Below are 54,813 nucleotides of genomic sequence, written 5' to 3'. Positions count from 1 at the left end.
TTAAGTGGGAAACCCGACCCATCACCAGCGATGGCTTCCCGAAAACAGGACGAGCAGAAGAGGTATCGGCTGGAGTTTACAGTAAGGTCTTTTGACTATGCTTGTTGAGTTTTGTCAGTCAACCAGGCGGAAAGGGTCTGGTTCATAGTCTTTTCCACACAAAGTGCAACGGAGGATATATTTGAGTTTAGACTTCATTGTGATTAGTCCTTGGCTACCGGAATATTCTAACAGCTAGTGGAAAATAGTCCCAGTGATGATGGCAGGCAAATTTACATGTAATCCTTATATATTATGGGGTTTGACAATTTTTTATCAGAACTAATCAAGCCAAGTTTTCGATCAATTGGAGCGAATTATCAAGAAGTGTTGAACATTCTAAACATTCAACACTTCTTGAAACTTAATAATAGGTTCCCGACTTACGATGATGCAGGGCAGTTACTCCATCAGATAGCACCTTCCCATTTTTAACTACCCCATAAACTAGCCAGTGGTCACCACATTCCATCCGATTTTCTACAGTACATTCCAAATAAGCTAGGGCATCACTTATAATTGGACAACCATTTTCTGCTTCTTCGATCTTTATCCCACCAAATCGTTCTTCACCAGGGCCAAAGGGTTTGATAAACTGCTTCATCAAGGGTAAATGTTTCCCATCTTCTAACACATTCAATACAAAGTTATCCCCACTGTGCATCAAAGACTCAATGGCTCGTTCTTTAGCTACCGCTACGGTTAATCCTGGAGGGGTAAAGGTAGCTTGAGATACCCAGGAAGCTAGCATCGCTCCGGTCAGGTCTTGTTGTTTAGTAGTCACAACACACAACGAACCAATCAACCGTCCCACCGCTTGCTCAGTGCGGGCAGCAGAAGACTCACCAGCAGGTTGCTTAGGTTTCCGGGCTTTTTTGGCTTTTTTCAGGGCTTGAGCAAAATCTGTACCAGCTTCTTCACAGTATTTGAGGTCTTTGTCTGTAGGCTTAAATTTCACCCGAATCGTCTCAAAGCCAAACTTGTAACCCGCATCCCGGAACTTATTTTCTAATAGGTCAATGGCTTCCCCACTCCAGCCATAGGAACCAAAAACACCCGCTAGCTTAGTTTTCGTAGCGCTAGATAAAACCATACCCAAAGCGGTTTGAACCTGGGTTGGTGCGTGACCTCCTAGGGTAGGAGAACCCATGATAAATCCGTCTGCTTTCTCGACAGCAGCTCCAATCTCTTCCGGTTCAGCTGCTTCACAGTTCAGGGATTCTACCGATACACCAGCTTTAGTGATACCTCGTGCGATCGCTTGGGCAATCGCTCCAGTATTGCCGTAAGCTGAGGCATAAATTAGAGCAACATTGGCCTCTTGAGCTTGTTGTTGCTTACTCCATTTCCCATAGGACTCAGTTAGTTCTTGAAAGCCATAGCGCACCAAGGGTCCGTGACCGGTAGCATAAAGCTTAGCATCAAAGTCTGCTAATTTAGCTAAAGCTGTTTCCACCTGTCGGGCGTGGGGTGCCATCAGGCAATCAAAATAATAGCGTCGGTCTTCGTTATAAACCTTCCAACCTTCATCCATTACCTGGTCTCCACAGACATGAGCACCAAATAATTTATCTGTAAATAGGATTTGAGTTTTAGGATCGTAGGTACAAAGCTGATCAGGGAAACGGGGATTAGGGGTAGGGATAAAATCTAGGATGTGACCTTCACCTAAATCGAGAGTATCATCCCCTTTCATCACCAGGATTTTGAGCTCCTGTTCTGGAATAGCTTTATCCTCTAGTTTCTCAAACAGAGTACGCAAAGATTTAGCACCAGGATTGGAGCAAACAAAGGTAATCTCAGGAGCAAGTTTGAGCAGAGCATTCAGAGTAACCAGGCGATTGGGATTGAGGTGACCGAGGATGACGTAATCGATCAGCTTCGGGTCAAGGCGTTCTTGTAATGCTTTTAGAAACACCTCTGTAAAGGATTCTCCTGGTGGATCAAATAGGGCGATTTGATCAGCTCGAATTAGAAAAGAATTAGCAGTGGTGCCTCGTTGCAAGGCATATTCGATTTCAAATTTGAGCCGGTCCCAAGTACGCGATCGCAATATGATCGTATCGGTCGCAATATGTAAGACTTGGACGTCACGGGGTTTTGTATTGTTCATGGGTTCAGGTTATCAGGCAGGTTATCAGGTTGAAAGTTATCAGGTTGAAAGTTATCAGGTTGAAAGTTATCAGGTTGAAAGTTATCAGGTTGAAGGTTGTTCGCGTAGCGTGGCCGAAAGGCCAAGGTTGCTAGGTTATTTGGTTGAAGGTTATTTGGTTATTTGGTTGAAGGTTGAAGGTTGTTCGCGTAGCGTGGCCGAAAGGCCAAGGTTATTTGGTTGAAGGTTACAGGTTATTTGGTTTAAGGTTAATTTTTGAAGGTTACAGGTTTCAAGTTAATCGGTTTCAAGTTAATCGGTTTCAAGTTAATCGGTTATATTCTGATCAAAACAACCTTCAACCTTCAACCAATCAACCTTCAAAAATTCAACCTTCAACCTTCAAAAATTCAACCTTCAACCTTCAAAAATTCAACCTTTAACCTTCAACAAACCAACCTTCAACCTTCAACCAATCAACCTTCAACAAACCAACCTTCAACCTTCAACAAACCAACCTTCAACCTTCAACAAACCAACCTTCAACCTTCAACCAATCAACCTTCAACCTTCAACAAACCAACCTTCAACCTTCAACCAATCAACCTTCAACCTTCAACAAACCAACCTTCAACCTTCAACAAACCAACCTTCAACCTTCAACAAACCAACCTTCAACAATTCAACAATTCAACCTAATGTTTAGTAATGATTTCCAACTTTGCGATGGTGGATAGCAGTCAGAGACTCTGGCTTAGAAACCCTTCCGGTCTCAACGGTAGAGTAAACAATCCAATGATCACTACACTCCATACGGGTGGTAACTTTACACTCTAGATAAGCTAGGGCATCGCTCAGAATCGGGGAACCGTTTTGTGCTGTTTGTGTATTCACCCCTGCAAAGCGGTCAGCACCAGGTTTGAAGCGCTTGAGGAAGTGTTTCATTAAGCTTTGGTAGTTGCCTTCTTCGAGTACATTGAGTACAAAGCGGTCTCCCACTTGCATCAAGGATTCAATCGCCCGGTCTTTGGCTACAGCAATGGTTAAACCCAGAGGCTCGAAGCTAGCTTGGGTCACCCAAGAGGCTAACATCGCACTCTTGACATCCCCTTTCTTAGCGGTGATGATGTACAATCCACCACTGAGACGACCTAGGGCTTTGTCTAGGTCTGTATCTAGGGATTTCATGTTCTTGATCAAGCGATCGCGACTCAGCCATTGCCCGATGTCAGTACCAGCTTCTTCACAAAGCTTGTAAATGGTTTCACTAGGAGTGTCTTTGATCCGAATCGCAGGAAAGGCTTCTTTGAGTCCTAGGCTTCTAAATTGACTGCGTAGGGGGTCAATCGGTTCGTCATCTTCGCCATAGGATTCAAACAGACCAACGGATTGCTTGGATTTGACCGCAGCAAGTACCGTGCTAACTGCTGCTGTAGTGGTGCTGTTTGTGGTTGGAGGCATGCCAATCACTATGCCAGCAGCACGGTTAACTGCTTCCTGAACCTCTTGGGGGTCAGCGGATTTGAGGTCCATCATCTCCACAGCAATCTCAGTTTTGGTAATGCCTAGGGCTATGGCTTGAGAAATGCGATCGCTATAGCCATAATCTGAGACATAAAACACAACAACCGATTTTTCTGCCTTGGCCTTAGCTTGACTCCAGTCGCGGTAATTTCCTACCAGTTGTTCTACATTGTGGCGCAGTAGAGGACCATGACCATTAGCAACAGTAGTCACCTCTCCCAACTTGTCCATCCGCTTGAGAGCAGATAGCACTGAACGGGCGTTGGGAGCCATCAGGCATTCGTAGTAAAATCGATAATCTGCTTCGATAGCGCTGAGGTTGTCATCATAGGTGCTAGCAGAGCAATAGTGCATGCCAAATACATCACAAGTATACAGCACCTTAGTCCCGGCATCGTAAGTGAGCATGGTGTCGGGCCAATGGAGATTAGGGGCATTAACAAAATCCAGGATATGCCCATTGCCCAAATCTAGCTGATTACCACTTTTGACAATTTGCCGCTGAAACGGTTGGTGTACAAAGTCTTCCAGAAACTGAATCGCCACTTTTGAACCAACCACAGTAATATCTGGAGCCAGTGCAAGGATATCTTTAACTAACCCACTGTGGTCTGGTTCGGTATGGCTGATAATTAGGTAATCAATATCGGTAGGGTTAATTAGTCCGGTTAGAGTATCTAAATATAGCTGGCGGAATTTTTCATGGGACGTATCGACCAAGGCAATTTTCTCGCCCCGAATCAGATACGAGTTGTACGTGGTGCCGTTTTGTAGTCCAAATTCGATGTCGAAGCGATCGCGATCCCAATCCAAAGAACGAATAGTTGTGGTATCTGGAGCAATCTCGCTAGTCTCTATGGTTAGCCGCTTTTGAACCCGGTCAGTGAGTACTACCATCCCTTTACTCCTTTATCCGCTATTTTTAAGTTATGTAACTTTTCTTTATTTTTACACAAATATTTGCTAAAGCTGGATTAGGATATGCTATCGCTCTGATTTAGGATTTATTATGGTTCAGTCACCACCAATAGCTGATAGCTAACGCCCTAGGCTCATGCTACCCTTGCCAGCTATCAGCTATTCATGGTCAATGCTTTAGGGATGCTCAGCAGTAGTGAAGACTTGGATGAATTTCTGGAACAGTCGATTAAAACGATTTTGTGCTGCACCAGCTGATAGTTCTGGCACAGGAGACTGTTTGCCAATGATTCGTTCTAGTTCAGGGATAACGTCAATGATGACTTGACCGTTTTCTCTTCCGGAACAGGGATTTTTTCCCACTGTGACTAGTCTTCCCAAAAAAAGAAATCTAGAATCGATTAGGCAAAGAAAAAGGCAAAAGGCAAATTTATTTCCCCGACTCCCGACTCCCGACTCCCATTAACCCAGTAATTTGTACTTCACCGAATTGATAACTGCTATATGACAACTAAGGCAAACAGCTTTTTAGGATTAGTGATTGGCAATTCCCGGCTACATTGGGCTTGGTTTGTGGATAACACCCTGAAAAAAGCCTGGGATACCAACCATCTAACCCCAGCAGCTGTAGAGCAGTTAATCAAGGACTGGAGGTCTAATGTAATCTCAGCGGAAATTTTCCCACCCCAGTTAGCAGCTCAGGGGACAGACCCATCCAAGCCATTACCCCTTTACATCGCTTCAGTAGTACCTGCCCAAACAGCACTCTGGCAAAACTATTCCGATACTACAATATTGACCCTTGAGGATTTACCCCTTTCCGGACTATATCCCACCCTAGGCATTGACCGCGCCTTGGCCGTATTTGGTGCTGGTAATAGGTATAGTTATCCAGTTTTAGTTATTGATGCTGGTACTGCTCTAACCTTTACTGGGGCTAACCAAAACCTACAGCTAATCGGAGGAGCTATCTTACCAGGATTGGGATTACAGTTACAGTCTCTAGCACAAAAAACTGGAGCATTACCTGCGATTGAACTACCAGCTCAGTTACCAAAGCGTTGGTCACTGGAGACATCAGAGGCAATAGCAAGTGGTGTTGTCTATACAGTATTGGCTAGTATCCGGGATTTTATTGAGGATTGGCAAAGGCAGTTTCCCAACAGTCAGATTGCTCTGACTGGCGGCGACTCTGAGCAGTTAGTTACTTATCTCCAATCCCAATTTCCTGGAATAGCGGCTCAGATTATTGTTGATCCTTACTTAATCTTTTGGGGAATGTTGTCAGTGGTTGGTAGTTAGTTGCTGCGGTAACTGTTGTGGGGAATGGGGAATTAAGCAACAGTGATATTACCCTCAAAATAGTCCTGTAACTGACGGTCATGGTCATGGCTGAGGTTTCCCTTAGGGATAGCTTCCGGTTCAAACGCCTTGACTTCACTAATTTCCAAGACGTCCTGTACCTCCATAGTTCCGGTGACATCAGCTTCTACCAGAATACAGATAGAATGGACTCTGGGGTCTCTTCCTGGTGCTGAGTAAACCCCAACTAACTGGCGAATCTTGAGCAACTCAAGTCCAGTTTCCTCGAATAATTCCCGTTCGATAGTCGTTGGAATATCTTGACCCCAGTTAACCATCCCTCCTGGTAGAGCCCACTTACCATTGTCACGACGTCGAACTAGCACAATTCGCCCATCCGGCAAGAGTGGAATGATGCTCGTACCGGTAATAGGATGTCGAAATATAATCCCGATAACGGTTTGGACAAATTGCCATAATCTTCTCATGTGATGATAGGGCTGTTGAGTGTGTGTGTTGCTTTTACTGACTGCTATGATAGACATTATGGATGCAAGTTCGGTAACGTCAGTGATTGAAAAGTCCATTGTGATGCAATTCAACGTTGAACGTCTGAGTAGTTAACAGCTAGGAGCCTAAGGAATACCTGACCGGTTCACAGGCAAAGCACTTGTGTTTAAATATCTGTCTTGATGCAAAGCGCGAGGGTCGGAAACCCCCTGATGAAGGTGCTGCATCGCTGTAATAACCAGGGTAGATATGCACCAGTGCTTCGCCCTCTCACCGACCTTCATCTGAACATGTTCGATCAGATGGACAACTCTAAATGACTATATACATTGGCAACCTAGATTATCAGGTTACCTCTCAAAACCTACAGGAAGTATTTGAGGATTATGGTACAGTATCAAAAGTAGCAGTTCCTAAAGATAGGGAAACCGGTCAAGGGCGTGGATTCGCTTTTGTTGATATGGGGACACCGGATGAGGAAGATTCGGCTATTGCTGAGCTAGATGGTGCACAATGGATGGGACGTTATATGCGCGTCCGTAAAGCTAGACCAAAGACTAACGACAACGACAACAATCGAGGAAATCGTAGTCGCAGTCAGTTCTAGAAACAGTAGGCTTCGAGGACAATCAAGAAGTCTGGTGTGGTCAAATAACTATTTGACTTTCCCTTGGGTCACATGGGTAACTTAAATAAACCAAGCTGAATTTATTGTAAGACTTGGGTTTGATAGTGTTTTTGTTTTTTTATCAATGAGGTAGACATGGCAAAGCGCCGCAATCTAAAAAAGGAAAAGGCGCAGCGGAATCAAGCTTACGCCCGTAAGTTTCGGAAATCCAAGCGTAATACGGGCCGTTTTTCCAAAAATAGACGGTACGGTAGCAAACCTCCTAAGTCGGAGGAAACAACAACAGAAACTAACGAGGATAATTACCAAGGTGGTACTGGTGCGATGTAAGGAGTCAGTTATCAGCTGACTCCTTACATCCGATGAGGTAGCTACCCGAGTTGATTAACGACTGTCGATGTAGAAAGTCGATTTAGAAAATTTAGGAGTATCGAGTCAGGAGCTTCGAATCAGAATAAGTCAAGGTTAGTAAACAGCACAAGAAAATGTCGCAGAGTCTACCAAAAACTCTTATTATTTGTTAGACTTAAATTAGGGTAACACCGACAGGGATTATTATGTAACTTAAATTAAAGCCGAAAACCAAGGGTTTAATAGTTGCGCTGTAATCCCGGTGGAACCAAATTTGTTGACATTTTTATGGCGCTCGCGGGATATTCCTGAGAGCGGAAATACCCCCTGGATGTGAAAGCATCTTGGATTGGTGGGCTAAAGTTTATCTTGGTAGACTTTGGTATCTAAAAAGTATCGGTTATGTTATTGGAATAAACAAAAGTCAAAGTATGTTTTAAGCCAAAAACTAACTAAAAAATCTTACTTCTGATCCGAAGTTTCCCGCTCCTAACTTCCCTATTATTAAGTAGTTTTGTACTGGTGCAAGATTGACCTACGGTCACGCTACGCGATTAGCCCGAAGGGCGTTGGCTAGCGAACGACAAGATCTAAGATTAGAGATAAATTAGCGATCAATCATTATTAGAAATTAGGCGATCGCATGCATCCTGAATCCCTCGCCTAACCTGGTCAAAACCAGTGCCACCATAACTATTCCGACGAGCGACGACTTGAGTCGGGGCAATGGCTTGATAAATATCCTCTGCAAAGGCTGGATGCAACGCTTGCCACTGTTCAAGGCTCAAATCCTTCAGTAACTTCCCGGATCCCAAACAACCTCTGACCACCTTACCCACCAGATTGTAGGCTTCCCGAAACGGAACCCCTTTTGAGGCTAAATAGTCAGCGACATCGGTAGCGTTAGAGAAATCTTCAGTAACTGCTGATGCTAGACGTTCGCTACGAAATTCTAACCCTTCCTGCCAGAGAATGGTCATGGCTTCGAGACAGGCTTTGATAGTGTTAACGCTATCAAACAGTGCTTCTTTGTCTTCTTGCAAGTCTTTGTTGTAAGCCAAAGGTAGCCCTTTCATCAAAACTAACAACCCTTGTAGATGACCAAAGACACGACCAGTCTTACCTCGTACCAGTTCGGGAACATCAGGATTTTTCTTTTGGGGCATGATGCTAGAACCAGTAGCACAACTATCCAGGAGAGTAACAAAGCCAAATTCCTGAGATGCCCAGAGAATGATTTCCTCTGAAAATCGGCTCAGATGTACCATGATCAAACTGGCAGCACAGAGGAATTCAATGGCAAAGTCGCGATCGCTTACTCCATCGAGGCTATTACCATAAATTCCTTCAAAATGCAAGGTTTTGGCGGTATGATGTCGGTCAATGGGGAAGGTAGTCCCTGCTAATGCCCCACAACCGAGGGGTGAGATATTCACCCGCCGTCGGATTTCCCCTAAACGCTGCCAGTCCCGCTCTAGCATTTCTACGTAAGCTAACAGGTGATGGGCTAAACTGACTGGCTGAGCCCGTTGCAGGTGAGTATAGCCAGGAATCAGGGTTTCAACATGAGCTTTGGCAAGATTGAGCAAGACCTCTTGGAAGTGACGTAACTGGCTACGAATCTGATCAATCTGCTCCCGGAGGTAGAGTCGGGTATCCGTACCAACTTGGTCATTACGCGATCGCGCTGTATGTAGCTTCTTGCCAACATCACCCACAATATCAGTAAGGCGGCGTTCTACAGCTAAGTGTACATCCTCCGCATCAACACCAGGGTTAAATTTTCCTTGGTGGTATTCTGAGCGGATTTGTTCTAAGCCAGCTACCAGCTGCTGAGCTTCCGACTCAGAAATAATGCCAGTATGGGCAAGCATCTTGGCATGAGCTACAGAACCAGTAATGTCATACTCAATCAGTTCTATGTCAAAGCCGATACTGGCATTGAAGCAAGCAATTGCTGGATGTAACGCTGATTCAAATCGCTGACTCCAGGTTTTTTGCTCAGTCACAGTTTTGGAAACAAGATAAAGGACAAAAGACGAGTTAAACGAAGTTAGATTTAGCTTGTAGGGTGGGCAAGAACATTTTGGTTCAAATGAGTCTTCTAGATAAGATAACTTTGCCCACCCTACTTTAATTGGTATTTTTTTTACACGCAACTCCCTTAGCTTGTAGGGTGGGCAAAAACATTTTGGTTCAAATGAGTCTTCTAGATAAGATAACTTTGCCCACCCTACTTTAATTGGTATTTTTTTTACACGCAACTCCCTTAGCTTGTAGGGTGGGCAAGAACATTTTGGTTCAAATGAGTCTTCTAGATAAGATAACTTTGCCCACCCTACTTTAATTGGTATTTTTTTTACACGCAACTCCCTTAGCTTGTAGGGTGGGCAAAAACATTTTGGTTCAAATGAGTCTTCTAGATAAGATAACTTTGCCCACCCTACTTTAATTGGTATTTTTTTTACACGCAACTCCCTTAGTTAAACGAAGTTAGATTTCTGAATAAGTAACCAACAACTAAGCCAATCACCAGCGCTGCAGCCTGACCAGAATCAATAAAGTTTTGCCAGGCCGTCTTGATTTGACCAAGTACATCTGGATCTTCAATAGTTTGAGCCAAAACTAGCCCATCGATGGGTAACTGAGAGTTCAGCCATCCCAAGACATCAGTCCAATCGCTAATGCATAAGAACGGAACTATTACTGTTTGTATGCCTACAATCACCATTGCTATGATTTCCTATACCTTAAATCTTTTAGTGAAACCTTGATTTTACCTGCATTACGACCAGTGTCATATCATCTCCGTTAGTTGTTGTACCAGTAAACTGCTGAACTTGCTCAAATAGGTAATCTAAAATTTCCTGAGCACTATGACTATGTTCACAGGCCCACTGGAAGCTTTGGGTGAGATTTTCCTCATCAAAGCGATTGCCATTGAGATTGGCTGCCTCGGTCACCCCATCAGTGTAGTAAATAATGGTGTCCCCTGAATCGAGCTGCACTTGAGAGTCTTCGTATTGAGAATCAACTTCTAAACCAATCAGCATCCCTGCGGTATCCAAGGGTTTGATAGAACGGGTTGATGCCTGCCACAACAACGGGGGATTGTGAGCGGCATTACTATAGGACAAAATCTTGGTTTTGGGGTCGTACTCAGAATAAAACAGGGTAACGAACCGATGGGAATTTTCCAAGTCAACATACATAACCCGATTCAAGTGTTCGAGAATGCGTGCAGGGGAGTGACCGTTTAGTACTTCTGCCCGCAGCATTCCCCTGGTCATGGTCATAATCAACCCAGCCGGAACCCCTTTGCCCATCACATCACCAATCACAATGCTCCAAGGTAAATAAGCGCTGTGCTCATCAGTGACGTTACCATCCCCGGAGTTTTTGGGTCCGAGCTGGTCGTAGTTGGTGGGAATGAAATCGTAGTAGTCACCTCCGACACGGTTAGCGGTTTTACAGAAAGCCGCTAATTCCACACCTTCAATTTCAGGGCATTGGCGCGGTAGTAGGCGGATTTGGATATCGGCACCAATTTCTAACTCTCGATCTAAGCGTTCTTTATGGCGTAGCTCAACTTTAAGTTCATCATTAGCGATCGCTACTGCAGTTTGGTCAGCCACTAACCTTACCAACTTCTGTCGTGTCGGTGTCCAGTTATATTGTGGGTCATGGCTAAAGATATACAAATGTCCTTGTTCAGCATTTTTAACCAGAATGGGAAGACTAAAAAGTTTGATATTGGGTTCAAGATAATCCCTCAAGAGTTTATCAAAGGATGCCTGAACCAGTTTCAAAGAGGTTGGTGTGTGCTGAGAATTCTCCCCTTGGCCATTAGGACTCGTAACTTGGCGGGTGGTCTTTTCTATCGCTTTACGAATAGTCTGACCCACCTGAGGGTTCTGGTAGTGTAGGTCAGAGCGTTGTACCTGACCATCTCGATTAAACAAGATTAAGGCTCCCCCATCGGCATCACTGACCCGTGCTGCCATTAGAGGAATTAACTCTAAAAACTGATTGAGATTGTTGAAGCTGCGTAAGGCAAACCCCAATGAGCTTAACAAATCTTGAACCTTGTGCTGTTCTCGATAAAGACGTGCCACCAGTTCTTTGAGGGTGGACACAGGGTTTTTCTTAGCAGCAGCATAGGAGCTGGTGCTATTGGTTGAACTTGAGGGTTGGTGGGGAATAGGCAGTGCTGTCATTGCATCAGGTGTTAGGAGCGTTACCAGTTATGCTGCACAAACCATCAGGTTAATCAGGAGTTAGAACAGATGTCTACTCAGGTTTTGTCAAGCAGCTGTTGCTGAAACTGTTGACCTGTGAAGCCTACGATGGCTGACCCTGAATCTTCACGGTAGTTTTTCTTAGGTATTGATTCAACCATGTAGGATAACTAGCGCAACAGTATGGCATCCTACAGTAGCACTGATTGCCATTTTTAGCTATTAGGGAAGTCCCAACCAATTATTCCAACTGACCTGATTTGTCTAATGATAGCCCTAATTACACTCAATGTTATTCAGGGAATCTTCTGAGTGCTGAGGGCTGATGCATTAATTAATATAACCCCATGATTTGGCATTCCACAAATTTTTCTGTTATATGTAGTCGGACATAAATAAACGGTACTGTCTCAAAAACTGTAAAATTCTTGTAACCATTACCCCAAAAGGTTTGGCCGATATTTACAAAACTTTATACAGCACCCAAAACTTTTGTCCGACTACTTACTAGTTTTATTGGAAAATTTTTTTTAACGAATAGGGGAGTTTGAGGGGTCGAAATTCCCCATCCCTATTTAGGGTGGGGGTGGATAGACCCCTGGCCGTAGGCCACGCTACGCGAACAAGGAATTAACGGAACTTGATAATTTACCACAAAGTATATATTATGATATATAAGGTCGATGGATGAGTGCAAAGACAGTGAACCATCAAGCCGTAAAAGTCAGAATTTACCCCACGCAGGAGCAAGTTCAGATACTTGCTCAACATTTTGGTTGTGCTCGTTGGTGGTGGAACTATGCATTAAATCAGTGTATAGAGACTTACAAGGAAACCGGCAAAGGGTTGTCTCGGTCTGCGCTCAATTCTATGTTGCCAAAACTCAAAAAAGATGAAAAAACTGTTTGGCTAAAAGACTGTTATTCTCAGGTTTTACAATCTGTAAGTCTCAACCTTAGTCGTGCCTATCAAAACTTTTTTGAGGGCAGGGCTAAATATCCTAGGTTCAAATCATTTCATCATCGCCAATCAATCCAGTATCCACAATACGTCAAACAAGTAGGTTACTGCTTAAAATTTCCCGGGAAACTGGGTGTTATCAAGGCTAAAATTCACAGAGAAATAGACGGGGAAATTAAAACTGTCACAGTTAGTAAAACTCCATCTGGTAAGTATTACGCTTCTGTGTTGATGGAGTATGAGTCGGACGATATAAAGCCATCCACCGACGGGAAGGTGATTGGTATTGATTTGGGTATCAAGGATTTTGCGATCACTTACGATGGCAAAAAGACCTCTAAGTTTGGTAATCCCAGACACCTAGCTAAATACGAACGAAAATTAGCCAAAAAACAGCGTATTGCCGCCCGAAAGAAAAAGGGAAGCAATGGACGGAAAAAAGCCAGAAAGATTGTAGCTAAGGTATACGAACGGATTGGAAATGTCCGCCAAGACTACCTACACAAACTATCCAGAAAAATAGTTGACAACAACCAAGTAGTAGTAGTTGAAAACCTAAATGTCAAGGGCATGGTTCGTAACCATAAATTAGCTAAAGCAATATCTGATATAAGCTGGGGAACCTTTGTGAACTTCCTGTCTTATAAGTGTGAAAAAGAAGGGAAGGTATTGGTTGAGATAGACCGGTGGTTCCCCAGTTCTAAAACCTGCTCTAATTGTCATTACCGAATCAAAGAGTTGCCACTAGATGTCAGAACTTGGACTTGCCCAAGTTGTGGAACTCATCATGACAGAGATGGTAATGCCGCTAAGAATATTAGAGCAGAAGGTATCAGAATGCTATCCTCCTCTGGGACGGGGGAGGTCAACGCTAGTGGAGAAGAAGTAAGACCAAGACGTGGACGCCCGTCCAAGTTAAGGCATTCTTCCGTGAAACTGGAAGCCCCAACCTCTACGTAGTAGGTTGGGGTAGTTCACCCATCTGCCTCAAATTACCAGAGGCAGACGTGGTCCAAAGGGTAAATGGCTTAAAAATCGTCCTCCTGCTCTAGCTAAGATCAATGTCAACCGTAATCACATTGGCTCGAATATGCACAAAAGTCCCAAAGACCGGAAGCCAGTGATTTCAGTAAAACGAAGTGGCGACAATCTATACGGAAACGAGGTAGAAATCCTCGGTCCATGTCGGATTGTCTATCAGCCAGATCACCCACTCGATTGTGGCGCTCGTCTGTGGATTGACCTACGGTCACGCTACGCGATCGAAACCTTCAGTGATATCCACTTCATCGGTGGTAGTTTTCCTGCTACTAGCTAATTACCAATTACCGATTTTTCTCTAATAGACATTCTGCAGCTTCTAGCATATCTGCAGCAATATCTCTGAGGTCTTGCCGATTCTCTAGATATGTCGATAAGGCATCCATCGGATCAATACTGTTACCTATACCCAGTTCCGGCAAGCGGGGACGGGCTAGCTGGCTGACTAATTCTGGACGAATGGTATAGTGGTGGGCTGGCCTCAAGGATTCATGTATGGCAGTATTGTCAATTAGGTCGAGCTGCTCAGAACGTAGCTTGTAAATCAGCCGGACTATAGCGTCTTTAATAGTTTCGTTACCAATAGCGTTTAGTAAAGTACTTTGGGGATCATCTGCTTCAGCAAGGTTGACCTCAATGGTACGGAAGGGTCGTACTGACAAGGGACAAAATTCCCACTGAACGCGACCTTTGGACAGCTCAATCATGACATAACCTTTGTCTTCCTTCTCTTCACTGAAATCGACCCGCTCAATACTGCCAGGGTAAATGACTGGAGGGTCATTGGAGTGGTTGAGATTCTGGTGATGGTGGATGTGTCCTAAAGCTACATAATCAAAGCAGGGTCGAGTCAGTAGCGAGAGCGGAATAGTAAAACCTTTACCAACTGCTAGGAAGCGCTCTGCACCAAATCTAGCTTGGTCTGCCATTAAATGACCTAATAAGACCGTTGGCAGGTTTGGGTCAAGTTTACGAATTTCTGCTTCTAAGATTGGCTCAAGCCGTGAGATCAGGAGTTGGTTAACCTCGGCTAGGGTTAGACCTTCGGTGTCTGGGCGACTGAGAAGGGTGGAGTTGGTTAGCCAAGGTAGAGTAATCACCTGTACTGGACCATTGTCGGTTTGAATCTTATGAGTGGTGATGGTATCTCCTACTACAAATCCAGGCACACCTAAGGTGCGGTAAATGCATAAGCTAGCACCTCCTTGTCCTTGGGAGTGTTGGTCGTGGTTTCCTACTAGTAAAACTGTAGGAATGTTTGCATCTACTAAGCGGCGAAATTGATTGGCAAAGGCTTGTTGAACATAGGGTGGTGGTGTGGCATCGGGAAAGGCATCACCGCCAAAAAGCACTAAATCCACAGGCTCGGTAATAGCTCGGTCAATACATTTAGCTAGGGTATTGACAAAATCTTCTAAACGTGTATTGATTCCAGTAGCAGGGTTGATTCGTCCATGGGAGAAGCCACTACCCATGTGGATGTCAGATAGGTGAAGAATTTTTATCATTGGCGATGATACTATTACAAAGTAGACATGATGAGATTAGGAAATAGCAATTAACAATTTTTAAATTGCTATTTTCCTATTAATATCTATAGTCACTTTTTGATTTTTGAAAACATCCCTTTGGTTATTCGTCAAGAATTTCAGATAGAGCTTGATGGATGACCTGTTTTTGCTCAGAATCGTATCTCCAGCGCTGCAGAAATTCTTGGTAGTTGCCAACTCCAGTAAGGGCGCTTTGCCTTAACTGTTGGGCAATGTCAAACAGGCTTGGCATATTTAGTTGTTTAATGAGATTAGCACTACGCGTTCGCGGAGCGGCTCCTACGGAGCATCGCACTCGGTCTGATCCTTGAGCCATGTCTTCTTTACCATTGCGGCGATGGTTCAATCCCATTGCCGCTGACATAGCTAAATTTTTGACTAACAGTTCCGCTACGATTTCGGGGGATGACTCTAGAGCTGTGATCACCTCTGGTGAGGGATTGTCGGCTAAGGTGCTGTCACTGGTAAGGTAGGTGACAAAGAAACCTCTAGCACCATTTTTGGTTTTGACTAAGGATGCGTTCGCGAAGCGGCTCCAAAGGAGCATCGCTTCGGTAATTTCTGGCGATGTCAGTTCCCCTGTTACCATTTTGGTCATTATCGATTCCGTGAATGCGATGGCATTATCAAAGGTTACGGTTTCTAGAATCTCCATGGCATTTATCAGGCTAGCTCAATCGTAGGTCAGTTTCAATTTGAGCACAATTTTCAGAAAACCGCAGATAGAGCTTTTACTATCAATCCCCCAAAGTTATCAGCGGTCAGCGGTCAGCGCTCAGTGGTCAGCCCTCAGCGCTCAGCCGTCAGCCGTCAGCCGTCAGCCTTGGCCTTTGGCCACGCTACGCGAACAGCCTTGGCCTTTGGCCACTACTGATTGCTGATTGCTGATTGCTGATTGCTGATTACTGATTGCTGATTGCTGATTGCTGATTACTGATTGCTGATTACTGATTGCTGATTACTGATTGCTGATTACTGTTCGCGTAGCGTGCGCGTAGCGCATATGCTTACAAACCAACCCCTAACTCTTGACAATTGCTCCAAAATCTGCTAAGACACGAGCATGATTCCGCAACAATCCTAACAAATTCAAGCGATTACTGCGAATATTGGGGTCAGGATCCATCACCAATACACTCTGGTCACCATCAAAGAAAGTGCTAACTGTAGGAGTAATCTGCTCTAGTGCTTCCACTAATTTCTGATAATCTCGCTCTTCCTGAGAAGCTTTAATTTTTGGCACTAATTCCACGAGAGCATCATAAAATGCTTGCTCACAAGACTTCTGGAAGTGTTCCGGATTCACTACTGTTGTTGGTTGTAACTCTTTGGTATCTAAATCCCCTTGTTTAGCTAAACGAGCTGAACGGTTGACAGTTTCATAGATTTTATCCAGGGTACCATTATCTCGGATAGACTGGAGAAACAAAGCGCGATCGCGTACATCTAACACATCAATTAATGCCCTGTTTTGATACTCGGGATCATCTTCTCCTAACACAGCATTCACTAAATCATAATCAATTTTCTTTTCTTCTTGGAGCAGAGTCCGAATCCGTTGTAAGAAAAATTCCTGTAATGACTCTATTGGTGAATTCTTGTCTGGATAAGCAGCTACAAAATCCGCAGCAATATCTTTTAGCAACTGCTGGAGATTAATCGGTAAATTGGCATCCCAGGTAATGTTGATAATCCCATTAGCAGCACGACGTAGAGCAAAGGGATCAGAAGAGCCTGTGGGTAACATACCTAAGCCAAAGATACTGACTAAGGTATCTAGCCTGTCTGATAACCCTACCACTTGCCCAGTAATGGTTTGAGGTAGAGAATCACCTGCACCCCTCGGTAAATAATGCTCAAAAATTGCTGTTGCGACTTGCTCAGATTCCCCACTAGCAACGGCATACTTTTGTCCCATTACCCCTTGTAATTCAGGAAATTCATACACCATCTGGGTAACCAAGTCTGCTTTACACAATAAGGCCGCCCTTTGAATCTGAGTAATCGCCTCTGGTGAGATTAGATTAGGAGAGTGTTGACGTAACTGGTCAGTAATTTGACTCGCTATCTTTTCTATTCTACCGACCTTTTGGCGTACTGAACCCAAATCTTTCTGAAAAGTGACTTTCTCCAGTTGGGGTAAATAGCTTTCTAAGGGTGAGTCGATATCGGTTTTGTAGAAAAACTGGCCATCGGCTAGCCTCGCTCGGATTACTCGCTCGTTGCCAGTAGCAATAATTTCGGATTTGGCGGGGTCACCGTTACCAATAGTAATAAAATAGGGGATAAGTTCAGTAGCTGCTTCGGTTTTGAATACTGGGAAGTAGCGCTGGTGAGACACCATCTCTGTGGTGACCACTTCTTGAGGTAAATTCAAGAATTCTGAGGAAAATTTACCCACTACTGCTGTCGGCCATTCCACTAAATTAGTGACTTCTTCCCATAACTCAGGGTACAGAGGGGTATAACCACCTAACTGTTTAGCCGCTGATTCTACTTGTGATTTGATTGTCTCGCGACGTGTTTCAGGCTTAACCTCTACATAAGCATTGCGCAAACAGGACTGATAATCTGTAGCTTGGGGAATCTCTACCGGTTTGGGAGACAAGATCCGATGACCACTGGAAATGCGATCGCTTTTTATAATCTCGGCATTATTATCTAACTCTACCGGTAGCACTACATCATCTAAAAGTGTGACTAGCCAGCGAATGGGACGGGGAAACTTTAAATCTCCATTCGCCCAGCGCATGAACCGTCTCCCTTCCAATCCAAATATCCATTGGGGAATCAGTTCCGTTAGAATTTCCGTAGCGGGGCGACCGGATATCTGTTTCTGAACAAAGACAAATTCTCCTTTATCCGTATCTCTGAGGAATAGATTATCTACCTCTACCCCCTGTTTACGGGCAAACCCAAGTGCTGCTTTAGTAGGTTGGCCATCTTTAAACGCTGCCTTAGCTGGTGGTCCTTTAACCTCTTCTTCTCGGTCGGGTTGCTTTCCAGGTAATCCTTTGATGATAACTGCTAAGCGGCGAGGGGTGCCGTAAATCTCAATTCCTTCTGGAGTAAGAAAGTACTCATCTAGGGTTTGGGGAATTCTCGATTGCCACTGTGCGATCGCACTATCGACAAAATCTGCGGGTAATTCTTCTGTACCAACTTCTAATAAAAATGTAGACATAGGGAACTGATTACTAATCAAAACCATAATCTTTAACTACCAATTCCCCCAGTGTACCTCTTGAGATTCTAGACCTGGTTATGATAGTTTTCACAAAAAAACCAGAGTTACAACGACTGTCGCCAAACTTTACCTCAAACACCCTTCTGGATTTATCTTCAGTAGTAGGGGCGTACGACGTGCGCCCCTAACGGTATAGTTATTGCTAAAGTCCTGAGTTACAAACCCTAGAGAAAAAACAGGTTTACTCAGAGCTACAACCGATTAGCTAAATCGTCACAAAGTTGCTAGCGCTGGCAATAGTGCCAACTTGTGCATTATTGACAACTGCTAAGACTTCACCGTTAGCAGAGATAGCCACAGTATCACTACTTTGGTTAAACGTCAAGTTACTGAAAGTCAAGGCACCAGACAGACCTAGCGACGTCTTACCAGCCTTAAAGTTAAGGATAGTATCAGTTCCTTTGCGTGCTTCTAGGACAACAATATCCTGACCACCCCCAAGCCTGATCCTATCGTTGCCAAAGCCACCAACAACTAAATCATTACCAGTGCCAGTGTCTATGAGGTCATTACCGATACCCCCATAGACTGTGTTATTGCCTCCGGAGGAGAAGATCTGGTCATTACCAGTGCCGCCATAAATGGTGTCAGAATTGGAACCGCCGAAAATCAAGTCATCCCCAGCACCACCATAGAGAATGTTTACTCCCTCACTGCCAAAGATTCTGTCATTACCACCCTGACCGTAGATTGTGTCATTATCAGTAGTACCGAAAAGAGTTTCACCGTTGCTTTTGCCTAGAATTACTTCATCTTTCGGGACAACTCTTAAGTTATCCACTAGTAGCGCTGATTCCAATAACTCATCTTCTACATCCACCACTGCCATACCTACTATATAAGTGCCACCAGTTGGGAATTTGTAGGTAAAGGTATTGTAGTCTGTTTCCTCACGAAATCCTGTAGGAGACAGGAGAAATGAACTATTTGTATCTGCGAGGTTAGATAAAACGTTTGGGGTGATGGAGACAAAGGCAAAATCCTTGAAGGTGGAGTCAGGAGTAAGCTCATCAGTGAGGAAGTTAAAGTCGAAGCTCAAAACATCCCCAGCCTTGACTGTAATAGGTTTTAGCGTGAGAGCGGATCCTTCTTTGGCATCTCCATTGCCAAAACCATCGATAGTGCCTGGGTTCAACCCCAAGAAGTTTTCAATTTCGCTATCACTTACAGAACCGACATCATTAGTAATCAAAGCCTGAAATTTTCCCTGAGAAGGGATACTGCCAAATGCCGCTGTCTCAATGCTGGCATCGCCGATAGTGTTCCAATTTATGAAGTTGCCAGTCTCAAATCCCAAAATATTAGTCATCAGATTTTGTTTTTGGTAGAATAAATGATTGACACAAAAAGGTCATTGCAGACAAACAAATTTCGACTAAGCTCACCTCAAGGCATCATAAGTTGATACACCAGTTGATACACCAGTTGATACACCAGTTGATACACCCTAAATCAGACTCGTAAAATCGATAATTTTTTCGTAGCTTCCCCTATAAATCAACATTTAAATTTTGGAGTATTCCTGAAAACTTCAAATACCTTAAGGTGTCTTATTTTTTTACCCTGAATGTTTTTTATATTTTGCTTGACTTGACTATTTATCAATTTATCAATTCTTTTTTTAAAGAAAAATACTTTTATTTAAAGTATTCGTAAAGTTAAGACTAAACTTGTTCAAGTTTTAGTTAAAATTAAGGAATCACAGTTACCTAGGTAACGCCCATAAACTAGATACCATCAGTTATCTGCGGCATCTTCACAGATTTCAGGGATTGTAACACTGCCAAAGCCAGCAGCATCGAGTCATTCACAATAGGTTTGATTACTTGTATAGCGGTTTTAAATTTGGTGAGGTATACAATTTTGGGATTTTAGGGAACAGGAATCCCCCCTAATCCCAGGGCTGTTTCTTGCGTCCGACTAAAATGTGATAGGTATTTTTAACCTTAAAAAAACCCTCTCCCCAGCACCCCACCTCCCTTTCACCCGATTGACCTGACAATTTATTCCAAAGAAAGAATGAAAAAGCCCTGCTTACTAAGGGGGGTTAGGGGGGATTCCTCTTGCCTTTCCTTAAGGAAGTATGTTAACAAATCAAATAGAAATGCTATACTGCTAAACTAAAGAAAGATTTCCCCAAAAATTCAGGAGCCATGACTGTCACAATCACCCCAGCACATAGCCTGGAAGAATTTCTGAAGCTCCCAGAAACAAAGCCAGCTAGGGAATACATCAACGGCGAGATTGTCCAGAAGCCAATGCCGAAAGGAAAGCATAGTCGATTGCAGCTGAGGCTATGCAATAGTATCAACGAAAACACAGAAAGCCAGAAAATTGCTTATGCCTTCCCAGAGTTGCGCTGTAGTTTTGGCATACGCTCTATTGTAGCTGATATAGCGGTTTTCAAATGGTCACGAATTCCGTTTGATGCCGATGGGGAAGTTCCCAATGATTTTTTATTGCACCCCGATTGGACAATTGAAATCCTCTCTCCAGAACAGAGTTCAAATCGGGTAATTGGCAATATTCTCTATTGCTTACAACATGGTTGTAAGCTAGGTTGGTTAATTGATCCTGCCGATAGGTCGATTTTAGTGTTTAGACCGGGTCAACAACCAGAATTGTTACTAGGTAGCAATCACCCTTCTGTATTAGAGGATATTAACCTAGAATTAACAGTAGATCGGATTTTTGGTTGGCTGAAAATGTCAGGTAATTAGCTAAAGGTAAGCATTCAGCTAATGCGCTACGCCCACGCTACGCAAACAGCTTATGTGCTACGCACACGCTACGCGAACAGCTTATACGCTACGTCCCAACGTCGTTCGCACAGCGTGGCCAAAGGCCAAAGCCTGTGCCACGCTACGGGAATGGCTGACGGCTGACAGCTGATGGCTGAATGCTTATGAATGCTTATGATTTACTGAAGACACAAACCCCAAAATACCATTTACAAATTACCAAATTGTTGAAAGATCTAACACAAATCCTGGCAAAACATCTTCCCCAGACATAGTATCAGGATTGTTGAGAATTTCTACAGCTTGATGGGGACGATAAATTTCAGTCTTTCGCTGTTTTCGGTTAATCAACCAGCCAAGTCTTGCCCCGTTTTCCATGTATTCTCGCATTTTGGCACGGGTTTTTTCGAGGGAATCGCTAGGAGACATTAACTCAACTACGAAATCGGGACATATCGGGGCAAATCTTTCTTGTTCAACGGGGGTTAAAGCATCCCAGCGCTCTTGCTGAACCCAAGACGCATCAGGAGAGCGGTCTGCACCATTGGGAAGTGTAAACCCAGTGTTAGAGTCAAACACTTTACCCAGATTGTTCTGGCGACTCCAGGCTTTAAGTTGATAAATTAGATCAGCATTTCGTTCCCCTGTGGTGCTACCTGTAGGTGACATAATAATTAATTCTCCAGTCGCAGTGCGCTCAAATTTTAAGTCGCTGTTGTCGTGACACAGTTGCCAGAATTGTTCGTCCGTTAAGTCCAGTTTTAATTCTAGAGTAGGGGGTAAGGAGATAGTGGTAGTTTTCATGAAAACTGTCTATAGCACTACGCGCTACTGTTAGGACAATACTATGATAGAATAATGAATATCAGAATAATTGTAAATAGTCTGACAGGGGGACATAAAGCTTATAACGTACACAGTGCAAACTCTATAGCCCGCTCACCCTTCTTGTAATAATTGAGCCAACGACGGTTAATTTCCATGCATTTCGTCCACTATTTTTTGGCATAATCCCCTTAAGAAAAGCCACGAATGCTGATGTAGGCCAACATAAAAAGCGGACGGTGCGCTTTCCAATGGGCGAGTAAATCGCCCTTGGGTCGCACCGCTATGTTGCCGTTGTCCACTTGATTGGGTTTCTGGTCTGACCACATATTTTTGAATTCCCATTCGCTTAATGTGTCGCCCTTGGAGAATCGCACTGGTATAGGCAATCGCCACAATAATCATCAGTTTTGATAGATACTCACCACTCAGCCAACGACCCTTCAAGACTATAGCCTCCCGACTTGAAATCTCGAAACATTGTCTTGATGCAATAGCGAGTGGTTTGAATTTACCGTAAGATAGTGGAGCCTTATTAAAAAATATTTAACCCTTTTCTGCATAACCTGCTAACTATAAAGGCTCCACTATCTAAGGTTTTGTCTCCGGGGGAAACCCCCAAGACCGCGCTGCATCGCTTCCTCTATTGAGAATCGTCTTTGGTAAGCTACAATAGCCGGTTCAACATCATCAAAGTTAGTCAAAATATACCAGGGTTCTTTCGTCTTAAATCCCTGGTAAGTCCGCTTCCACTTACAGGCTATATTAAACGTCCCAAATCCTTTTTGTTTCGTCACATGGCAGTCATTAATAAATAGTTTTACTCCTGGTTTAACTCCATAGTCTTTCAACTCCCGAGCCACCTCAGTATCCTGCCAAACAAGGGTATTATTTTTCTGTCTCAAACAAAAGTATGCACCCTCGAAGCTCAGCCAGTTGCCCAGTTTGGGTGAACAAAATTCCCGGTCTCCTAACACCACTACGCGCTTTGTTGGAGAGTAACCCAAGACTTAAGCGCCAAAACAGCCGTTTGCTCATCAAAGTTACTGCTGCCTTTTTTATCCAACAACTCCGGTGTAAATCGGCCAGGCACGATGATCATAGATCACGCGTTCCCATCAAGATATTAATCACCCCCCAACTGGTACGGTCATACGCTAAATATATCCTATCGTTCGGGTTAAACATCTCTTCTACCAGAGCACTTACGCAGGGAAACCAGATTGAAACAATATTGAACTGTTTGATGCGCAAAAACCGACGTAATTTCTGAAGGGCGACTTTCAAATAAAATAGGTAACGGCAGCGCTTCAGCTAACACTTCTAGTTTGACCTGTCTGAGCAATTGTAGGCTGGCAACGACTAAGATTAGTAACAAATACCTGGTGTGATGCAGCTTATTTTGTAGGATTTTCTGGTATGGCGCACGCTATCATTTTTGCTAGATAGGTCAGCATGACTATATTTGACCTATCTTTTTTTTCCTTCATCTGCTGTATCCCTTGCTACACAATGGCTATACCCGCTCTGTCCCCCCGTTAGGTAAATAGTATGCCTGCACCCTATAGTTACGATTTGCGTTCAAAAGCGATCGAAGCCGTTAAACGAGGAAAAAAAAAATAGAGGTAAGCCGTTTTTTTAAAATTAGTAGAAATACCTTTGACCTCTGGCTAAAAAAAGAAAGAGAAACAGGAGACTATCAAGCTAGTCAACCTGTAGGAGTAGGAACTGTCCCCAAAATTACCGACCTAGAAAAATTTCGAAAATTTGTCGAAGAACATAGTGACAAAACCCAAAAACAGATGGCTGAAATTTGGGGAAATAACGTGACACAACAAAATGTTAGTTATGCCATCAAAAAACTGGGGTTTACGCGCAAAAAAAAACTTAGGGTTACCGAGAACGAGATGAGCATAAAAGAGAAGAATTTATCAAAAAGCTGGAGGAAATAGAAAACACCAGAAAAGTTTATGTAGATGAAGCTGGATTCGATAATAGAGAGGATTACCCCTATGGCTATAGTCTTAAAGGACAAAGATGTTATGCTCTGAAGTCGGGAAAAAGAACAGAAAGAGTGAGTTGGCTATCTGCCTTAAAAGAGAACCAATTATTGGCTCCTTTAACTTTTGAGGGTTCATGTAATAGAAATTTATTTGAAAATTGGTTAATACACTGTTTAATACCTAACTTAGATTCAGGAGATATTCTTATTATTGACAATGCCAGTTTTCAGAAAGGAGAATATATCAGAGAAATTGTTGAAGAAGCCGGATGCGAAATTTGGGATTTACCAGCTTATTCACCAGATTTGAATAAAATAGAGAATTGGTGGGCTGTTTTAAAAACATGGATGAAACAAAGAATTATTGAATTTGATACTGTACGAGAATGTGTAGATGCAGCGTTCAAAAAATGTCCTAATGTATGCGCGTAGTGCTATAACTCTTGAAAGTTGGTTTATTTTAATTCTAAGGGATGCCTTAAAAGTGAAATTAACGATTACGGCTTCTTCAGTAACTAGTAAGCTAAGTTAAATCTTAAAATAGGGAGTAGGGAGTAGTTTTTGAAGAGACTTAAAGGTTAAAGGGAGCCCATTTAAATGAAGACAGGCTTATACAGCATTTTTCATAACTATGAGCTAAACAGGATTTTTTCCCTCTTCCCACTTCCGACTTCTCTGTTCCCTGTTCCGGTGATCCGCTGTTCCCTGTTCCCTAATACTTAATAAAATTAAACCTGAAATCCCATAGCGTAAAGTCCCTGACGAAGACGCTGAGCTTCAGCCGGGTTATGGGTTTCGTGAAGTGCGATCGCTTTTTTAAATGCCGATAAACTCTGATCAACCTTGCCCAATTTCAGCCAAACCACTCCCAAGTTTTGATAAGCCTCTCCATACTCTGGGTTGAGTTGAATCGCTTGCTGATAGGATGCGATCGCATTTTCCATCTGACCCAAAGCCTTCCAAGTCATGCCCAGATTATTATGTCCAAGGGCAAAACTTGGGTCTATCTTCACAGCCATTTCATAAGCAGTTTTGGCGTGATTCAACTCCCCTGCTTGTAACAACAAACTGCCCAAGTTATTGTAAGCTCCTAATTTCAACTGGGGCAAAATCGGTTGTTGAATCGCCTGTTGATAATGTATTGCTCCTGAATTAAGCTCTCCTTGGCGAGTATAAGCATTCCCCAGATGGTAGTGCAGTTCAAATAATACCGCTGGCTCTAGCTTAGTGCTAGTTAAACCACGCTTGAGTAACTCCACACCCTGGTCTACTTGATTATTTTGAATATAAAGCGCCCCGAGTTTACTACACACATAAGCATCAAACGGATGACTAGCCAGATAGCCTTCCATCGCCGTAAGGGCTCTAGTCAACTTATTGCGTGATGCGATCGCATCACGGCTATAACCGTAGTGTAAGATTCCCACCTGGGATAGAGACACCACCTGCCATTGGGGTTCTCGTTGTAACACTTGCGCTACAGTATCATCAACCATAGCATGATAGGGGCGAGAAAAGCGAATATCTGGGTGATAGCGAAATAAACGGGACACCAGAGAATAGGGAGATTGAGTAGCACCCACTTCTTGCCGGACTAGATTAATAACTAGATAGGAACTATTTTGGATAGCCTGCTTGATTTCCGGTACAACTTCCGGTTTCAACACTTCATCAGCATCCAACACCAGCACCCATTCCCCTTGCACATACTTCAACGCCTGATTGCGAGCAGCTGCAAAATCATTGCACCATTCAAACTGTTCAACTTTAGCGCCATAGCTTTGCGCCACCTCAATCGTCCGATCCGTTGAACCTGTGTCTAGGACGACCATCTCATCCACTACATCCTTGACACTATTCAAACATTGTGGTAAAGATTCTTCTTCATCTTTAACAATCATGCATAGGCTAAGCATAGCATCAGTCATTAGGTTAGAAGGTTAGGAGGTTGATGGTTAGGAGGTTGATGGTTAGGAGGTTAGGAGGTTGAAGGTTAGGAGGTTGAAGGTTAGAGGGTTAGACGGTTAGAGGGTTAGACGGTTAGAGGGTTAGACGGTTAGGAGGTTGAAGGTTAGAGGGTTAGACGGTTAGAGGGTTAGACGGTTAGAGGGTTAGACGGTTGTTCCCGTAGCGTGGCCGTTCGCGTAGCGTGGCCTAAAGGCCAAAAGGCCAAGGTTGAAGATTAGAGCGTTAACAATTGAAACCTGGATTGATAACATTCAACATTCAACCTTCAACCTTGGCCTATTGGCCACGCTACGCGAACAACCTATAAAACACCAATATCAAACCGTCACCGAAGCTTGAGGTCGAGCAAAAATCATCCTACCTGCTGAGGTCTGCAAGGCTGAGGTAACAATGACTGGCAGTTCAACACCCATGTGTTTATACCCTTCTTCTACCACTACCATTGTCCCATCATCTAGATAACCAACTCCCTGGGTAGGTTCTTTACCGCCCTTAAGGATTTTCAGCTCTAGGATGTCACCCGGTAGATACAGAGGACGCACGGCTTGGGCTAAATCATTGACATTCAACACTGGCACCTTTTGGAGCTTAGCCACTTTACTCAAGTTGTAATCATTAGTTAAAAGAGTGCCATTAATTTCCTGGGCAAAACGTACCAATTTGGTATCTACAGTTTGTAGGTCATCGTAATCAGCGGAATGGATCACCAAGCGTTCTGGGTAAACAGCTTGCATCCGATTTAGGATATCTAGCCCCCGCCGTCCCCGAGTGCGCTTCTGATCATTGGCAGCATCGGCAAGTTGCTGCAATTCTAGTAAGACAAACTGGGAAACCAGAATTTGGCCTTCGATAAAACCCGTCTCAAGCAGTGCTTCGATCCGACCATCAATGATACAGCTAGTATCTAAAACTTTACTCGAGGCTGGTTTGAGGGTGCCTTCTGCCACTAAAACTGATTCCAAGCTATTAGGATTGATTAGCTGCAAGAAGGTGCGACCATGGGTATCGGCTAGACTAACCCCCAAGAACGAAAACATCACACTTCCTAAAATGGCAGTCAGGGGTTTGATGAAGGAAAATTCCGAAGGGATGGGGAGTAAGAAAATTGGCGCTAGCATCAAATTAGCTAACAGCAGTCCCAGGATAAGACCAATAGCCCTGGTCAAAATTACCTCAATCGGCATTTTTCGCACTTGGGCTTCTACCCGACGGTAAGTTACTTGGGCCATTAACCCTAGTGCTAGTCCGATAATGGCACCAAAACATGCAGTAGTCGAGCGTAAAGCGGTCAAATTGCTGACTTGATCTTGCACATGACCGGGTAGCAATTCCACACTGTCGAAGCCTATGCTTGCTGCTGCTATGATAAATAAAAGTATAATGACGAAGTCAAGCATCCTTCCTTTCCAATTGGTTTTGTAGTTGTTTTTTTAGGAAAACTTTTTAAACGATGGCATAAACTGTCGTAAACCTGATAGTCAACAACTATATTTAGTATATCGTTTACATCGCTGTATTCTCTGATCCGACTTAGCTTCATTAAACCGTTGAATTGCCTAGGCTAACCGAGGGATAGCTTGGGCAATTCTATTCGCTGGAGTTATCTGCTCAAGGGAGTTACAGGTTTCCTACTGTTGACTCTTCTTAAGGGGCGAATCTCGCTCCGGAGAAGATTGAGGTTAGCCAAAAGATGATCACAAAACTAATAAAAAATTTATTTAATTAATAACTGTTCATCCCAACGGTCGGATTGGCTTACCTGATTGAAGTATTACCGTAAAAAGCCAGTGGTCAATTTATTACATAATTCTGAGAAAGATTGCGATTCTTTAAGAGTCAGTGCCGCCTATGTTCATATTCCCTTTTGCCGACGTCGATGCTATTACTGTGATTTTCCAGTCTCTGTGGTAGGGGATAACGCCACACAGGGTACCTCTAGCATGATTGACCAGTATGTCGAGGTGTTATGTCAGGAAATTAATATCACTCCACCGACCACAAGCAGTTTAGACACAGTTTTCTTTGGAGGTGGAACACCCTCCCTGCTGGCAGTTGAACAACTAGCAAAAATCCTAGACACCTTAGACAGGCGCTTTGGAATTGCAGCTGATGCGGAGATTTCCATGGAGATGGATCCAGGAACCTTCACCAAGGATCAGTTAAGGGGATACCGAGATTTGGGGGTCAATCGAGTCAGCTTAGGCGTTCAGGCATTTCAAGATAAATTATTGAGCAATTGTGGCCGTACCCATGACTCTAAAGATATAGTCACTGCTATCGAACTGATCCATCAAGTAGAGGTTCCCGAATTTAGTCTTGATTTAATCTCTGGTCTACCGGATCAAACCTTAGAACAATGGCAAAAGTCTCTGGAAATAACGGTCAAGATTGCCCCTACCCACATTTCCAGCTATGACCTAGTCCTTGAGCCTGTCACTGCCTTTGGCCGCCAGTACACCTCTGGAACTAAGCCTTTACCGACTGATGAAACCACTGCCGTGATGTACCGCTTAGCACAGCAGTTGTTTACTAGTGTGGGGTACGAACATTATGAAATTTCTAACTATGCCTTGCCTGGTCATCAATGCCGTCACAATCGGGTGTATTGGGAAAACCGCCCTTATTACGGTTTTGGCATGGGTGCGGCTAGCTATACTCAAGGATATCGGTTCACTAGACCACGCACGAGGCGGGAGTATTATGCTTGGGTGGAACAGTTGGTACAAGCAGGTGGGGTTTCGGATGGCTCACCCACAACTTCAGAGGATGTGTTGTTAGAAACCCTAATGCTAGGTCTACGCTTGGCAGAGGGGTTGAGTCTGTCTATGCTAGCTCAGAGGTTTGGGGAAAAAATTCTGGAACAGATTTGGACGGCTTTGCTGCAATACTACGGTTGTAACTGGGTAGAGGTTGTGGGAGATAATGGCGAAAGGGTTAATTTAACCTATGGTCAGAGGTTACCAATGGCGGGACGGTTGAGATTAACTGACCCGGAAGGGTTTTTGTTCTCCAATACCATTCTGGCTGACTTGTTTCATCTGTTGGGGTAGGAGCCCGTGATTTGTTGATTAACCGCAAAGACGTAAGGGATGGCGAAGAAGACAAGTGGGAATGCTTTATGTGGTGGGAACACCAATTGGTAATTTGCAGGATATGACGTTTCGGGCAGTGGAAATTCTGCAATCGGTGGATTTGATTGCTGCGGAAGATACGCGCCATACCGGGAAGCTATTGCAGCATTTTCAAATTAAAACGCCGCAAGTGAGTTACCACAAACACAATCACGACCAGCGTTTACCCGAGTTGTTGAATCGGCTCGGTCAAGGAAATACGATTGCGTTGGTGACGGATGCTGGGATGCCAGGCATTTCTGACCCTGGCTATAAATTAGTGAAGGCTGTTATTGAGGAAGGGATATCGGTAGTGCCAATACCAGGTGCTACTGCTGGAATTACGGCATTAAGTGCTGCGGGACTACCGACAGACCGATTTGTGTTTGAAGGCTTTTTACCCACCAAGGGTCAAAGTCGAAAAAAACGTTTAGACTCTCTCAAGGGGGAACCAAGAACGTTGATTTTATATGAAGGGCCTCACCGCGTGCTTAATACCTTGCGAGATTTGGCAAGCTGTTTGGGAGAAAACCGTAGGATTGTATTGGCTAGGGAATTAACTAAACTCCATGAGGAGTTTTGGCGGGGAACTATTGGGGATGCGATCGCTCATTTTACTAAGCTAGAACCCAAGGGAGAGTTTACCCTAGTAATTGGTGGAGCTTCCCAGGAAAAGCCTATGTTATCAAAAGCTGAATTAGAAGCTCAATTGATAGAGATTATGGCTCAGGGAGTATCGCGATCGCAAGCGAGTCGTCAATTAGCTCAGCTAACTCAACTCCCCCGACGTCAACTCTATCAACTAGCGTTGACAATTCCTTCATCAGTTTTTCCGGTCAAGGAGCAAGACTAAGCTTGATTGCTAAATCTTTCTCAATTTTTTGGTTTTTGTTGATTAACAAGTAACAAGTAACAAGTAGCAATTAACAATCAACAAGTAACAAGTAGCAAGTAAAAAGTAGCAAGTAACAAGTAGCAAGTAAAAAGTAGCAAGTAACAATCAACAATTAACAAGTAATGACTAATCCCTGAACAAAGCTGCGAACTTGCGCTTTGAGTTAAACAACGCCATCTATCTATTCGACATCTATTCGAGTTATGATTTTCAGGATTCACTCCCACTCATCAGCCCCTAACTATAAAGCTAAATTAATACCATGGGTGACACTCGTTTTAGCACTTACTCTGATGTTTGGTTACAAAAGGATTGAAAGCTATTTAGTGCAACCAAAAGTTGCCTTAGTTTTAGGGGGATCTGAAGCGCGGGAGAGATATGCTGCCAAATTTGCCATAAAGCACCCAGACCTCCAAATTTGGGTATCTTCCGGCAGCCCGAAGGGATATGCTCAACGGTTATTTACCCGGGAAGGAATTGAGGTCAGTCGCCTCCACCTAGACTACAAAGCGGTAGATACGGTGACTAACTTTACCACGTTAGTGGATCAGTTAGAAGCTCAGGACATCGATAGTGTCTATTTGATTACTTCTGACTATCATATGCGCCGTGCTCGCTTGATTGGTGATATCGTTCTTGGCAGTAGAGGAATTGTTCTCAAGCCGTTACCTGTTCCTTCCGAAAAGTCTCCTGAACCCCTTGATAAAGCTTTGCGAGATGGGGCTAGGGCTTTGTTTTGGTTGATGACAGGTCAGACAGGGGCTGAATTAGGGCAAGCCTCGAAAAGGTTAATCAAGTGAAGTCTGTTGAAAGTTCTTGCACCAGTACGTAGGGTTGTACAATCAGAGCCTGAAACCGCTTGTTCTGGTTGCTGTTCCAATTAGAGAGTTGCTCAAGCAAAGGCTTGTGCATTAGCTGCTCACTGATCCAATGTTGGACAGATAGCACATCATCGTTTGCGATCGCTACCCCAACATCCAACAAATCCAGTCCCTCATTCACCACCAGTACTGCATCTCGTTTAACATGAGGAATCAGTAAGTCCCAGGTTGTCTCATCCAAGGATTCCGCCAATTGTACTCTTAAATCCATGTTTAATTCAAGGTTTTCTTAACAGTTCTTTAAAAATACAGCAAAATTGCTCCGATGCTTTGTTAGATTTAACCATTTGAGCAAAGCTTTAATCACCTCAGGCTTCCACCTCAGCCTTCCTCTAACCATTCGGTTATAACGGTTCTCATAGTAATGAGCTACACAAGATTGTTTCCCTGATGAGAAATTCGATTAACATCATCAAACAGAAAATGTGGTTGAGGCTAAATCCCAAACATCGGCGCGCTGTAAAATTAGCCCTTGGCTTGGCGCTGCTTAGCATCACGGTGCGATCGCTTCCCTATCTTGCTCCCATTCGTGCTAAAGATTTAGTTCAGGATGACCTAGCGGTAGAATTTCGTGACCGCAATGGTTTATCCCTAGGCACAATCCTCAGTCGAGACCAAGACCATACTGCGGTTGTGCCTCTCGATCAAATTTCCCCGCACTTTATCCATGCTATTCTCGCCGCAGAAGATGGAGAGTTTTATCACCATGGGGCATTAGAGATGCGGGCAATTATGCGATCGCTAATTGAAGCCATTGAGGCGAAACGCATTGTCAGTGGTGCCTCCACCATCACCATGCAACTGGCACGGATGCTCGAACCCAACCCCCGCACTCTACCTGCCAAATTCCAAGAAATTTGGCTATCCTGGCGATTAGCAGCAGGGATGAGTAAAGATGAAATCTTGGCAGCCTATATCAACCGACTCCCCATGGGTGGCAATATCTATGGCTTAGAAGCTGCTGCTCGGATTTATTTTGGCATGCCCGCCAGTGAACTCAATGTTGCTCAAGCCAGCCTATTAGCTGGTCTACCCAATAATCCTAATTATCTCAATCCTTATTATTACTGGGATGCTGCCAAACGGCGGCAAATCTATGTGCTCAAGCGAATGGTAGAGGATGGCTATATCACCGCTACTCAAGCAGACCAAGCCTATGAGGAAGCCATTTCCCTACTACCTCGACAGCAAGGAATAATTGCCGCCCCACACTTTTTATTCTTGGTTGCCAACCAATTACCATCAGAACATCCCTCCCAAATCCGTACTACTATCGACCGTCCTCTACAGGAATTTGTTGAAGCCCAAGTGCAGCAAGTAGTTCGCGACCTTGCCCATAAAAATGTCCATCACGCTGCTGCTATTGTCATTGAAAATAAATCCGGTGAAGTATACGCCTATGTCGGCTCTCCTGATTACTTTTCCGAAGCTGAATTAGGACGCAATGACGGAGTCCAAGCCCTACGTCAACCCGGTTCCACCCTCAAACCTTTTTTATATCAATTAGCCCTAGAGCAACGCATTATTCGTCCCAACACCGTCTTAGCTGATATCCCTACCTATTACGCCATTCCCGGAGCTAGACTCTACAGTCCCACCGATTACAGCGAAACTTTCCTCGGACCAGTTCGCATTCGCGTTGCTCTAGCCAATTCCCTTAATATCCCAGCAGTTAGGGTATTGGAAAAAGTTGGAGTATCAAACTTTCTGTTGCACTTACATCAACTAGGCTTTGAACACCTAACCCAGTCTCCAGAACATTATGGATTAGGATTAACCCTAGGTAGTGGCGAAGTTAGTCTTTGGGAACTAGCTCGCGCCTACCTCACCCTAGCACGACTTGGACAACCCACATCCGTTGTCACTACGCTATCTAGCCCCTCGCCAAATAGGGATGATTTGTCGGTTTATCGAAGAGGGGCAAGAGCACGAAGACAGGGAATACAGAAAAGTAAACAATTGTCAGATCATCCCCCAAGTATGCAAAGCCCACTATTCAACCTACCCTACCGGAACGCCAAAGGCGAACAACCAAATAACCTTCAACATTCCAACTTTCAACATTCCAACTTTCAACCCAATAACGTACCCTACTCGAAGGCCAAAGGCGAACAACCAAATAACCTTAAACATTCCAACCTTAAACATTCCAACCTTGAACTTTCAACCCTTTCAACCTGGGCATTAATAACAGATATACTGAGTGACCCTCAAGCTCGTGCTCAGGGGTTTGGTGTCGATTCAGTACTGAATTTACCTTTTCCGGCTGCTGTTAAAACTGGCACCTCTTCTAATTTCCGAGATACTTGGACTGTGGGATTCACCAAAAACTATACCGTTGCCACTTGGGTAGGTAATTTTAATGGTGAGCCCATGGAACAAGTGTCTGGGGTGATTGGTGCTGCTCCCCTCTGGCATCGGATTATGTTACACCTGCATCAATCTCAAGAACCTGCTCCGTTTCAAGCTCCTCCCGGTTTAGTCCAACGTCCAGTGTGCGCCCTTTCCGGTTTGCGTCCCACTCCTGCTTGTCCAACTGTTGTCCAGGAATACTTCTATCCAGACGACCTCCAGGATTACGAACGTCAATCCGATACGTTTTATCAAATGACCAGTGTTGGAGCTAACCAGCAATCCCCCCAGTACATCGTTAATTTACCTGATGAATACAACGAGTGGTTAGCAAGACAACCCCAAGGAAATCTAGCGCCAGGAAAACTGAAAATTTTGTCTCCTCGGGAGGGGGATTTATATGTGCTCTACCCTACTGAATCCGATCAAGATAGCAACAGTGCTGTTCAACGGCTAGAGTTCAAGGTGGCTGGGCTAAAGTCTGAGTCGGTGGAGTGGTGGTTGAATGGTGAAAAGCTAACTACCAACTCATCCAATTCCTTCTTTTGGCCTCTGGGTCCTGGTGATTGGACATTGGAGGTAAAAAGTGGTGACATTAGCGATCGCGTCACTTTCAAGGTGCAGTTAGCAGAAAATCCACCAACTCGCCGGGGGTTTTCTATTGCTAGTCCTTAGTAATTTGTTAATTGTAAATAGTTAATTGATAATTTACCTGCATCCATCGCTTATATCGGGGAGTTTCAGTGGTTCGATTTTTTATGGCAAATTTCAGGAAATATCTGTTGGCAGCTGCGATCGCTGTCTTACTCATCCCAGTACTGATACTAACGAATTATACCTATACTCGGCAACTAAAATCAAACATCAATGCTAGTGAAGTCTATAAAATCCGCTCTTTTCATAGCAAAGATTGCATTGGCAAATTCTATATGGGTCGAGAAATTGCTAAAGTGATGGGACATCAGGGAATGTTGTGGCTGGAACGCCCTAGCAGGGAATCCCAAGAGCCACCTTCTGTAGTTATTGATGCTCTTAATTTACGAGCTACAGATACTGTTGCCGATATTGGAGCAGGGACTGGTTATTTTAGTTTCAGAATCGCTCCGTTGGTACCTGAAGTAAAAGTATTATCAGTAGACATTCAGCCAGAAATGATCGACGTCATTGACTTTTTGACAGAAGACAACAATGTTAATAACGTCGAAACAATATTAGGAAGTTTAACTGACCCTAAACTTCCTGAAAATAGCATTAATTTAGTCTTAATGGTAGATCTTTACCATGAGCTTGAATATCCCCAATAAATGATGGAATCAATTGTTAAAGCTCTTAAACCAAGTGGGAGAGTCGTGCTGGTGGAATATCGCAAATAAAACCCACTTATTCCTATTAAGGGCTTGCCTAAAATGACTCAAAAGCAAATTAAAAAAGAAATGGAAGCTGTAAATTTAATTTGGCAAGAAACCAAAAATGATTTACCGAGTCAACATTTGATGGTGTTTCAAGTTAGTGACAAGTCATTATAGCAGTTCTCAATTAGGTGAGATACTTTCATTCTGGGAGTAGGGAGTAGGCAGTAGGGATGCATCTCTACTTGATTAATTCTTACCTCTTGCCTCTTGCTCTTTTTTAAGGAATTATGTTCAAATCTTAAATTTAAGTTATATAAATTAAATTTAAACTAACAAGTTTTTTTTGAATAGGGTGTCAGTGATCAAGATCAGACCATAAGTTGATTTAGATCACAGACAATTACTCAAACTATATTTACACTGAAGCCAATTAATTCCAGAGGAATAAGTAGGTGCTAGAAGACTTAAACGATATTGAATCGACTCTAAAACAGATAGCTGATAAAGTCGAGGCTGGACTAAAGCCAAAATTTAAGTGTAATGTTGATCAGAACAACATTAATGTTAAAGATCATAACAGCTGTTATGACAAAGTCAAAGAACTTGGCTATAAGGAGTTAATTGTGGAAAATGATGGTTGTATTGGAGCCCCAAATCTATATCGCTATAAAGTTCTTGATAATGACGAAAAGAAAGTCGCTGAATTTTATACATTAAAAGGGGTTAAGGACTATTTAGATAAAAAAAATAAAAAAGCTTAAGTTTGTGGCTTTCTTGATAAAAACTTGGTGGTAATTTGTATTTACAGGACTTTTGTATATACAGTTTCATCAAGAGTTTAATCAAGGAATACAGACATTTTAGATACTGCTAGCGAAATATAAGTTAACATCCAAAAAAATGATTTTGCCGTTGATTAAGTTGTAAAACTATAAAATGTTTTTCGACCATTACACGGAATATCAATGCTTTCATGATGTTAAGAAATGTTTCGCCAGCAGTATCATTTTTCCGGGGTTTTGCATCTACAGTTTAACCACCAAACATGACCCTTAATTAAATATAGCGTTTATAGGACTCATGAGGTACAGTAACAACAATGAGTAAACCAGTTATGAATATTTTCTTGAGTCACCTTCAGCATTGCGGAGGTAATCCCATCAATTAAATCTTTATAGGTTCTTGCTCCGATTTTTTTCAAAGTACTTTTAACTTTTGAGCAAAAATTTTCTATCGGTTAAAATTCCGGAGAGTAGGGGGGTAAATAAACTAGTTTAGCTCCAGCTTCTTCAATCACTTCTCTTACCATTTATCCCACATTAATTTGGGCATTATCCATAACAACACAGGCATCTGGGGGGGCGACAAGCGCCCCCCCAGGCAGTAGACAGTAGACAGTAGACAGTCAACTGTGGTAATACATCGCTAGTTGATTAACTCTTGCCTCTTGCCTTTTTTGAAGAGATTATATTCACTATTCAAAGAAAAATATTATAGCTTACATTGAGAGTAAAAAGTTTTTTTTTTGAATAGGATATCGGTGATCAAAATCCGACCATAAGTTGATTCAGATCACAGGCACTTACTGAAACTCTATTTACATTGAATGAAATAAATGAAATTAAATTCCGGAGAAATAAGTAGGTGCCAGAAGACTTAAACGAGATTAAATCGACTCTAAAACAGATAGCTGATAAAGTCGAGGCTGGACTAAAGCCAAAATTTAAGTGTAATGTTGATCAGAAAAACATTAATGTTAAAGATCATAACAGCTGTTATGACAAAGTCAAAGAACTTGGCTATAAGGAGTTAATTGTGGAAAATGATGGTTGTATTGGAGCCCCAAATCTATATCGGTATAAAGTTCTTGATAACGACGAAAAGAAAGTCGCTGAATTTTATACATTAAAAGGGGTCAAAGACTATTTAGAGAAACAACCTAAAAACGCTTAAGCCTCTGATAATCTTGATTTTAAATTGGTGATTATTTGTCTTTTCAGGAGTTTTGCATCTACAGTAAAATCAAGATTTTAATCAAGAAATACGGACATTTTTAATTCACTGGACTTTAGACTAAATTTTGGGATTTAACGAAACTTCATAAAAAGTATAGGACTTACGCAAATCCCTCAATTTAAATCTACCTGTAGGGTGGGCAAAACCTTGTCCACCCTACCCATGGAGTCTGTGCGTAAGTCCTGAAGTAATTAGGAATTGAAACCCATGCCTCAAGCACCAAAGAGCGTTTGAGATAGTCTTGGGTGATTTGATTATAGCGTTTATAGGATTTATGAGGTACACTTTTCAACCTCAAAGTCCCCCTTGATAAGGGGGACCAACGGAGGAGCCCTTTGTACCTCATGGCATATAAAATTGCTATATTTGTCTTTTTTGCCGAGTTTGGATTAGGGCTGCATTATCCAAACTCTTCAACTCGTCTTGCGTACACACAATTCCGTTATAGCACTGCCTAAAGACAAGTGCCTTAAAAATTGCTGTAATGACTATTTATCAAGGGTTTCAGTTGAGTAAGTCAATGTGACTACTCAAGGGAGGCAAGTTTCTGATAAACGAGAATTAGTCTAAACTCCAGTGATAAAGATCAGAACAAAAGTTGATTTAGATCACAAACACTTACTGAAACTCTATTTACATTGAATGAAATAAATGAAATTAAATTCCGGAGAAATAAGTAAGTGCAAGAAGAGTTAAACGATCTTAAATCAAGGGTAAAAGCTCTAGAGGAAAAATTTGATCAGAAAGCTGGTCAAGTCGAGGCTGAAGAAAAACCAAAATTTGAGTGTTCTGTTGATACTCAAAAAATTGATGTCAAAGAGCATAACATCTGTTATGAAAAACTCAAAGAACTTGGCTATAAGGAGTTAATTTTGAGATATGATGGTTGTATTGGACGCCCAGATAAATATCTGTATAAAGTTATTGATAACGACGAAAAAAAAGTCCATGAATGTTTTTCATTAGAAGGTATCAAGGACTTTATAAAAAAACAGAGTAAAAAGGCTTAAGCCTCGGATAGTATTGATTATAAATTGGTGATTATTTGTATTTTCATGAATTTTGCATCTACAGTTTCATCAAGAGTTTAATCAAGAAATACAGACATTTTTGATTCAGGGATTTTGCATCTACAGTTTTATCCCCAAACATGACCCTGAATTAAATAATTTAATTAAATAACTGGGTTCTAATCCAAATTTATCACTTAATTGAAGCCACATCATCTCTAATTATGAAATAATTTCAACCATAAAGATTGCCGACCATAGACACACTACGCACTAGCTTTTGCTGCTCCTGTTTTTGTTTCTCATCGCCACTATCATTAATAATTACTAGGATAGTAGAAATCTGATTAACATCAGAAGCATCAGGACAAGAGATAATACATAGATTCACACTGTGCTCTGCTTGAGTATTATGGGATACTAAGGTTTGAGCTGAATAATCTTGCCGACGTTCTTCTTCATTATTGGCCACTAATGCTAGATCGAACCATTCGGCAAAATTACCTTCTTTAATGTGGAGCAAGTCCCGTAAAGACTTCTCCTCAATATCTTTTAAACCAATAAAATCCTTAGCATGATCATTGGCTAGGATAATCTGACCGGTTTTATTGGTAAAAATTACACCACTAGATACATTAAAGACTAAATCTCGCTGCTCTAACTGTTGTTGCTTGACTTTACTAAACAGCTTGGCATTTTGGAGCGCTACACCCGCTTGAATATTAAATGCTTCCATCAAGTCTTGATCCCTACGATCAAAACTTGCCTTCCAGCAATCGGGAGGGTTAGGCCAATCGGCGGGATTGTATGGGGGAAAATTGCCCTGCTTCTTTTTATTGACTAATTGGGTAACAGCAATTAATTCATTATCGGCATTAAACACAGGCATCCCTAACAAACTACAGGTGCGATAACCGGTTTGACTATCAGTTTGTTTGGCAGTTTCTGAATTGGGATGGTCATAGAGATCAAACGGAATTATCAGTGGCTGTTTAGTAGTAACAACTTGACCAGCAAAGCCAGCTCCTTTGGGAATCCGAATTTCTTTTAATGTGCCATCAGCAACCGTTATTTTTGTCCATAATTCATCCTTTTCCTCATCTAACATCCAGACTGTGCTGCGATCAGCAGACATTAGCTCTTGAGCCTGATTCATCACTTTATTCAAAGTTTCTTCTAGATCCAAGCTACTTTGACCCAGAGATTGTGTCGCATTTATCAATGCTGAAGCTATTCGTTGTTTCTGAGCTGCTTTATAAAATAACCGAGAGGATTTAAGAATCATTTGAATGGAGCGGGCGAATTGCGCAAAAAGTTTTTCATCCTCTGGGGTAAAGCCTTTTGTATTAATTTTATCAGCTAAGGGCGCGTCTAAAACCGGCGGTTGTTTTAACTTATTGAGTAATTGGACAACAGCCACTAAATCTCCGTGTTCATCCAGTAAGGGTAAAGCCAGCATGGTATAAGTACGGTATCCAGTTTTGGTATCCCATTGCTTAGCAGTATTAGAACGGGTATCGTCATATAAATCGTAAGGAATATTGACAGTTTTCTTAGTTTGAGCAACATAACCAGCAATCCCTTTATCCGCAGGCACCCGAATCTCTTCTGAGTCTCCTCCTTCCCCCTTAGCCACAATTGACCAGAGTTCATTTTTGGCTTCATCTAATAAAAAAATAGTCGTGCGATCCGCCTGTAGTATCTCTCCAGTTTTGAAGGTGATAGACCGTAACATTTCATTGAAAATCGAATCAAATCCTTCTCGGTCTAGCAGAGTATCCATCATGGATAAGGTTTGATTAAAAACTCCTAAGTCTAATTCAAGGTTGGAAACAATATGTTTGAAACTTTCTGGGGTCAGGTGTTCAAGAGACTCATAGATAGTTTGCTTAGTGGTAGCCGCTAGGGCTGGATTCAGTTTCCCTTGTCGTCTGGCTTCTGAATACCGTTGAATTTCTTCTAAAGCCTTTTTAAATTCTCGCTTTTCCCATTCTTGGCTAGTGGTCAAAAACTGATAATCTTGATGGCTTAAGCTTTTCCCAAGGGCCCATCTTAATGCATCCTGTAACTGTTGTCCCCGCAGAAGACAGGATTTATCCTGACCATCGGAGTTTAACCAAGCAGCAATTTCATTACTATAAGGTCGCAAATTTGCTAACTCTTTATCTACCCAATTTTGGTTAAAAACAGCTTGATAAATACGGTTATAAATCCTTAATTTTTCTTGCTGCTCAACCACTAATCCCGATAGCCGCAATTCTATTTGTTCAGAGCTGTCATCAGACGCTATTTCTCCCTGTTGCAGAATTTGCTGATACAATCCCAGTAATCGCCCAGCCCGTTGCTCATTCTTAAGAAGACGATCGCGAATAGTTTTAAGATGCTCCGGATTATCATGAGATTTCCAATCATCAATCACTTGCGATCGCACTAATTGGTCAACCCACTCTGCCTCACCACCTGTTGGGATAGTAGATACAGAATCCAACAAAAGTTTACAAAGCTTTTGGGTCAGAAAAGGTTGACCTCCACTCCAGTACAAGACCTGTTTCAGGACATCCTGGGGATTACTAATTTTTCCTTGTAATCCCTGGGCTAATGCCTGTGCTTCGTGCAACTGAAAATCATATAGCTGAATCGCCTGACCGATATTAAAGGGTGTGCGTTTTTTATCTTGAATTAAATCTGATGGTGTTGCTACTCCAAGTAGCACAAAGGTAAGGCGTTGGTATTCTGACTTATCCACACGTTGGTTATAGCAGGCACGAATAAACGCGAAAAAATCATCAGTGGGGAAATCGAGACTAAGAACGCTATCAATTTCATCAATAAAAATTACAATATTTTGAGTAACTTGCTGGAGCAAAACCTCTTCAAGAAATTCTCTCAATCGCCGCACCGCAAATATCATTTCTCGCTCGCGCCACCAAGTGCGTAAATTAATATCTAGCTCGAAGTCTCTAGCCAGAGAGCGGACAATATTGGCATACCATTGATCGAGAGTGACATGCTGAGTACCATCCATGGATAAATCAATTACTGCACAGGCAACCCCATCCGCTTCAAGTCGGCGCATTACTTGCACTCGTAAGCTAGATTTTCCAGTCTGTCTTGAGTTCAATACATAACAAAACTTTCCAGCCTTCAATCCTTCATATAAATCATTATCTGCTTGTCGCTTAACATAGGTAAGAGCATCGGCTGGTAAAGTCCCTGAGTATATATATTCGTAGGTCATTTTATTTGTTAACTGTTGTTCGCGTAGGGTGGCCTTTTGGCCAAGGTTTAAGGTTGACGGTTTAAGGTTGAACGCGCACGCGTGGCCTTTTGGCCAAGGTTAACTGTTTAAGGTTGAAGGTTAACTGTTTAAGGTTGAAGGTTAACTGTTTAAGGTTGAACGCGCACGCGTGGCCTTTTGGCCAAGGTTGTTCGCCTTTGGCGTCCGTTGTCGGGTAGGTTTAAGGCTTAAGGTTTAAGGTTTAAAATTTAAGGTTGAACGCGCACGCGTGGCCTTTTGGCCAAGGTTGTTGGCCCATGGCGTTCCCTTCGGGTAGCTTGAAGGTTGTTCGCCCATGGCGTCCCAATTCCTGTAAGTTTAAGGTTTAAGGTTATATGAAGTATGGATTCTGAACTGACCCACTCAGCACTCAGGCTCAAGCCGCTGCCAAAGGCGATCGCAAAAATACTTATGATATAAATCACAGCGAGGCATGACGCTATTCCCTTGCAACTTTACTAAGCCCATGCTATATAACTTAAAGGCTTGCTCCGATGGGATAGTTACCCAGCTGTGTGCTTGAACCACTTTCTCCAACGCAGTTTCCAATTCTGGAGACTGTTTGAGATTTCCTAGGTGGCGTCGCAGATGGTCACTGAATGGTCCGGCTTCTGTGGGTGCCACCTCTAACAGTTGCGCTAGGGTAATCTGATGATATTTAATATAAGCTAAACCTTTGCGCAACAGATAAGGATGTCCTCCCACCATCGCCATCAGTTCCTCGACTTGTCTGGGATTCCCATTCAGTCCATAACGTCTGACTAACTCCTGTACTTGCTCTGTGCTAAACTCTGGCAACTCAATTTCCAATCCGACATTAGCCAGTGGTGAGTGATTGATATCCAAGGAGCCATAAATTTCTGTAGAATGTACTATCACCAACCGGAGTTTTTTCCAGATAGCGCTACTGCGATCGCCCCGCCTAGCGATGTCATACCAACCACGGAGAAGGCGACAAAAATCATCAGCAATAACGGGGTGTTCAAACACTCGATCAACTTTATCTATAACCAGTACAATATTGCTTTTTATTTCTGGCAATAAATACTCTTGAAAATAATCTGTGGTGTTACTATTACATCCAAAAATATCATCCCAATACTCATTCAACTTATTTGACAGCCCCAGATGCTGACCAACTCTGGCACAGAACCACCGTGAGAATTTGCCGAGGTCCCTATAGACTGTACTATCTGCTAGATCAAAACTTAAGGTCACAGCTTGATAACCTTCTTTCCTGATCTCAGCCAGAACTTGTTCAATCACGGAGGTTTTGCCCATCTGCTGGGGTGCTTTGATCCGAATTAGAGCACCAGGCTTTACAATTGCCTCTAACAACTGATCTTCATAAGGAATGCGCTTGACATAAAAGTCAGCATTGAGAGGAACTGGCTTTTGTTGCCCTTCTGACTCTGGCATCGGTGGGACGAGAAAAGATCTATATTTACTTAATAACTCTGGATTTACTAAATTAGGGTGATATTCACTAAATAGGTCAATTAACTGATTACGAAGTGAGTAGTGTTCACCTGGTGCATTCCTCAGCTCAAATTTCTCACACAGCTGCTGCACATGTTTTCTGACAGTAGCTTCTGTGATGTGTAGCGACTTAGCGATCGCTTGATCGCTTTGGCCCGCTAACATTTTCTTCAAGACCTCTCGTTTACGAGGTGTTAGCTGATCAAATGCTACAGTCAAATCTAGTTGATTCAATTTTTCTAAGAACATCTCAGTCTTGCCGATAGAGATTTTGAATAATTGGTTTTGTCCCCTAGACATAGCGTTTAGGTGGTTATCAAGATGCACCCAAAAAAGATACTATTTCTGCTAATTTTAAACCAATCCTAACTAGCTTATCGAAAAGCTGAGCTAGCCATGGGTTTGTGAAGATTTTCACACAAATTATGGATTAGACGTGGCTTGTGAGCCTTTTTCCACAAATTACCCTGATGTCTTCAACGCAGTATAAAGTTTGATTAATGGCAATCAAACCTATACGATGTTATAGATGTCTCAGTACTCTCTTGCCTTTTCCCTCAAGCTAAAACCCTGCGTTTGATGGCACTGAGTACTGGTAATATCATATCACTCCCTGTTGCACTTGTATTGCCCAAAATTGGGAGCTTGATGGGTTGTGTTGATAAAGCGATCAACTTTTAGCTATCAGCTATCAGCTTGGTAGATACCTGATCCGAAGTGGGTGAAAACTTGACAAACGTAAGGTTAATACCTCGCCCCTTGTGCCGAACCTAACAAAGCTAAGTGCCTCAGGGCGAATGCTGAGGACTTTGATCTAGCGTTGATCTATATATAGGGATTGAGAGCTGCAAAACAAAACGTCGTTAGTAGTTAGTCAGACCAATGGCATTGCTGAAGGGCGGAATTAATATCAGTGGGGTGGGCATCCTGCCTGCGAAATGAAACGGGCAAGATGCCCGTTCCACGGCAAGATATCCGTTCCACAGGTGCGACCCGTGGCGAATTTAATTCTTAATGGGTCAAGCGCACCTAAAAGATGCCGGTTCCACCAAGATGCCCATTCAAAAAAACTATTAAAATCATTGCATAATTCAGCAATACCAGACCAATTAACTAACTACTAACCCCTAACCCCTAACCTGAAATCCCCCGGATGTGACCGTGGGGATGAGCTGAAATCTAAATCAGGAGTTGCTGATATACCATTGACACACTAAAAGTTAGTCACAAGTCCGTCATAACTGAGATCATCTCAGGCGGTAAGTCAGTATGCAGTGGGGTTTGATGAATATATGAGGTTCAAACAGAATTTTATGAAATTAGGAGATCAAAAATGCAAGACCCATCTACCATCGATTTAGCTATAGCGTTTTCCATACTTATGAGGTACACAGGATTTTTTTCCTATTTCCTTTTCCCGTCTTGATGCAGTCGCCAATGGGGTCAACCATATCAGTCACTTATGGGAGGTAAATCCCCTTTGACACCACTGGCTACCCTGTTCCCTTGCTGCATCGCTATTCCCTGTTCTCTTTTCCCTCTTCCGGTGATCCCCTGTTCCCTATATGTCTAGCATGATGTTTAATCCTACCGAGATAATCATTGATACCTGTGTTAAAAACCTACAGACAGGTTTCCACAGCACTTACGGCAGCCTTAAATCAGACTACTGTGAGCTGATTACTTGGGCTACCCACATGGCTCTGGAAAATATTGCTAATAGTGACGCTCTTTATCACAACATTGAACACACCGTCCTAGTCACCATAGTTGGACAGGAAATCTTGTGGGGTAAGCACATCTGCGAAGGGAGCGTCTCCTGTGAAGACTGGTTGCACGTGATTATCTCTTTGTTGTGCCATGACATTGGCTATATCAAAGGCATCTGTCGCCAAGACCAACCAGACCAAGGATTGTATGCCACAGGAATAGACAATTTTATGATTACTCTCCCTACAGGTGCCACTGATGCCAGCCTTACTCCCTACCATGTAGACCGGGGTAAGCAGTTTATTGATGAACACTTTGGTAATCACCTGCTGATTGATACTAAGCAGATTAAGCACAATATTGAATTAACCCGTTTCCCAGTACCTGATGATCAGGATCATCAAGACACGGTTAACTATCCTGGTTTAGTCAGAGCAGCAGATTTGATTGGTCAGCTGGCTGATCCCCGCTACTTACAAAAAATTAGTGCCTTGTTCTACGAGTTTGAAGAAATCGGGAAAAATCAGATTTTAGGCTATCGTAATCCCGGTGATTTACGCCGGAACTACCCAAACTTTTACTGGAATGTTGTCTATCCTTATATCAAACCCGCATTGCCCTACCTAGACCGAAGCCTTTCTGGTAAACAAATCCTGGCTAATCTCTATGCCAATGTCTTTCGAGTAGAACACCAATCCCAGCCTAAAGCAATCTTCAGCCATCCCTGTCGCTATAGTCAAACTACAGCACAATTATGTACAGCATGATCACTGTAAAAGGCAAATCATCAAGGCAAATCATCAATGGCGGTTTTGTCTAAAGTTAATTGAAAATTGACCATTGATCATTGACAATTAACAATTAACAATTAACAAATGACCAATGAAAGCCATTTTAATGACTGCTCCTGGTACACCTGAAGTGCTACAACTTCAGGATGTACCAGCTCCCAAAATTAAAAACGACACAGAAATCCTGGTGCGTCTTCACGCTGCTGGTGTTAATCCCATTGACACCAAACTGCGGCGTAGAGGCACCTTTTACCGTGACCAAATGCCAGCTATCCTAGGCTGCGATGGTGCTGGTGTGGTAGAAGCTGTTGGTGCTGGTGTCCAGAAATTCCAGGTGGGTGATGAGGTATATTTCTGTGCTGGGGGATTAGGATTATCTGGTACGGGTAACTATGCCGAACTAGCCGTTGTTGATCAGTCCTTAGTTGCCCACAAGCCTAAATCCCTCTCCTTCCCTGAAGCGGCTGCTGCTCCTCTAGTACTGATCACTGCCTGGGAATCATTGTATGACCGAGGACGGTTGGAAGCAGGACAAAAGGTGCTGATTCAGGCAGGTGCTGGTGGTGTTGGTCACGTTGCTATTCAGCTAGCTAAGCTCAAAGGTGCTGAGGTTTGTACTACTGTCGGTTCTCAAGAAAAAGCTAGATTAGTGCGTCAGTTAGGTGCTGACTATCCTATCCTTTACAAACAAACTAGCTTTGTGAAAGCTGCCTTGGATTGGACTGGGGGAGAGGGAGTAGATTTGGCGTTCGATACTGTGGGCGGTAAAACCTTTTATGACACCTGTGAAGCAGTGCGGGTATATGGCGATATTGTGACTATCCTCCAACCAGACCCAGCCGAAGGTAATTTGAAGACAGCGCGATCGCATAATTTGCGCATCAGTCTAGAACTCATGCTCACCCCAGCCTTGAAAGGACTCACTACAGCTCAACAGCACCAAACCGAGATTCTCCAGCAGTGTGCTAATTGGATTGATGAAGGTAAACTGAAAATTCACCTCAGCCAACGGTTTCCCCTCAAAGAAGCTGCTGCTGCTCACAACGCTATCGAAGCTGGTTCCATGACAGGTAAGGTGGCACTAATTATCCGCTAAAGACAATAGTCACTAATACAACTAATCCCTAATAATTGCTTAAGGGTTATTGGTTTCTGTAAACCTATAACCCTGATTTGCTTAGGTGCGCGCCTCCTAGGGCGAGTAAATCGCTCTTGGGTCACACCTTTAGATGCGGACGAAAGGACTTGAACCTTCACGTCTTGCGACACTAGAACCTAAATCTAGCGCGTCTACCAATTCCGCCACGTCCGCGTACCTTGCGATTTAAATTATAGCATATATTTTAGCTTTTATTGCAACTGCTGGGGAAAATTTTCCCAAATCCCCCTTAAAAAGTCCCTTTATCACCTACACCTCAACTCTCACCCCGCCCCGGAAAGCAATATACCCTTCAATGGGTTTCGCCTTCTCCTTGGTGCTCGGGTAATACCAGGCTGCATAGCTTATTCAAAAGCACCATCTGTAGCACCATCTGTAGCCCATAGGCTGATACGCGACACGCTGATAGCACCATCTGTAGCACCATCTGTAGCCCATAGGCTTACCTGCCATAGATGATAATCGCAATTGAAGGCTAGAATCCAGTCAGGAATAGTTGCCTCGCAATTAAACCCCTAAAAATAGGTATAAATCGGTATTTAATCCTATAAAATGGACATTGACATTTGACTAGCGCTAGAGTATCATTGAAGTAATTGACTCAGGTTTGACGATGCCCAAAAAAGTAGGAATGACCAAGAAAATATCAACCCAGATTGTCCCTGTAGTAGGGATGACTGAGTCGGTTGAACTTGAGTTGTTGTCCACGATGAAGAAATTGGGCATTGTCAGGTCTGAATCCTACAACAAGCTAGGCAGCATAAGTCATTGGGAACTTGATTGGAAAAAAGCTTACCCAAAAGTTAGGAGTTTTAGGACTCCTGAATCCTTGGGACTACCTTCCAAATTGATGGAATGGACTGTAAGCGATGTAGCCAAAGCCATTACGGCTCAGCAGGCAGCTTGCACCGAAGCGGTAATTAAAAAGGTTTACAAAAGGTTTCCTGGAAAAGATAACCAGAACGAACGGAAGGAACTTTGCAAACAACTTAAGACTTTAGCCTTTCTGGACACGCCACTTCTCCACAGACTTGTTAGGAAGGAGTTTCAGCGGGGACATTCTTGGGGTAAAAACCAGATAGTTTATCAACAAGTAGGTTATAAGTGTAAAAAGCTTTCCCGTAATACTTACCAGTTAGAACTAGCTGGACTCACTAGAGGGAAAAGGAACAGGATAGTTGTTAGGTCTAATCGTACAATAAAAGGCCAGATCAGACTGATATATAACCAACTTTTGCCAAGATTTGAGATTCACTTTCTAGTAGATCATGGAACTGTAGAAATTAAATCTGAACGTCGGAGTCTAGGAGTAGACAAGGGTTACACTGAGGCTTTCTATGACTCAGAGGGGCAAGCTCACGGAAAAGAACTAGGGGAAGTAACCACCCAGAAACAGAAACGAATATGTGCAAAAAACCGAAACAGAGGGAAGCTTTGGGCACTTCATAGAAAACTAGAAAAAATCGACCAGGCCAAATCAGCTCGAATATTAGAAAATAATCTGACCAGAAAAACCGAAAATCGCCGCTACAGAAAAAATCAATCAGAACTGACGGCGATAATAGGAGCAGCCTCTAAGTCTCTTTTTAATGGGGAATCTTTAAAGGTTTTTGCGGAAGATTTAACACAACCGTACCGAAATAAGCGTCAGTCTAAGGCCGTGTCCCGCAAACTCAATAGTTGGATGAAAGGAGTTATGCGGGATTCTTTGCAGAAATGGGCTGATTGGACTGGCTCGGTTGTCACAGAAGTTCAACCTAGTTACACGTCGCAAATTGACTCTAGGAATGGAACCCTGTTGGGGAAAAGGACTGGGGACAATTTTACCGGATTTGATGGGGTCGTGTTACAGGCTGATTGCAATGCTGCCAAGAACATCCTTGCTCGCGGTACCGACAAGGAAATAACTCGGTACATGAATAAAACCGAGGTTCAAGCAGTGTTGTTGCGTCGTACCGCGCGTTTCTTGAAAGGGATGGGGCTTAGCCTGCTAGATGCAGTCGAGCTTGGTTGGCTTGATTGTAAGCATACCTTGGCTAAGGCTTTCAAGCAACTCCTCAACGGGATTTGAGGAATGCCTAGAAAGACGGGTGGAAGGTTCAACTCCAATTACTGTATAACCACCCCTCACTCAGGCAACAATACATTGCACCTTGACCGTTTTGTACGGGTTTATCCCGATTAATTACGGTTTAAGAGTATCCCAATCCACCTCAGCCAAATCCATAGTTTGGTTAATTGTTCGCATCCTATTTCGACGAGCCCATTAGTAAACTATTATAACTGGAGACCGCAAGTCAATATGTCTTTCACTGCTAGTGTCATTTCAGCAAAAGAATGGGGAGCTAAACCCCCAAAAAAATGGCCAGATACCACTCGACCACGATATATTATTATTCACCATACTGCTACTCCCAATGCCCCGAATGATCTATCGAAAGGAACCTTATGGGGATCCAGAAGTTTGGCTAGGAGTATTCAAAAATCCCACATGGATGGTTTTGGCTGGGATGACTCAGGTCACAACTTTTTGAATACCACCGGTGGATATTTACTCGAAGGTAGACAGAGTTCCTTATCAGCGATTAAAAAAGGACGTTCTGTCAGCTCTGCTCATGCTGGTAGTACTCTAGGTAACCAGTCACCGGGAATTGAAAATGAAGGCACCTTTATCAGCTACCGGATGAATGCCAAACAATGGAAAAGTTTGGTAGATTTATGTGTTTCGATTTGCAACACTACCAAGATTAGCCCAGACAATATTAAAGGACATCGAGACTTTTCACCAACCCAATGCCCTGGGGACTGGTTATACAGTCAATTGCCTCGGTTGCGCCGAGAAGTTCGTCAGCGCCTTGACTCATCAGTTGAAGACTATCTCAGAGAAGGAGACACTGGTCTGAAAGTCAAACAGCTACAGCAATCCCTCCAAACTAAAGGGTTTAGTCCCGGCCCAGTTGATGGCATTTTTGGTCCTGCTACCACCAAAGCAGTAATTTCCTTTCAGAAGTTTGAGGGACTCAATCCCAATGGATTAGTGGGATCAAAGACCTGGGAAGCACTGAAAAGTTCTTCTAAACCATCAGAGAAATCTCCTTCTAAACCAGGTAACCAGAACCGCAAGCCTGTGGTTATCCTGAACACCTACAAGTATTATCGTGGCTTACCTCACCAAAAACAAGCGATTGAGTGGCTACAAAAACAACTACCAAAAGAAGTCTTGGAAGAGTTTTCAGAAAGATGGCGTAACGATCAACCCTCATCTGCCTATCTTCCTTTAATTCAAGGAGCAGTTGGATCAGAAGTAGAGGAACTACAGCAGCTGCTCCAAACCCAAGGATTTTATTCTGGTGCAACGGATGGTGATTTTGGATCTCGGACAAAATCTGCTGTGATTGCTTATCAGAAAGCGAAAGGATTATATGCTGATGGGATTGTAGGTTCTATAACTTGGTCTACTTTGAATCTTGACTAATGGTAATGGGTAATTTTGAATTGGTAATTGCTAGTTTACGATGACCCATTAACCATTAATCTATACAAGAGGTGCGACCCGTGGCGAATTTAATTCGCCAAGGTCAAGCGCACCTATTAATTTATCAAAAAACGGGAGGCTAACAAAGTAATTATTTAGCCTCCTTTATCTAGGTATAAAAGCGGTATTTAAGCTAGGGTTTCATAACTATTAACATAATTAAACGTAATTATATTAATAGTTACATTTGTGACGTTTATAAAAATCTTGATATTAACCGTTTACCCTTGTCTAATATAGCACTAAGCATTAAAGTTAGGATATTGATACAAGCAGCAAAAGCTGTTTTAGTCAACTTTTTCCTCTTGCCTCTTGTCTCTTGCCTTGCGCGTAGCGCTATACCTGATCTTAACAGTCAAGTTTAATTGTATATAACTACTTGAATCGAATATTTCTGATCTTATCGATCTATTCGGAAAACAGGTTGGTACTGTCGCAGACACGACCTCTGCCAGATATATGAATCAACAGCCAGTCAAGCTAATTGAATTTGAGCAGCTGGAAGATGCATACAAAGCTCTCAAAGCGGGGCAAGTGCAGGCTCTAGTTTATGATTCACCAACGTTACTTTACCAAACGTCACAAAACCGAGAATACCAGATTGTAGGTGAGTTGTTTGCTGAACAAGACTACGGCATAGTTTTGCCTCAAGGTAGCCATTATCGTGAGCCAATCAACCGAATTATTTTGCAATTACAGGAAGACGGAGAACTGACCAACCTAGAGCAAAAGTGGTTTCCTTCTAACCAGTAAGATTAGGTATGCTTAATCACGTACAATAGGGTCGATTCCATGCATAGTAATTGGTAATTGGCCATTGGTAATTGGTAATTGGTAACGTGACACAAGAGATACAGCTTCAAATTGAAACAATTGATGAAAAATCCCTGCACCTAAGGACAGTCAAGGCTTTGGGACGAGCACACGCAACCACTCTTGGTCATTTTCCTGAAGGAGCGTTTGATCAACACGCACTAAGTGGTCAAATACTTGTGGCGCTTACTCCTGAAAAAAAGTGTACCGGTTATTTGTTATACCGGAAGGTGCGTAGACATAATATCATCGTTATTGTTCATCTATGCATCGAGCCATCATGGCGTGGTAACGGTATTGCTAAGAAGCTGGTTAATTATCTAAGTCAGAATACTCAGGACTTTTACGGCATTAAACTCAAATGCCGTCGTGATTATGGATTAGAGAAAATGTGGTCTCACTTAGACTTTGTTCCTTTGGCTGAAAAACCCGGAAGGAGCAAGGATGGAAAACTACTTACCGTTTGGTGGCGGGATCACGACCATCCTACCCTATTTTCTACGGTTGCTACCCAAAAACTTGAGTCTAAATTGTGTGCAGTCATTGATACCAGCGTGTTTTTTGACTTGCAAGGAGATGAAGCTAGGTCAAAGGCCGAATCCGACTCTCTACTAGCTGATTGGTTACAACCTGACTTGGAGTTATGTATAACTAATGAAATATTTAAGGTCATCAATAGTATTGATGATACTAAACAAAGGAATGGTAAACGCCAGTTAGCCGATACCTTTACTCAACTCCCTTACAATCAGAAAGACTTTCAAACAGCTTGTCGCGCTCTAACCAAGGTTTTGTTATCAACTCAGATAACTCTCAATAAATCTGAACTGCGTCAGTTAGCTATAGCCATAGCTTCAGATGCACCATTTTTTTTGACTCGTAATTCACAAATACTAGCGATCGCAGATGCTATCAATGAGGAATTTAACTTATCAATCCTTAGTCCTACTAGTTTAATTGTTAAGCTAGATTATCTTCACGAATATATTAACTATCAGCCTGTACGATTAGCAGGCACAGGTATCACTAGACAACGTGTTCATAAATTTGATCAAGTACGTTTTTTGAGTGAAACGTTTTTGGTTGGTGCTAAGGGAGAAAAACTTAGTAATTTTCAAGGAAGGCTGGGCTATATTATTGCTAATCCCGATAAATTTAAGTGTTATATTATTCTCCAGTCAGAAAAAAATCCCCTAGCTTTAATTGCGTATCATACTCATAAAAATCATGAGTTAAACGTGCCAATTTTTCGGGTTAGATCTGGTCCTCTTGAAGAAACCCTGGCGCGGCACTTAATTTTTTGGTTTATATCCCTGTCAGTACGTGAAAATCTGCCATTTACACGAATTACTGAACCTTATTTGGATCACACTATTCTTAGCGGTATTCAAGATGATGCATTTTTTAAAGTTAAGGATGGTTATTTAAATGCCAATCTTGCCGTTGCGGTTACGGCGACAGAATTATCAGACTATCTCACTACTTTAGCGAATCGAAGTCAAGATTATAACTTTTGCCTAAAAATTGCTGATACCCTCAAAACTGATAAATTAACCACAGCGGTAAAAACAACGCTAGACGTTGAACGCATACTGTGGCCAGCAAAAATTATTGATGCTGATCTTCCTACTATAATCATTCCTATTCAAGCAGAATGGGCGAAAGAATTATTCGATGAAGACTTAGCTAACCAGCTCCTATGGAGATCGGAAACTGATCTGGCGCTAAAACGTGAACTTGTCTATTATCGAAGCCATCGAGGTAATGGTGGCTTAAAACCAGGGGTTGTTGGTAGAATTCTTTGGTATGTAAGCTATAATAAAAAGTATTGCGGCACAGGAAAGGTAAGAGCGTGCTCTAGACTTGATGAAGTAGTCGTAAATAAACCTAAAAATCTCCATCAACAGTTTCGACGATTGGGTGTATATGAATTAGAAGATTTAATGAAGCTTACCAAAACTGATCCTAATAAAAAGCTGATGGCGCTTCGATTTAGTGATACTGAACTGTTTAAAAATCCTATAGATTTGCCTGAAATTCAAGAAATACTTGGTAAGCGTTTAACACTTCAATCACCGTTGCGGATTTCTCAAGAACAATTTACAATAATATATAGAGAATGCACCCAAAATTAATCAAAATTACTCGTGTTAACAATGCCCAATGTGTTGTTATTATCAATTCGTCCTAAATATGCTAATCAATTATTCAAGGGAACCAAAAAAATTGAACTTCGTCGGGTGCGTCCTCGATTAGTACCAGGGGATATTGTTGTGGTTTATGTCTCGGCTCCAGATAAGGTTTTATCGGGTTTTTTTGAAGTGGAAGACGTTATTCAAGACCGCCCGGATATCCTTTGGTATAAAGTAAAGGACAATGCTGGTATAGAAAAAAAAGATTTTAATGAGTATTATGAGGAAGCCGCCGTCGGTTATGGGATTTGCTTAAAACTCATAGAACATTTTGAGCCACCAGTAACCTTACAAGATTTGAGAGCAAAATGGGCTAACTTTAGACCTCCACAATCTTATCATTACTTGACGACTAGTCAATTTGAGCATCTTAAGTCTATTGTAGAGGATAAAATGGCAATTATGTCAGAGCCTTATATCAATTAGCTAAATATTTGCTAAGAAGGTATTTTGGAATGGGTCATGGAGAATCGATAATGGATAATAGCAAGCCAATAACCCATTACTGAGAATCAATGACTAACTAACTAACAGTCTCTAATGTCTCAAACATGTTATAATAAAAAAAATTAGGTGGATAGTATGGTGGGGGATAATAAAGCTGAATTGGTCAGTCTATTTCAGGAATTTATCAGTTCATATCCCTACACACAGGTTGGGTTAAGTCACATGGCAAGCTACAAAGATCAGCATCGCCTTTGGTGTCGTAATTTTGCAGTCATCTCTGCTATGGTGGACTCTGGAGAAGCTATAACAGAACCGATCCTGTTTCAGCTATTCCCTGATAGAGAATTGGCGATTACGTTGAATAGTCAATATGGTGAGGGTGATGATTCATGGATACTAACTATTCCTAGAAAACGTGATAATTATTTAGAATTACGATTGCCATTAAAACTGAAATATCAGCATAAATGGATACAAAGGTTAGTAGAGCAGATTGGTTACGACATCCTTGAATTTGTTGGTTGCTGCACTAAGCATCCTAATCAGTTATCAGCAGCTTGTGATCAGTTTTATACAGGGGAATACTCCAAAGGTTTTCCGACGGAAATGCTGACGAATCTCCTCAATGGGCTGCAACCAGATAGGTTTTTGTTAATTAATGATAATTCTCGACAGGTTATCAATTATTTTGTTAATACATCCTACGGAAAGAGACTGACAGATTATCCAGCGGCCAATGCTACAGGATTGAAGCTGATTAAAGCATTAGATAACACTATGCATCAACCGGGTGTACCAGTGCTCAGGAATAATGATTTATTCGATATGTTTTGCTACTGGTTGGTTGCGGTTAAAGGGTATAATTTTTCCGGTCAAGACGAGGTTATCGAATTTACCTCTGATGGTTCAAGGATGGCGTTACCAGAGGACTATACGGTAAGCGACTGTGCTAAAGATACTGGTTTTGATATCGCAGAGTTAGAGGGATGGATACGTGCTATTGAACGCAAAGGACAAGGAATTTTTTACGGCCCACCAGGTACAGGTAAAACCTATACTGCTCAAAAAATTGCTAACCATTTAATCAGTGGAACTGATGGATTCACAGAACTTGTCCAATTCCATCCTGCCTATTCCTATGAAGACTTTATTCAAGGTATCCGTCCACAAAGTCAAAATGGGGAATTGAGATATCCTTTAGTTCCAGGCAGATTTATAGAATTCTGTAATAAAGCTGAGTCTCGGCAAGGAATTTGTGTTCTAATCATCGATGAAATTAATCGTGCTAACCTCGCTAGTGTGTTTGGAGAATTATTGTATCTACTAGAGTACCGGGATCAAAAAATTCCCTTAGCTGGCAGTAATCAACTATTCAGTATCCCGAAAAATGTTCGGATCATCGGTACTATGAACACAGCAGACCGTTCTATTGCTCTAGTTGATCAGGCATTTCGCCGTCGCTTCGCGTTTATTCGGCTCTATCCCAACTATGAAATCCTGAGACGATATCACCAAACAACGGATTTTCCAGTTAATGGATTGATTAAGATACTCGAACAAATAAATAATGCGATCGCAGATCCTAACTACTCCCTGGGAATCTCTTTCTTTCTACTAGAAAATATAGCTGAAGAAATTGAAGATATCTGGCAAAGGGAAATTGAGCCATATCTAGAAGAATACTTTTTCGATCAACGGGATAAACTAGACCAATTTCGCTGGGACACTATAAAATTAAGAATTAAGAATTAAGAATTAAGAATTAAGAATTAAGAATTAAGAATTAAGAATTAAGAATTAAGAATTAAGAATTAAGAATTAAGAATTAAGAATTAAGAATTAAGAATTAAGAATTAAG

The 54,813-nt window shown here is 42.5% G+C and carries 44 protein-coding genes, 1 tRNA gene and 3 pseudogenes; 25 read left to right on the top strand and 23 right to left on the bottom strand.

What is annotated here, in order from left to right; genetic code table 11:
* Window positions 1-403: 403 nt before the first annotated feature.
* Together F6K51_RS17345 and F6K51_RS17340 are read right to left on the bottom strand one after the other, a co-directional pair.
* Entirely contained in the window at window positions 404-2,152 is a 1,749-nt protein-coding gene (locus F6K51_RS17345) for a diflavin flavoprotein (RefSeq protein WP_293022102.1), read from the bottom strand.
* Complete coding sequence (locus F6K51_RS17340) at window positions 2,149-2,277, bottom strand: hypothetical protein (protein WP_293022099.1); 129 nt, start codon at window positions 2,275-2,277, stop codon at window positions 2,149-2,151. The genes F6K51_RS17345 and F6K51_RS17340 overlap by 4 nt, the downstream gene beginning before the upstream one ends.
* Window positions 2,278-2,407: 130 nt before the next feature.
* Here F6K51_RS17340 and F6K51_RS17335 point away from each other — a divergent pair, with 130 nt between their 5' ends.
* Window positions 2,408-2,830, top strand: coding sequence for a hypothetical protein (locus F6K51_RS17335; protein ID WP_293022097.1), 423 nt, complete (start codon window positions 2,408-2,410; stop codon window positions 2,828-2,830).
* Window positions 2,831-2,833: 3 nt separating this feature from the next.
* Here the strand turns inward: F6K51_RS17335 and F6K51_RS17330 are convergent, their stop codons facing one another.
* A complete protein-coding gene (locus F6K51_RS17330) occupies window positions 2,834-4,552 on the bottom strand; it encodes a diflavin flavoprotein (protein ID WP_293022095.1) in 1,719 nt (572 codons plus the stop codon).
* 198 nt (window positions 4,553-4,750) lie between these two features.
* Complete coding sequence (locus F6K51_RS17325; RefSeq protein ID WP_293022092.1) at window positions 4,751-4,936, bottom strand: hypothetical protein; 186 nt, start codon at window positions 4,934-4,936, stop codon at window positions 4,751-4,753.
* A 141-nt stretch (window positions 4,937-5,077) separates the two neighbouring features.
* Between F6K51_RS17325 and F6K51_RS17320 the strand changes: the two genes are divergently transcribed.
* Window positions 5,078-5,875: a pantothenate kinase gene (locus F6K51_RS17320; protein WP_293022089.1), complete on the top strand. Its 798-nt coding sequence runs from the start codon at window positions 5,078-5,080 to the stop codon at window positions 5,873-5,875.
* A 32-nt stretch (window positions 5,876-5,907) separates the two neighbouring features.
* Here F6K51_RS17320 and F6K51_RS17315 read toward each other — a convergent pair whose 3' ends face one another.
* Window positions 5,908-6,363, bottom strand: coding sequence for an NUDIX hydrolase (locus tag F6K51_RS17315; protein WP_293022121.1), 456 nt, complete (start codon window positions 6,361-6,363; stop codon window positions 5,908-5,910).
* A 338-nt stretch (window positions 6,364-6,701) separates the two neighbouring features.
* Here F6K51_RS17315 and F6K51_RS17310 point away from each other — a divergent pair, with 338 nt between their 5' ends.
* Together F6K51_RS17310 and F6K51_RS17305 are read left to right on the top strand one after the other, a co-directional pair.
* The gene (locus F6K51_RS17310; protein WP_293022087.1) at window positions 6,702-6,992 is read left to right on the top strand and encodes an RNA-binding protein; all 291 of its coding nucleotides are present in this window, start codon (window positions 6,702-6,704) and stop codon (window positions 6,990-6,992) included.
* A 156-nt stretch (window positions 6,993-7,148) separates the two neighbouring features.
* Window positions 7,149-7,343: a hypothetical protein gene (locus F6K51_RS17305; RefSeq protein WP_293022085.1), complete on the top strand. Its 195-nt coding sequence runs from the start codon at window positions 7,149-7,151 to the stop codon at window positions 7,341-7,343.
* Between the two features lie 635 nt (window positions 7,344-7,978).
* Here the strand turns inward: F6K51_RS17305 and argH are convergent.
* From argH to F6K51_RS17290, 3 genes are all read right to left on the bottom strand, one after another.
* The gene (gene argH, locus F6K51_RS17300) at window positions 7,979-9,373 is read right to left on the bottom strand and encodes an argininosuccinate lyase (RefSeq protein WP_293022120.1); all 1,395 of its coding nucleotides are present in this window, start codon (window positions 9,371-9,373) and stop codon (window positions 7,979-7,981) included.
* 470 nt (window positions 9,374-9,843) lie between these two features.
* The gene (locus F6K51_RS17295) at window positions 9,844-10,095 is read right to left on the bottom strand and encodes a hypothetical protein (RefSeq protein WP_293022083.1); all 252 of its coding nucleotides are present in this window, start codon (window positions 10,093-10,095) and stop codon (window positions 9,844-9,846) included.
* Between the two features lie 28 nt (window positions 10,096-10,123).
* Window positions 10,124-11,581, bottom strand: coding sequence for a PP2C family protein-serine/threonine phosphatase (locus F6K51_RS17290; RefSeq protein ID WP_293022082.1), 1,458 nt, complete (start codon window positions 11,579-11,581; stop codon window positions 10,124-10,126).
* A gap of 723 nt (window positions 11,582-12,304) precedes the next feature.
* On the opposite strand from F6K51_RS17290, the gene F6K51_RS17285 reads away from it, so the two are divergent.
* Complete coding sequence (locus tag F6K51_RS17285) at window positions 12,305-13,522, top strand: RNA-guided endonuclease TnpB family protein (RefSeq protein ID WP_293022119.1); 1,218 nt, start codon at window positions 12,305-12,307, stop codon at window positions 13,520-13,522.
* Between the two features lie 13 nt (window positions 13,523-13,535).
* Window positions 13,536-13,880: pseudogene (locus F6K51_RS17280) on the top strand (DNA-binding protein); the annotation flags it as partial.
* A 7-nt stretch (window positions 13,881-13,887) separates the two neighbouring features.
* Here F6K51_RS17280 and sbcD read toward each other — a convergent pair.
* Together sbcD and F6K51_RS17270 are read right to left on the bottom strand one after the other, a co-directional pair.
* Complete coding sequence (sbcD, locus tag F6K51_RS17275; protein ID WP_293022079.1) at window positions 13,888-15,111, bottom strand: exonuclease subunit SbcD; 1,224 nt, start codon at window positions 15,109-15,111, stop codon at window positions 13,888-13,890.
* Window positions 15,112-15,235: 124 nt separating this feature from the next.
* Complete coding sequence (locus F6K51_RS17270) at window positions 15,236-15,808, bottom strand: hypothetical protein (protein WP_293022077.1); 573 nt, start codon at window positions 15,806-15,808, stop codon at window positions 15,236-15,238.
* 40 nt (window positions 15,809-15,848) lie between these two features.
* Here F6K51_RS17270 and F6K51_RS17265 point away from each other — a divergent pair, with 40 nt between their 5' ends.
* The gene (locus tag F6K51_RS17265) at window positions 15,849-16,034 is read left to right on the top strand and encodes a hypothetical protein (RefSeq protein WP_293022075.1); all 186 of its coding nucleotides are present in this window, start codon (window positions 15,849-15,851) and stop codon (window positions 16,032-16,034) included.
* A gap of 140 nt (window positions 16,035-16,174) precedes the next feature.
* Here the strand turns inward: F6K51_RS17265 and glyS are convergent, their stop codons facing one another.
* A complete protein-coding gene (glyS, locus tag F6K51_RS17260; RefSeq protein ID WP_293022073.1) occupies window positions 16,175-18,337 on the bottom strand; it encodes a glycine--tRNA ligase subunit beta in 2,163 nt (720 codons plus the stop codon).
* Between the two features lie 268 nt (window positions 18,338-18,605).
* Complete coding sequence (locus F6K51_RS17255) at window positions 18,606-19,709, bottom strand: hypothetical protein (RefSeq protein WP_293022070.1); 1,104 nt, start codon at window positions 19,707-19,709, stop codon at window positions 18,606-18,608.
* A gap of 844 nt (window positions 19,710-20,553) precedes the next feature.
* Here F6K51_RS17255 and F6K51_RS17250 point away from each other — a divergent pair.
* Window positions 20,554-21,120, top strand: a complete 567-nt coding sequence (locus tag F6K51_RS17250) for a Uma2 family endonuclease (protein ID WP_293022068.1) — start codon at window positions 20,554-20,556, stop codon at window positions 21,118-21,120.
* A 237-nt stretch (window positions 21,121-21,357) separates the two neighbouring features.
* Here the strand turns inward: F6K51_RS17250 and F6K51_RS17245 are convergent, their stop codons facing one another.
* The 3 genes from F6K51_RS17245 to F6K51_RS17235 form a co-directional block, all read right to left on the bottom strand.
* The gene (locus F6K51_RS17245; RefSeq protein ID WP_293022066.1) at window positions 21,358-21,945 is read right to left on the bottom strand and encodes a Uma2 family endonuclease; all 588 of its coding nucleotides are present in this window, start codon (window positions 21,943-21,945) and stop codon (window positions 21,358-21,360) included.
* Window positions 21,946-22,113: 168 nt separating this feature from the next.
* Window positions 22,114-22,413 (bottom strand): hypothetical protein, encoded by a 300-nt coding sequence (locus F6K51_RS17240; protein WP_293022064.1) that lies wholly within the window; start codon window positions 22,411-22,413, stop codon window positions 22,114-22,116.
* Window positions 22,414-22,553: 140 nt separating this feature from the next.
* Window positions 22,554-22,973, bottom strand: coding sequence for a transposase (locus F6K51_RS17235; protein ID WP_293022062.1), 420 nt, complete (start codon window positions 22,971-22,973; stop codon window positions 22,554-22,556).
* Window positions 22,974-23,517: 544 nt separating this feature from the next.
* On the opposite strand from F6K51_RS17235, the pseudogene F6K51_RS17230 reads away from it, so the two are divergent.
* Window positions 23,518-24,400 (top strand): annotated as a pseudogene (locus tag F6K51_RS17230) (IS630 family transposase).
* Window positions 24,401-24,696: 296 nt separating this feature from the next.
* Here the strand turns inward: F6K51_RS17230 and F6K51_RS17225 are convergent.
* Window positions 24,697-25,896, bottom strand: a complete 1,200-nt coding sequence (locus tag F6K51_RS17225) for a tetratricopeptide repeat protein (RefSeq protein WP_365939975.1) — start codon at window positions 25,894-25,896, stop codon at window positions 24,697-24,699.
* Between the two features lie 357 nt (window positions 25,897-26,253).
* Window positions 26,254-27,333 carry a PIN/TRAM domain-containing protein gene (locus F6K51_RS17220; RefSeq protein WP_293022060.1) on the bottom strand — a complete coding sequence of 360 codons (1,080 nt, stop codon included), beginning with the start codon at window positions 27,331-27,333 and terminating at the stop codon, window positions 26,254-26,256.
* Window positions 27,334-27,723: 390 nt separating this feature from the next.
* Between F6K51_RS17220 and hemW the strand changes: the two genes are divergently transcribed.
* The 3 genes from hemW to F6K51_RS17205 all read left to right on the top strand — a co-directional run bounded on the left by hemW (window position 27,724) and on the right by F6K51_RS17205 (window position 30,741).
* A complete protein-coding gene (hemW, locus tag F6K51_RS17215) occupies window positions 27,724-28,986 on the top strand; it encodes a radical SAM family heme chaperone HemW (RefSeq protein WP_293022058.1) in 1,263 nt (420 codons plus the stop codon).
* A 61-nt stretch (window positions 28,987-29,047) separates the two neighbouring features.
* A complete protein-coding gene (rsmI, locus tag F6K51_RS17210) occupies window positions 29,048-29,899 on the top strand; it encodes a 16S rRNA (cytidine(1402)-2'-O)-methyltransferase (protein ID WP_293022113.1) in 852 nt (283 codons plus the stop codon).
* A gap of 368 nt (window positions 29,900-30,267) precedes the next feature.
* On the top strand, window positions 30,268-30,741 hold the full coding sequence (locus F6K51_RS17205) for a YdcF family protein (protein ID WP_364304031.1): 474 nt from the start codon (window positions 30,268-30,270) through the stop codon (window positions 30,739-30,741).
* On the opposite strand, the gene F6K51_RS17200 is transcribed toward F6K51_RS17205, so the two are convergent.
* On the bottom strand, window positions 30,734-31,033 hold the full coding sequence (locus F6K51_RS17200) for a DUF2288 domain-containing protein (protein ID WP_075904108.1): 300 nt from the start codon (window positions 31,031-31,033) through the stop codon (window positions 30,734-30,736). The genes F6K51_RS17205 and F6K51_RS17200 overlap by 8 nt on opposite strands.
* 212 nt (window positions 31,034-31,245) lie before the next feature.
* On the opposite strand from F6K51_RS17200, the gene F6K51_RS17195 reads away from it, so the two are divergent.
* The 3 genes from F6K51_RS17195 to F6K51_RS17185 all read left to right on the top strand — a co-directional run bounded on the left by F6K51_RS17195 (window position 31,246) and on the right by F6K51_RS17185 (window position 35,287).
* Complete coding sequence (locus F6K51_RS17195) at window positions 31,246-33,849, top strand: transglycosylase domain-containing protein (RefSeq protein WP_293022111.1); 2,604 nt, start codon at window positions 31,246-31,248, stop codon at window positions 33,847-33,849.
* An 83-nt stretch (window positions 33,850-33,932) separates the two neighbouring features.
* Window positions 33,933-34,478 carry a class I SAM-dependent methyltransferase gene (locus F6K51_RS17190; protein ID WP_365939974.1) on the top strand — a complete coding sequence of 182 codons (546 nt, stop codon included), beginning with the start codon at window positions 33,933-33,935 and terminating at the stop codon, window positions 34,476-34,478.
* Between the two features lie 500 nt (window positions 34,479-34,978).
* Window positions 34,979-35,287: a hypothetical protein gene (locus tag F6K51_RS17185; RefSeq protein WP_293022052.1), complete on the top strand. Its 309-nt coding sequence runs from the start codon at window positions 34,979-34,981 to the stop codon at window positions 35,285-35,287.
* A gap of 317 nt (window positions 35,288-35,604) precedes the next feature.
* Here F6K51_RS17185 and F6K51_RS17180 read toward each other — a convergent pair.
* Window positions 35,605-35,874: pseudogene (locus F6K51_RS17180) on the bottom strand (transposase); the annotation flags it as partial.
* A gap of 296 nt (window positions 35,875-36,170) precedes the next feature.
* Between F6K51_RS17180 and F6K51_RS17175 the strand changes: the two are divergent.
* A complete protein-coding gene (locus F6K51_RS17175) occupies window positions 36,171-36,479 on the top strand; it encodes a hypothetical protein (RefSeq protein WP_293022050.1) in 309 nt (102 codons plus the stop codon).
* A 743-nt stretch (window positions 36,480-37,222) separates the two neighbouring features.
* Window positions 37,223-37,552 (top strand): hypothetical protein, encoded by a 330-nt coding sequence (locus tag F6K51_RS17170; protein ID WP_293022048.1) that lies wholly within the window; start codon window positions 37,223-37,225, stop codon window positions 37,550-37,552.
* A gap of 235 nt (window positions 37,553-37,787) precedes the next feature.
* Here the strand turns inward: F6K51_RS17170 and F6K51_RS17165 are convergent, their stop codons facing one another.
* Both F6K51_RS17165 and F6K51_RS17160 read right to left on the bottom strand, forming a co-directional pair.
* Window positions 37,788-40,790: an AAA-like domain-containing protein gene (locus F6K51_RS17165; protein WP_293022046.1), complete on the bottom strand. Its 3,003-nt coding sequence runs from the start codon at window positions 40,788-40,790 to the stop codon at window positions 37,788-37,790.
* Window positions 40,791-41,192: 402 nt separating this feature from the next.
* A complete protein-coding gene (locus tag F6K51_RS17160; protein ID WP_293022045.1) occupies window positions 41,193-42,557 on the bottom strand; it encodes an AAA-like domain-containing protein in 1,365 nt (454 codons plus the stop codon).
* Window positions 42,558-43,885: 1,328 nt separating this feature from the next.
* Here F6K51_RS17160 and F6K51_RS17155 point away from each other — a divergent pair.
* On the top strand, window positions 43,886-44,785 hold the full coding sequence (locus tag F6K51_RS17155; protein WP_293022108.1) for an Npun_R2479 family HD domain-containing metalloprotein: 900 nt from the start codon (window positions 43,886-43,888) through the stop codon (window positions 44,783-44,785).
* Between the two features lie 115 nt (window positions 44,786-44,900).
* Window positions 44,901-45,905, top strand: coding sequence for a zinc-dependent alcohol dehydrogenase family protein (locus F6K51_RS17150; protein ID WP_293022043.1), 1,005 nt, complete (start codon window positions 44,901-44,903; stop codon window positions 45,903-45,905).
* Window positions 45,906-46,039: 134 nt separating this feature from the next.
* On the opposite strand, the gene F6K51_RS17145 is transcribed toward F6K51_RS17150, so the two are convergent.
* Together F6K51_RS17145 and F6K51_RS17140 are read right to left on the bottom strand one after the other, a co-directional pair.
* Window positions 46,040-46,121: transfer RNA gene (locus F6K51_RS17145), tRNA-Leu, on the bottom strand.
* Window positions 46,122-46,217: 96 nt separating this feature from the next.
* Window positions 46,218-46,316 (bottom strand): DUF427 domain-containing protein, encoded by a 99-nt coding sequence (locus tag F6K51_RS17140; RefSeq protein ID WP_293022106.1) that lies wholly within the window; start codon window positions 46,314-46,316, stop codon window positions 46,218-46,220.
* Between the two features lie 265 nt (window positions 46,317-46,581).
* On the opposite strand from F6K51_RS17140, the gene F6K51_RS17135 reads away from it, so the two are divergent.
* From F6K51_RS17135 to F6K51_RS17110, 6 genes are all read left to right on the top strand, one after another.
* Window positions 46,582-48,039, top strand: coding sequence for a zinc ribbon domain-containing protein (locus F6K51_RS17135; protein WP_293022041.1), 1,458 nt, complete (start codon window positions 46,582-46,584; stop codon window positions 48,037-48,039).
* Between the two features lie 231 nt (window positions 48,040-48,270).
* Window positions 48,271-49,443, top strand: coding sequence for an N-acetylmuramoyl-L-alanine amidase (locus F6K51_RS17130; protein ID WP_293022039.1), 1,173 nt, complete (start codon window positions 48,271-48,273; stop codon window positions 49,441-49,443).
* A gap of 450 nt (window positions 49,444-49,893) precedes the next feature.
* The gene (locus tag F6K51_RS17125; RefSeq protein ID WP_293022104.1) at window positions 49,894-50,256 is read left to right on the top strand and encodes a transporter substrate-binding domain-containing protein; all 363 of its coding nucleotides are present in this window, start codon (window positions 49,894-49,896) and stop codon (window positions 50,254-50,256) included.
* Between the two features lie 71 nt (window positions 50,257-50,327).
* A complete protein-coding gene (locus F6K51_RS17120) occupies window positions 50,328-52,451 on the top strand; it encodes a GNAT family N-acetyltransferase (protein ID WP_293022038.1) in 2,124 nt (707 codons plus the stop codon).
* A gap of 21 nt (window positions 52,452-52,472) precedes the next feature.
* Window positions 52,473-52,934: an ASCH domain-containing protein gene (locus F6K51_RS17115; RefSeq protein WP_293022037.1), complete on the top strand. Its 462-nt coding sequence runs from the start codon at window positions 52,473-52,475 to the stop codon at window positions 52,932-52,934.
* 156 nt (window positions 52,935-53,090) lie between these two features.
* Window positions 53,091-54,707, top strand: a complete 1,617-nt coding sequence (locus tag F6K51_RS17110; RefSeq protein ID WP_293022036.1) for an AAA family ATPase — start codon at window positions 53,091-53,093, stop codon at window positions 54,705-54,707.
* Window positions 54,708-54,813 lie beyond the last annotated feature (106 nt).

The organism is Moorena sp. SIO3I8 (assembly GCF_010692325.1).
GTDB lineage: Bacteria > Cyanobacteriota > Cyanobacteriia > Cyanobacteriales > Coleofasciculaceae > Moorena.
Note: the sequence above shows the minus strand (reverse complement) of the source record. Positions and strands in the feature narration are given on the sequence as shown.

Excerpts from the sequence above, each read along its gene's own strand:
- F6K51_RS17150 (WP_293022043.1), top strand. The coding sequence starts at position 44,901 with ATGAAAGCCATTTTAATGACTGCTCCTGGTACACCTGAAGTGCTACAA.
- F6K51_RS17110 (WP_293022036.1), top strand. The coding sequence starts at position 53,091 with ATGGTGGGGGATAATAAAGCTGAATTGGTCAGTCTATTTCAGGAATTT.
- F6K51_RS17115 (WP_293022037.1), top strand. The coding sequence starts at position 52,473 with ATGCCCAATGTGTTGTTATTATCAATTCGTCCTAAATATGCTAATCAA.
- F6K51_RS17190 (WP_365939974.1), top strand. The coding sequence starts at position 33,933 with ATGGCAAATTTCAGGAAATATCTGTTGGCAGCTGCGATCGCTGTCTTA.
- F6K51_RS17200 (WP_075904108.1), bottom strand. The coding sequence starts at position 31,033 with ATGGATTTAAGAGTACAATTGGCGGAATCCTTGGATGAGACAACCTGG.
- F6K51_RS17295 (WP_293022083.1), bottom strand. The coding sequence starts at position 10,095 with ATGGTGATTGTAGGCATACAAACAGTAATAGTTCCGTTCTTATGCATT.
- F6K51_RS17310 (WP_293022087.1), top strand. The coding sequence starts at position 6,702 with ATGACTATATACATTGGCAACCTAGATTATCAGGTTACCTCTCAAAAC.
- F6K51_RS17245 (WP_293022066.1), bottom strand. The coding sequence starts at position 21,945 with ATGAAAACTACCACTATCTCCTTACCCCCTACTCTAGAATTAAAACTG.
- F6K51_RS17195 (WP_293022111.1), top strand. The coding sequence starts at position 31,246 with ATGTGGTTGAGGCTAAATCCCAAACATCGGCGCGCTGTAAAATTAGCC.
- F6K51_RS17315 (WP_293022121.1), bottom strand. The coding sequence starts at position 6,363 with ATGAGAAGATTATGGCAATTTGTCCAAACCGTTATCGGGATTATATTT.
- F6K51_RS17160 (WP_293022045.1), bottom strand. The coding sequence starts at position 42,557 with ATGTTCTTAGAAAAATTGAATCAACTAGATTTGACTGTAGCATTTGAT.
- F6K51_RS17135 (WP_293022041.1), top strand. The coding sequence starts at position 46,582 with ATGCCCAAAAAAGTAGGAATGACCAAGAAAATATCAACCCAGATTGTC.
- F6K51_RS17250 (WP_293022068.1), top strand. The coding sequence starts at position 20,554 with ATGACTGTCACAATCACCCCAGCACATAGCCTGGAAGAATTTCTGAAG.
- glyS (WP_293022073.1), bottom strand. The coding sequence starts at position 18,337 with ATGTCTACATTTTTATTAGAAGTTGGTACAGAAGAATTACCCGCAGAT.
- rsmI (WP_293022113.1), top strand. The coding sequence starts at position 29,048 with ATGCTTTATGTGGTGGGAACACCAATTGGTAATTTGCAGGATATGACG.
- F6K51_RS17130 (WP_293022039.1), top strand. The coding sequence starts at position 48,271 with ATGTCTTTCACTGCTAGTGTCATTTCAGCAAAAGAATGGGGAGCTAAA.
- F6K51_RS17255 (WP_293022070.1), bottom strand. The coding sequence starts at position 19,709 with ATGACTAATATTTTGGGATTTGAGACTGGCAACTTCATAAATTGGAAC.
- F6K51_RS17225 (WP_365939975.1), bottom strand. The coding sequence starts at position 25,896 with ATGACTGATGCTATGCTTAGCCTATGCATGATTGTTAAAGATGAAGAA.
- F6K51_RS17330 (WP_293022095.1), bottom strand. The coding sequence starts at position 4,552 with ATGGTAGTACTCACTGACCGGGTTCAAAAGCGGCTAACCATAGAGACT.
- F6K51_RS17155 (WP_293022108.1), top strand. The coding sequence starts at position 43,886 with ATGTTTAATCCTACCGAGATAATCATTGATACCTGTGTTAAAAACCTA.
- F6K51_RS17220 (WP_293022060.1), bottom strand. The coding sequence starts at position 27,333 with ATGCTTGACTTCGTCATTATACTTTTATTTATCATAGCAGCAGCAAGC.
- F6K51_RS17270 (WP_293022077.1), bottom strand. The coding sequence starts at position 15,808 with ATGGAGATTCTAGAAACCGTAACCTTTGATAATGCCATCGCATTCACG.
- F6K51_RS17320 (WP_293022089.1), top strand. The coding sequence starts at position 5,078 with ATGACAACTAAGGCAAACAGCTTTTTAGGATTAGTGATTGGCAATTCC.
- F6K51_RS17290 (WP_293022082.1), bottom strand. The coding sequence starts at position 11,581 with ATGACAGCACTGCCTATTCCCCACCAACCCTCAAGTTCAACCAATAGC.
- F6K51_RS17345 (WP_293022102.1), bottom strand. The coding sequence starts at position 2,152 with ATGAACAATACAAAACCCCGTGACGTCCAAGTCTTACATATTGCGACC.
- F6K51_RS17305 (WP_293022085.1), top strand. The coding sequence starts at position 7,149 with ATGGCAAAGCGCCGCAATCTAAAAAAGGAAAAGGCGCAGCGGAATCAA.
- sbcD (WP_293022079.1), bottom strand. The coding sequence starts at position 15,111 with ATGATAAAAATTCTTCACCTATCTGACATCCACATGGGTAGTGGCTTC.
- F6K51_RS17165 (WP_293022046.1), bottom strand. The coding sequence starts at position 40,790 with ATGACCTACGAATATATATACTCAGGGACTTTACCAGCCGATGCTCTT.